Below are 56,746 nucleotides of genomic sequence, written 5' to 3'. Positions count from 1 at the left end.
CAGGCCAACGCCAAGACCATCGAAACTGAAAGCGCGATTACCCAAACGATCATTAATCTTCGGTAATTGTTATCTGGCACTGCGCGGGGTGGCGGGAAACTGCCGCTTCGTTTTCAAAAGGTCCTTCGGGGCCTTTTTTTTGTGGAAAATCTTATTGTATTTCATAGGCTTAAGTAGCTCTTATTTGTTTGGCACAACCATTGCTAGCCAAGTGATGTGAATTCAGTCAGCGTCAATTAGCGTGGGGAGGTTCGATGGACAAGATGCTCTATGTAGCCATGACCGGGGCGAGCCAGAACGCTCGTGCTCAGCAGGCACATGCCAACAACTTGGCGAACATCTCGACTACCGGCTTCCGGCGTGATTTCGAACAGGCGCGCTCGATGCAAGTGTTCGGAGATAGCTTTCCGGCACGGGTTTACGCGATGACCGAACGGCCCGGCACTGACTTCAGTTCTGGCACCTTGCAGGAAACTGGTCGGGATCTGGACGTGGCAGTCGAGGGTGATGGCTGGATTGCCGTGCAGGCGCCCGATGGCGGCGAAGCCTATGCCCGAACGGGCAGCCTGAATATCGACACGCTCGGCATGCTTCGGACCGGCGACGGTTTGCCGGTGTTGGGCAATGCCGGGCCGATTGCCGTGCCACCGGAGGAAAAAGTGGAGATTGGTGCTGACGGCTCGATCAGCATTCGCGCGCTCGGAGAGGATCCGAACGTCGTGGTGACAGTGGACCGCCTCAAACTGGTCAACCCTGATCCCAAGCAGTTGGAGAAGGGCACTGATGGCCTCATCCGCATGAAGGATGGCCAGCCCGTCGAGGCTGACGCCGCGGTTCGCGTGACCTCAGGCTTCCTTGAGGCAAGCAACGTCAATGCCGTCGCCGAGATGACGTCGATGCTCGCACTGTCCCGGCAATTCGAGCTGCACGTGAAGATGATGCGTACTGCTGAAGAAGATGGTGCCGCAGCGGCCCGAGTCTTGCAGATCAGCTAATCAAACTAGTCGGCGCGACCAGATTCCGGCGCCATAGGAGAACGATATGCTTCCAGCATTGTGGGTGAGTAAGACCGGTCTGTCCGCGCAGGACATGAACCTGACCACCATTTCCAACAACTTGGCCAACGTGTCGACCACTGGCTTCAAGAAAGATCGGGCCGAATTCCAGGACCTGCTGTATCAGATCCGCCGTCAGCCAGGTGGCCAGTCTACTCAGGACAGCGAGCTTCCTTCAGGACTGCAGCTGGGTACAGGTGTGCGGATCGTTGGCACCCAAAAACAGTTTACCGCAGGCAGCCTGCAAACTACCGAGCAGCCGCTCGATATGGCTATCAACGGCCGGGGCTTCTTTCAGGTGCTGCTGCCAGACGGCACGGTTTCGTACTCGCGTGATGGCAGCTTCCATCTGAATGCCGAAGGCCAGATCGTGACCTCGAACGGTTACTCGCTGGAGCCGGCCATTGTCGTTCCGCCGGAAACACAGACATTTACCGTGGGCGAGGACGGCACAGTATCGGTCACAACGCTGGGGAACCCGGCTCCGCAGATCATCGGCAACATCCAGACCGCTGACTTCGTCAACCCGGCCGGCCTGCAGGCGATGGGTAGCAACCTGTTCCTGGAAACCGCTGCAAGCGGTGCGCCGCAAGTCAGTACCCCTGGCCTCAATGGCCTGGGCACCGTACTGCAGAACACTCTGGAAAACTCCAACGTCAGCGTGGTTGAGGAGTTGGTGAACATGATCACCACTCAGCGGGCCTATGAGATGAACTCGAAAGTCATCTCCACGGCCGATCAAATGCTGTCCTTTGTCACCCAGCAGCTGTAATAGCTGTCAGCCGCTGGATTGAGGTGAATATGCGCCGCTTGTCGATTGTCCTTCCGCTGATGTCCGCTGTGATTCTGTCCGGCTGCATGGCGCCAGCTCCGAAGCCCAACGATCCGTACTACTCGCCGGTTCTGCCGCGAACACCGCTGCCTGCTGCGCAGAACAACGGTGCGATCTACCAGGCGGGCTTCGAGACCAATCTTTACGACGATCGGAAGGCGTACCGGGTTGGCGACATCATCACCGTTACGCTTAACGAGAAGACCCAAGCCAGCAAAAATTCGAACTCGAAAATCTCCAAGGACAGCAGCGCCAATATCGGCCTCGGATCGCTGTTCGGCGGCGCTGTTTCGATGGCCAATCCATTGACCGGCAACAGCATGAGTTTGGGTGCCGAGTATGAAGCGGCGCGAGATACATCGGGCTCCGGTCAGGCAGGGCAGAGCAATAGCCTTTCCGGCTCGATCACGGTGACCGTGTCGGACGTGCTGCCCAACGGCATTCTGGCGATACGCGGTGAAAAGTGGATGACGCTCAACACAGGCGACGAGCTCGTGCGGATAGCCGGCCTGGTACGTTCGGACGATATCGCGACCGATAACACCGTTCCGTCGACCCGTATTGCCGATGCTCGTATCACGTACTCCGGTACTGGCGCGTTCGCCGATGCCAGCCAGCCAGGTTGGCTGGATCGTTTCTTCATCAGCCCGTTGTGGCCGTTCTAAGCAGGTGCAGGCAATGAAACTGTTCAGCTCATTCATAGTTGCCTTGCTGTGCCTGGCCGCCGTTCCGGTTCATGCCGAGCGCCTCAAGGACATCGCAACCATTCAGGGTGTGCGTAGCAACCAGCTGATCGGCTATGGTTTGGTGGTGGGGCTGAACGGCAGTGGTGACCAGACCACTCAGACGCCATTCACGGTGCAGACCTTCAACAACATGATGGCGCAGTTCGGCATCAAGGTGCCGGCTGGCGGCAACGTGCAGCTGAAGAACGTGGCGGCTGTGTCCATTCATGCCGAGCTCCCCCCGTTCGCCAAACCCGGTCAGACGATCGACATCACCGTATCGTCTATAGGTAACGCCAAAAGCCTGCGCGGCGGGAGTCTGTTAATGGCTCCGCTCAAAGGTATCGACGGCAATGTCTATGCGATCGCTCAGGGCAATCTGGTCGTTGGTGGTTTCGATGCCGGCGGTGCGGATGGCTCGCGCATTACCGTCAACATACCTTCTGCCGGTCGAATCCCTGGCGGCGCTACGGTCGAGCGACCGGTGCCAACTGCATTCAACCAGGGCACGACCTTGACCATGAACCTCAATCGTCCGGACTTCACAACCGCCAAGAACATCGTTGATCACATCAACGAGCTGCTCGGCCCGGGTGTGGCGCAAGCGCTCGATGGTGGCTCGATCAGCATCACCGCGCCTCTGGATCCAAGTCAGCGCGTCGACTACCTGTCGATCCTGGAAAATCTTGAGGTCGACGTCGGCCAGGCCATTGCCAAGGTGATCATCAACTCGCGTACTGGCACCATCGTCATCGGCCAGAACGTGCGCGTCCAACCAGCAGCGGTGACGCACGGCAGCCTGACCGTGACCATTTCCGAAGATCCGCAGGTGAGCCAGCCAAACCCGCTCTCTGATGGGCAGACGGTGGTTGTCCCAAATTCCAAGGTCAAGGCAGAACAGGAAGCCAAGCCCATGTTCAAGTTTGGCCCCGGCACGACGTTGGACGAAATCGTTCGGGCGGTGAACCAGGTAGGCGCGGCGCCGAGCGATCTCATGGCGATCCTCGAAGCGCTCAAACAGGCCGGTGCGCTGCAAGCTGACCTGATCGTCATCTGAGGAACGGGACATGGAAAATCGTCTGGGACTGGGTCGTCGTACTCCTGATAGCGGTAGCTACTCCGACCTGAATCGATTGAATCAGCTCAAGGTGGGCAAAGACCGTGACGGCGCGGAGAACGTGCGCAAGGTCGCTCAGGAGTTCGAGTCCCTGTTCATGAACGAAATGCTCAAGTCGATGCGTTCGGCCACTGAGGTCATGTCCAAAGACAATCCGTTCAACAGCCAGGCCAGCAAGCAGTACCAGGATATGCACGACCAGCAGCTCTCGGTCACGCTGTCCAAGGAAGGTGGCGGAATAGGGCTTGCTGATGTCCTGATTCGCCAGTTGAGCAAAGATCAGAAGCCTGCGGAAAAGCCTAATCCCTTTGCCCAGGTTGCGCAGACCGAAGGCGCGAAGTGGTCGAGCAACCCCAATGCCGCCATTGCCAAGGTAGATCCGACCCGAAACGATGTTCAGCTGCTCAATCAGCGTCGGCTGTCGCTACCCGGCAAGCTGGCCGAGCGCACTCCGGCGGATGTCGCCGCGCTGCCCGCTCAGGCCGAACAAGGCAAGCAGGGCGACGCGGTTCAGCCCCTGGTCGATATGGATTGGAAGCCCGCTACCGCATTCGCTGCACCCCAGGAAGCACGGTTGACGATCAACGGTGTCGAGGCGACAACCCCAAGCGCGCCGAGCAAGACGCGTTTCAGCTCGCCGGCCGAGTTTATCGCCACCATGTTGCCAATGGCTGAGAAGGCAGCGAAGCGCCTAGGCGTCGAGCCGCGTTTCCTTGTCGCACAAGCTGCGCTGGAGACCGGCTGGGGCAAGTCAATGATCAAACAAAAGGATGGCACCAACAGCCACAACCTGTTCGGCATCAAAGCCACGGGTTGGGCGGGCGAGTCGGCCAAGGTCACTACGACCGAGTACGTGAATGGCAAGGCCACCAAAGAGGTCGCCGGGTTTCGGGCGTATGACTCTTTTGAACACAGCTTCAACGACTATGTACGGCTGCTGGAAAACAACGATCGTTACAAGCCAGCCATTCAAGTGGCCAGTGCGTCTGGCAACTCCGAACGTTTCGTTAACGAATTGCAGCGGGCAGGTTACGCAACCGACCCGCAGTACGCGCGCAAGATCAACCAGATCGCTCGCAAAGTGCAGGCTTATCAGACAATCGCCGACGCCAGCGCGTCGCCTGCGGTGCGGACTAGGGGTTAAACATGGCTGACCTACTGAATATTGGCCTATCCGGCCTGAGCGCCAGCAAGAGCCAGCTGTCCATCACCGGCCATAACATCAGCAACGTCAACACACCGGGCTTTAGCCGGCAGGACGCCTCGCAAGCGACTCGCACGCCGCAGTTCAGTGGTGCAGGATATGTGGGCTCGGGCACGACGCTGGTTGAAATACGTCGCAGCTACAGTGAATTCCTGACCAGTCAGCTGCGCAGCAGCACGTCGATCAGTAGCGATGTCAAGGCCTACAAAAGCCAGATCGACCAACTCGACTCGCTGCTTGCCGGCAGCACAACCGGTATTACGCCATCGCTGCAGAAATTCTTTTCTGCCATGCAAACCGCGGCGGAAGATCCGGCCAATATTCCGGCACGCCAGCTGGTGCTGGCTGAAGCAGAAGGCCTGGCGCGCCGCTTCAATACCGTGTCTGACCGCCTTACCGAGCAGAACAATTTCACAAACAAGCAGATGACTGCAGTCACTGATCAGATCAATCGACTCGCAGGCACCATAGGTAGTTTGAACAACTCGATCGCTATCGCATCGGCTAATGGCCAGCAGCCCAACGACCTGCTCGACAAGCGGGACGAGGCGGTACGTCAGCTGTCGACGTACATTGGCGTTACCGTGACCCCGCAGGACGACAATAGCTTCAACATTTCGGTTGGAACGGGGCAGCCGCTGGTAGTGGGTAGCACGGTTAGTCGCCTCGAGATCGTGCCGGGCCGAGGCGATCCCAATCGCCATGAGGTCCAATTTGTCAGCGGTAGCTCGCGGCAGGGTATTACGTCCCAGATCACTGGCGGTGAACTGGGTGGCCTGATCCGTTACCGCAGCGAAGTGCTGGACTCGACAATGAACTCGCTGGGACGACTGGCGTTGGCTGTAAGCGATCAGGTCAACACGCAGTTGGGGCAAGGACTGGACCTGAAGGGTCTAGTTGGTAAGGAACTGTTTGGCGACTATAACGCTTCGAGCTTGGCGCAGCTCCGGGTCACCGCCTTTTCCGGAAACAGCTCCAATGCCCAGCCACTGCTAAACATCACCAATACCAGTGACCTGACCACCAGCGACTATCTCATGGAATATGACGGTGCCGCTTACAAGGTCCGCCGACTGAGCGACAATCAGTTGATGACCGTGTCCGGCGCTCCGAGTGGTCCGCTGTCCTTTACCGATAAGGATGGTCGAGATCAGGGTTTCCAGGTTGCCTTGGGCAGCCCATTGCCAAACGCTGGTGATAAATTCAACCTGCTCCCGACTCGTCGTGGTGCAGCGGACATCAGCGTAACTTTAGACCAGGCCGATCAACTAGCCTTTGCTGCGGTGGCGAGCGGGCAGAGCAACCTGCAGAACTCAGGTACGGGTGCCATCAGCCAGCCGGATATGGTTTCCGCACCGTCCCCAATTGATCTCAACGCCCTCAAAACGGCGTTCGGTGGCGGGCTGAACCTCACTACAACCGCGAACGCCGACGGCACCTACACCTTGACCAATGCTGGCTCTCTGCCCAGCGGTTGGGCTTATGTGGACGCGAACGGCGACCCGTTGGTGGATGGCACCGGCAACTCAGTGGCCCCCACGCTTCAGTCCGGTACGACGAACACTGTTCGTTTGGCCTATACGGCAGCGCCAGGAAGCAGCTATCAGTTCGATTTTAACGTCAGCGGACGACCCCAGACAGGCGATAGCTTCTCGCTGAGTTATAACCAGGGCGGTGTTTCTGATAACCGCAATGCGTTGAAGCTCGTAGACCTCCAGACGAAACAGACCATTGGGGTTGATGCGGGCTCAGCGGGATCCGGCTTCAGTTTCACCGATGGCTATGGAGAACTGGTCGAGCGCGTCGGTACCCTGACGGCGCAGGCTCGTATGGACAGTGATGCGACCGGCGCGATCCTCAAGCAGGCCACGGACAACCGCGATTCACTTTCGGCTGTGAATCTCGATGAGGAAGCCGCGAACCTGATCAAGTTTGAGCAGTACTACAACGCTTCGGCTCAGATCATTCAAGTTGCCCGCACTTTGTTCGATACATTGATCAATACCTTTAGGTAACAGGCCCGCCCATGCGCATTTCAACTTTGCAAGCGTTCAATAATGGCGTGACCGGCATCCAGCGAAACTACTCCAGCGCAGCCCGAACACAGGAGCAGATCAGCACGGGAAATCGAATCCTGACGCCTGCTGACGATCCGGTTGCGTCGGTGCGTTTGCTGCAGCTTGAGCAGCAACAGAATGTGCTCGGCCAGTACAACTCGAATCTGACCGCTGCGAAGAACAGCCTTACGCAAGAAGAGGTCACGCTGAACTCGGTCAATACCGTACTGCAGCGAGTCCGCGAGCTGGCTGTACAGGCAGGTAACGGCGCCCTTGATCCACAGGATCGTAAAGCTATCGCCGCGGAGTTGGGCGAGCGCGAGGATGAGCTGCTGTCGCTGATGAATACCCGCAATGCGCGCGGCGAGTATTTGTTCTCGGGCTTTCAAGGTAAAACCCAACCTTTCGTGCGTGCTGCAGATGGAAGCTATAGCTACGCGGGTGATGAAGGGCAGCGAAAGCTACAGATCGCAAGTTCTTTGGACATTCCGATCAGCGATAACGGCAAGTCGATATTCGAGAACGTAACCAACGCCGGGCGTTTGCAAACCACATTTGACCCCACGCTCACACCAGGCTCGACACTGAGTGTTTCGGCCCCATTGATCCAGGACGAAGTCGCCTTTGCTGGTAACCCGTCCTTTCCAGCAGGGGGGGTTGGCGTTCGATTTACGTCCGATACGGACTATGTCGTCTATGACCTCACTGCTCCGCCGGCGGATCCGTCTGATTTGTCCGATCCCCTGGTGCTGGCGTCAGGCAAGCTGGACGGTGATGCGGGTCGGAGCGATACATTGGTATTTCGTGGGGTCGCCATGAAGTTCGACGGTGCCGCAGTCGGCAACGAGAGTATCGAAGTCACCTTGGCACCCGACTCGAACAAGCAGGGCTTGCTCAACACCATCGCCAGTTTCAGAAAGGCGCTGGAGACACCTGAGACAACCAGCAGTGGCGTGCGGGACGCCGTAGCTGTGGTTTTGACCAACATCGATCACGGTATGGTCAGTGTCGACCAGGCGCGCGGTAATATCGGCGCCCGACTCAACGTAATCGAAACTACGCAAACCGATAACGTTGATGTCGCGCTGGTCAATAAAGGCGTGCAGGCCGAGCTGCGTGAGCTGGACTACGCTGAGGCGTTGTCCAGGTTATCCATGCAGACCGTAGTTCTTGAGGCCGCCCAGAAGAGTTATGTGAAGATTGCTGGGTTGAGTCTGTTCAACGCGATGCGTTGAATCAGGCGAGCGGGGACACCGGTCACAGAAAACCGGTCCGGACTTGACTTGCGGTTGTTGATTCTTAGAGTGTCTTTGCGGCGCATGGAGTACCGCGTCGTTTATCTGACACTCATAGGGATATGACCAATGATCAAATCTTTGCTCAACGCAGCAGCATTCGTCCTGCTCACCAGCGTTTCTGCCAGCAGCTTTGCGGCTACTACCGACACGGTTGAACCGGCAAAGGTTGTAGCAACCCAAGCCGCGACCATCAATCTGAACACTGCTGATGCTGAAACACTGACTCGCGAGCTTACTGGTATCGGTAAGGCCAAGGCTAAGGCCATTGTCGACCATCGCGAAAGTTACGGCCCGTTCAGCTCCGTCGATGACCTACTTGAGGTCAAAGGAATCGGGGCGGCGATTCTTGAGAAAAATCGGGCCAAACTGAGCCTGAACTGACCCGAGAGAATCTCTATAAAAGCCGGTCTTTGGACCGGCTTTTTTGTATGCAATCCGAATGCTGTATCAGGAACGCGAGGGGTCGAGCGCTGTCATTTTAAACGTGGCATTTTTAGTTTATCGGATAACGCGCCGATTTCAGCCCGTAGCACTCCGAGTAGACGTTCTTCGACTGCTTACCCAGAAGGTTTACGGGCGATTCAAGAATTCGATCCGCTCTGCACGTACGGGTTTCTAGCCTGTAAACCAGCTAAATTTGACCCCTAGCATCCTCAGGTCGTGTTCCAGCGCCCCATACCGCAGGTTCGGGAGGCATTAGATGAAAGCACCATGGAGTTTCCTGAAGTACCTTCCGATGGCGCAGCGGGTGCTTGCCCGCGGCCGCTTACCAATCGTTCTCCTTGCGGTTGCCCGTAAACGTTCGGCCAAGGGTGGGCTAATCAAAGGGCTGCGGGAGGATCTTGGGCTATTGCAAGCGATGTGCGTGGCTTGGTGGCGTGGCGAATATCGACAGGTCAGCAGGCCGGCATTGGTCGCAGCGGTGGCCGGTTTGTTGTACTTCCTGTCGCCTTTCGATGCCATCCCGGACTGGATTCCCGGTCTCGGTTTCGTTGACGATCTCGCCGTACTCGGCTGGATCGTTCGCAAGTGGTCTGCTGAACTGCAGGCGTTCCAAGCCTGGAGAGACAGCCAGTCGGCCGAAGTTCGAGCCGACCTTGATCGTCTCCCCACCTCCGAGGAGATGAACGGGGATGTCAGCGGAGCGCGCGCTGCAGGGCGCTAGCGTGCTGCACCTTGTGTATTGTGCCGTTATGAGCCGTAGCATTGCGGACGCGCAGTGTCTGGCCCTGAAAACGTTCCCCCTGGACTGTTAACATCCCGTTTTCATTCTGAGACAGAGGTCGGGGTAGCGAATGAGCGTTCAGGTCATCATGCGGGACGGTATGCCGGAATACGCCGTGCTGCCTTGGGAGGAGTACCAGGCTTTACTGCTGGGGCGTAGCGCTGACGCCAACGCACCGATGGCTGCAAGGGCATCGAAACCGGTGCACGCCTTCGATAGCCTGGCAGAACTAAGGCAGTCCAGGGGGTTGAGCCAGGAGGCACTGGCCCGTTCGGTGGGTATCAGTCCAGCTTATCTAACGCTCATAGAATCGGGCGAACGGAAGCCTGACGACGCAATTCGCCGAGCGCTCGCTCGCGCGCTGGAGATAGAAGGATGGGAGCAGGAGGCGTGACAGCAAAGCCAGCGTCGATTCGTATCAGCCGTCCGCATTGGCAGGCGTTGCTTGAGGAATTGGACGACGCGCGCAGGCAGCGCCATCTAGTAACGTACCGCGCATTGATCGAACGATTACAGCTCCCGGCTCCTGCCATGCAGACGTTGTCGGCTGCGTTAGAGCATCTTGCTGCGATCGATGCGCATGCCGATCGACCGTTACGTAGCGCTTTGGTTATCAGCCAAGGCGCATGCAGGCTGCCCAGAACCGGCTTCTTCGAGTGTGCGATTCGTCTCGGGCGTTTTTTGGGCTCGGCGGATGGGGCTGCTGCGGCTTCCTGGCATGCCGGAGAGGTTGCGAGAGTGTTCGAGTTTGATTACCCGGAGGTTCCGTAATGCTGCGCGAGACTCGAGCCCGCTTCGGTTATCTGTTTGCACGCAGATTGATGAAGGCGCGCTGGGCGGTTCAGCATCCGAAGCTCTGGCGCTGGATGGAAGGCCAATTTGCGCGGATGGCTGCGATTGGCAACCCGAAGGCGCAAAGCTTTTATGGACATATCCTGCTTTTTCGAGGGCAGGGCTATGGTGCGAGGCAGGAAGGCATACGTCTACTGCGCGAGGCGGCTGAAAAAGGCGATGCCAAGGCGGCTTACCAAATGGGTGTCCTAAGTCTTGGTGAGGATGCCACTCACGGCCCCGACGGTGCCCAGGCGGCTTATTGGTGGAAGCGAGCGGTTGAGGCCGGTCACCCCCTCGCTGCGGCCCGATTGGCTCAACTGTATCAGGCTGGCGGGCACGGACTGACCAAGGATGCTCAGCAGGCCGAACATCACAAGGCCACTGCGGCTAGGCTGGGGCTCTGACTGCTTGCATGCCCCGCTTCGCGTTACTGATCCGCAAGGTCGCCGCTTTCGTTATGTTCAGGTTTGCAAAGCTGGCGCTTGAGCGGTAGCGGCTGGGCTCCCCTGTGCTTGACCCGCCGATAAAAAAGCAAGCTGGGGCAGCATGGCGGCTGTCAGACACCTGTAGATCGATTCAGTAAACCAGGCGTTCCAGTATCTGGACTGGGTTGGTAGGGGCTTCGCACCTTCATATCAGTAATCAGCCTGAGCAGATCGATCGTCCGACCTAACCCGCAGTAACAACCGTTTACGGTGATGACGAAGCAATCATCTATGCGTTGTTGGCTGCCGCTGGTCAACTGCCGGCTCGCTTGCTGCAAGGAATGGCTGAACTCGACCGTCGCATAGTCGCTGCACATGAATCTTTCAATCGGTTTGAGCGCAAGCAGATCGGTTGCAGGTCTGAGCAGCGCTTCGGCTAACGGGGCTCGGTGAACCACGCCGACGGGTATGCCCATTTGGTCAATCACGACAATGGAGCTCAAGCTTGTTTCAGAGTGAAACAGTTCCAGTACGTCGCCGGCAGGGTGCGAGGCGATGACCGCCGGTTGCTTGATTAACAGATCGGCCAGGCTTGGGTGCTCGTCGTTTGCCAGCCCGTCGCGAATTCCGGTTTTCGGTAATAAGGCGAAAGCCTGAATGCTCGGCTTTTCTTCAGGACGACCGAGCAGATAGCCCTGAACCAAGTCGATGCCCATATCCGAAAGTAATTCCAGCTCTTCGCGCAGTTCTATCCCTTCGGCTATGACCTGTGACTGAGAGGCTCTGGCAATCTTCATGATTGACTCAACGAACTTTCGCTTCACTGCGTCCCGGTGAATACCGTCTATGAAATACCGATCAATCTTGACGTAGTCGGGGCGTAGCTCGGACCACATCCGGAGGCTGGAATAGCCAGCACCGAGATCGTCCAGTGCGATGGAAAACCCCATGTCTCGGTAATGACGCAATGCCGCGTCAAGCAGCTCGAAGTCGTCGGTCGGAGTCTGCTCCGTAAGTTCGATAACGACCCTGTCTGCAGGTATTCCGTATTGATGCAGGAATTCCAGCGTTCGGCCCGGCTTGTGCGTTGCGTCCAGCAGCGTCTCAGGCGAGGCGTTGAGGAACAGCTTTCCCTGTAGCGCTTGCTGACGATAGCGGCGGCAGGCGTTTTCGCGACACGTCATCTCCAACTCGTTGAGCCGACCGGCATGTCGAGCAGCCGCAAGCAGGTTGATAGGGGAGTGTAGCGAGGTGTCTGAGGGGCCACGTGTCAGCGCCTCGTAGCCCAGGATGACACGTCCGGAAAGCGAGACGATCGGCTGGAACAGACTGGTAATGTCGCCGTGAGCAAGGATGCTATCCAGCGTGCTCAACTGCTCGGTGACGGTCATGAAGGTCTCGTAGTGGCCCTAGAATGCGAAAGACCGCACATTGGCGGCCTTCCGTATTTCACGACGAAATGATGTCAGTTTGATGACATCTCCATTCAGCGCTCTACAGGCTGGACCTCGGCGGTTGCGTTCTGTAACCCCAGATAATCGAGCAACACTCGACCGCTTTCCGACAAGTAGGCATCCTCTTCCGGTTTGACCTTCTTCGGCTCCACATGAGGCGTGTTTTCGTCCTCGCGTTCGAGTTTCGCCAGTGGCTGTTCGCCTTTGGATTCCCGTAGGGCGTTTTCCAGCGCCAGTTGTCGCTTCTCGATGCGCTCTTGCTGTGCCCGACGCTTCTCCTCGTTGAGGGTGACGGTGGTCTCGTGCATCAGTTCCTGCGCCAACGCCAGGCGCTCTCGCGTAAACACGAAGTCGGGGTTCTCGCCAGTACGTTTGTCATGGCGCGCCTTGAGCTCTGCCAGGAACGGCTTGAATGGATTCATGTCCGGGTTGATTGCAGCTCTTATGCTGTCCCAGGGCATTGCTTCCGGGAGCGCACTTTCACCGATTTCCTTGGTGTCGACCTCTGCTGGATAGGATATGTCCGGAATCACGCCTTGATGCTGAGTACTCTGCCCTGAGACTCGATAGAACTTAGCGAGCGTAAGCTTGAGCTCGCCATGGTTGAGAGGTTGGACAGTCTGCACCGTACCTTTACCGAACGTCTGACCGCCGACGATCAGGGCGCGATGATAGTCTTGCATGGCGCCTGCGAAGATCTCGGATGCCGATGCGGATAGGCGGTTGACCAGAACCGCCAATGGTCCCTTATAGAACACTCCGTTTTGCTCGTCCGATAGCACGTCGACTCGGCCATCGCTGTTGCGCACGAGTACGGTTGGCCCTTGGTCGATAAACAAACCGGTCAGCTCGGTGGCCTCCTGGAGCGAGCCGCCTCCGTTGTTTCGCAGGTCAATGATGACGCCGTCTACGTTTTCCTCCTCAAGCTCAGTGAGCAATTTCTTGACGTCACGAGTGGTACTTTTGTAGTCCTTTTCACCGGCGCGCAGCGCCTTGAAGTCCAGATAGAACGCCGGGATTTCGATTACGCCGAGCTTATAGGCGCGGCCGTCCTGTTCCAGATTGAGGATCGATTTCTTCGCAGCCTGCTCCTCAAGCTTGACCGCTTCACGGGTAATGGACACGACCTTGCTGCTCTGATCGTTAGGCGCGTTGCTTGCAGGAATGACCTCAAGGCGAACGACCGACCCCTTCGGGCCGCGGATAAGCTTCACTACTTCGTCCAGGCGCCAGCCGATCACGTCGACCATATCTTCATCGCTCTGGCCCACACCGATGATCTTATCTGCTGGTGCAATCTGCTTGCTCTTCTCGGCCGGGCCTGCGGGTACCAGCCGTACAACTTTCACGTGCTCGTTGTCGCTCTGCAGAACAGCGCCGATGCCCTCAAGTGACAGGCTCATGTTGATGTCGAAGTTTTCCGCATTGTCTGGCGACAGATACTGCGTGTGCGGATCGTAGGACTGAGCGAATGCGTTGATGTACGTCTGGAACACATCTTCGCCACGGGTCTGCTCCAGGCGAGACAGCTGATTCCTGTAGCGCTTGGTTAGCAGTTCCTCGATTGCCTTGGGTTCTTTACCGGCCAGTTTCAGCCGGAGTACCTCATCTTTTACGCGCTTGCGCCAGAGGTCATCGAGCGCGGCGACATCCTCTGGCCACGCCGCGTTCTTGCGATCGACCAGCAGTTCTTCATCGATGCTGAAATCGAAGCTGTCGACGCCCTTGTCCAGCAAGCTCAGGGCGTATTGTAGGCGGCTCTGTAGACGTTCCAGGTGCACCTTGTAAATGGCAAACCCAGGTTCGAGGTTGCCGTTTTTCAGGAAGTCGTCGAATTGGTTGCGCCAGCCTTCAAACTCCGCCAGATCACCTGCCGTGAAGTAGCTGCGCGACGGGTCGAGCATCTCGATATAGCTGTCGAAGATCTTCGATGAGCGCGCATCGTTGAGAGGAGGCTTGTTGTAATGGTGGCGCTTGAGCAGTTCGACCACGTTCAGGCTGGCGATAACCTGGTCACGGTCGGGTTGTAGATAGTCCCAGGTTTGCCCATCCGCAGGTTTGGCCAGGGTGACATTGGCCTGGAGGCCCAGCAGCAGGGCAATCAACCCTGCAGTCAAAGTTCTTTTCATCTCTATGGAGCGACGCTTGGCTTGGTTAGAACGCATAGTAGGCCATCAAATCAGGCGCCGGCGTCAGGATTCGTCCGGCGGTATAAAACAATAGCCCGATGGTAACTGGCGGCAGACGAACCGTCGCAGCGACTGCACTAGGCTGTGGGCGTGTGCCGCCTGGACCTATCTGCCGGGTGGCATCGATGGCTTCAGAATTGGCTGTTCAGCCTGTAAAAATACCTATCGACCAGGCGCACGGCTACCCATGGATGAATAGCAGGCACAGGCACGAATCACTATGGAGGCAGCGTCAAGGCATTGCAAGGCGTCTGGGGACAGGTGGCGTGGTGGGTTGCGATGTTCTCGTTGTGATGTCGAACAGGTCATGATTCAAGTGCTAAGCCGTTGGGCTGGGTGTCTGACCTTTCGCTGTGCCGGTTCCTATCTCGTTTGACGCCACGCGCACCAAGAGCTCTGGGTCAGTGATGTCCGTCGTGTAAGCGGGTCAGCCCGGATGCTCACGGGGTCTTCTTTCACACCATTTGCGGCCGGATGCCGTCGCAAAAAAGCACAGGCAGCGTTTACCTTTGACGATACGCCGCGGTTGGTGCGAGCGGGGCGCTTTTCAGCGCCCCGAAACGCGCAGGTCAGGGCAGGTCAGCGCTGGAGTAAAAAGCGCCAAGCACCTTGACCAGGTGCGCAAGATCCTTGCTCCCAGCGAGTTCGCGAATCGAGTGCATGCCGAATGTCGGCAGGCCAATGTCAACGGTGCGAACACCGAGCTGACTGGCGGTGATAGGGCCGATTGTCGAGCCGCAACCCATATCGCTGCGGGTAACGAAGCTCTGGACCGATACCTCGTTCTCCAGACAAAGGTGACGGAAGAATCCGGCAGTCTCGCTGCTCGTTGCGTAACGCTGGTTACTGTTCACCTTGATGACGGGCCCAGCGTTGAGTTTCGGGCCATGGTTGCCGTCATGCTTGTCGCTGTAGTTCGGATGCACCGCGTGTGCGTTATCTGCCGAGATAAGCAGTGAACGGTTGATGGTGCGCTGGAAGCCTTCGCCGTCCGGTAGCACGCGACGCAGGACTTGCTCCAGGAAAGGACCGTCTGCACCGCACATGGACGCTGAACCGACCTCTTCGTGGTCAGTACACACCAGCACACAGCTCTCTTCCGAGCCGGCTCGCAACAATGCTTGCAACCCTGCGAAGCAGGACAATAGATTGTCCAGCCGAGCGCCAGCGATGAAATCGCCATTGAGGCCGATCACCGCTGCGCTCTGTGTGTCGTAGAAGCTCAATTCGAAATCCAGCACTACATCAGCGACCAGACCGTGTTCCCGGCTCAGCTGATCGGCGAGCAGAGCGCGGAAATCCGGCCTGTCTTCGCTGGCGATCTGTGCGAGGATTGGCGGCAACTCATTCTGAGGGTTGATCGCCCAGCCTTGATTCGCTTCCCGGTTGAGGTGAATGGCCAAGCTCGGAATGATAGCGATGGGCACCTTGAAGTCGATCAGCTGACTCTCGATTTTGCCGTCGCGGCTGTAGGTGACCCGTCCCGCTAGCGACAGATCGCGATCGAACCACGGCGCCAATAGCGCGCCGCCGTACACTTCCACGCCGAGTTGCCAGAAGCCCTGCCGCTGCAGTTCCGGTTGAGGCTTGACCCGCAGGCAAGGGCTATCGGTGTGGGCACCGACCAAACGTACGCCATGCTCGACGACCGGCTTGGTACCGATCTGAAACGCAATGATCGCTGAGTCGTTTCGCGTCACGTAATAGCGGCCGCCAGGCTCGGTGTGCCAGTTCTCACCTTCATCAAGACGCTTGAAACCGGCAGCCTGAAGACTATGGGCCAGGCTGTGGGTGGCGTGAAAAGGTGTCGGCGAGGCTTTGAGGTAATCGATGAGACCCTGATTGAGTTCTTCGCGCATGACGAGCTCCTGACTGCAAGGTCATGAGTTTACCGTATTGCCGGCCGAGCGCTCGACGACAACTCATCGAAGGAATCTGGCCGTGCAGCGCCAAGCACAATCAAAACGGAGCCGGACAATCGAAGCGCAGGCGCTCGCCTGTCTGTGGATGCGTCAGCGCGAGCATGCTGGCATGGAGGCAAAGCCGTTCGTGTGCTGAAAGGGCCAGATCATGGGCATACAGTCTGTCACCTAATAGCGGGTGGCCAATCGAGAGCATGTGTACACGCAGTTGATGAGAACGGCCTGTGATCGGTGTCAGCTCGACCCGGCTGTATGCACCGCAGCGCTCGAGCACTCGCCAGTACGTCAGCGCGTGCTTGCCCAATTCGTGGTCGACGATGTGGCGTGGTTTGGTCGGCGGGTCGTAGCGCAGCGGTAGCTCGATGCTGCCACTGTCCCGTTCGGGGCTGCCCCAGCATAGAGCGGTGTAGGCTTTTTCTGTCTCTCGGTCGTGGAACTGTCGAGACAGCTCACGATGGCTATCAGCGTCTCGTGCAAGCACGATCAGGCCTGATGTCTCCCAATCCAGCCGGTGGACGATCCGGGCTTCCGGGTAGCCGTTATCCTGCAGTCGGGTCACCAGACAGTCCTTGTTGTCATCGGCCCGGCCGGGCACGGACAGCAGCAGGGTAGGCTTGTTGATCACCAGCAGGGCAGCGTCCTGATGGACGATCTGGATGTTGCTTAGGGGCATCTTAGAATTCCACAAACAACATCGGCGACCGAAGTCGCCGATGAAACTGCCGCTACACAAATGTGCCGACGGCTATCCGGTCGATCAACGATCCGGCAGGGTGATGTTCAGCTCTAGGATCGAGCAGCTGCCCTGGTCTTCCAACGCCACCTGAACCTGATCGCTGTCGATGTTGACGTACTTGCGGATCACCTCGACCAGCTCTTTTTGTAGAGCAGGCAGGTAATCCGGTTGTGTACGCTGCCCGCGCTCGTGGGCAACGATAATCTGTAGGCGTTCCTTGGCGATGTTGGCAGGCGTTTCCTTCTTCTTGCGTTCGCGGAAGAAGTCGAGGAAATTCATTCGCGACCTCCAAACAGGCGTTGCAGGAAGCCCTGCTTCTTCACGTCAAGAAAGCGATGATTGACATCCTTGCCCAGCAGGCGATCCACCGCGTCGCTGTATGCCTGGCCAGCATCGCTCTGGTCATCGAGAATCACCGGCACGCCCTGGTTGGAAGCCTTCAGTACGGCTTGGGATTCGGGGATTACGCCCAATAGACGGATCGAGAGAATCTCTTCGACATCCTCGACACCGAGCATCTCGCCCTTGACTACGCGCTCCGGGTTGTAGCGAGTCAGCAGCAGATGTTCCTTGATTGGCTCTTCGCCGTTCTCGGCACGGCGGGATTTGCTGGCCAACAGGCCGAGCATGCGGTCCGAGTCGCGAACCGAAGAGACTTCCGGGTTGGTCACGACGATGGCTTCGTCGGCGAAGTACATGGCCAGGTGCGCACCCTTTTCGATGCCGGCAGGGGAGTCGCAAATGACGAATTCGAAATTCTGCGCCAACTCATCAATGACCTTGCCAACACCTTCGAGTGTCAAGGCGTCCTTGTCGCGGGTCTGGCTGGCAGCGAGGACGTACAGGTTCTCGAGCCGCTTGTCCTTGATCAGAGCCTGGGTGAGGGTGGCATCGCCTTGAATGACGTTGACGAAGTCGTACACCACTCGACGTTCGCAGCCCATGATCAGGTCCAGGTTACGCAGACCGACGTCGAAGTCGACGATGACGGTCTTGTGGCCGCGCAAGGCGAGGCCGGTACCGATGGCGGCGCTGGAAGTGGTTTTACCGACGCCACCCTTGCCGGAAGTGACTACGAGGATCTTGGCCAAGGTGATTCACCCTAAATATAAAGTCGGGACCGTAGCCGAATGGGCTTACGGTACGTCCGTTTTGGTGCTTGAAAATTCGCGGCAGTATCCGTTAAAGGCGGGTGATGTTCAACACGTCGCCGGATAGCCTCATCTGCACGGCTTCGGTCCACAGAGGGTCGCGTCTGAGGTCTTCGGCGACCTTGTAATGACCGGCAATCGAAACCATTTCAGCAGCGAGCTGCTGGCAGAAAATGCGTGCGTTGGTGTCGCCTTTGATGCCTGCGAGGGCACGTCCGCGCAGCGGACCGTACACATGGATGTTTCCGTCAGCGAGAAGTTCCGCACCGGGGCTGACCGCTGCTAGCACGATCAGATCGCCGCCTTGGGCATAGACCTGCTGTCCGCCGCGGATCGGTGTGGTGACAACGCGAGTGGGGCGGTAGACAGGCTCTGCCGGTTTGGAGGGCTCGGCAGCCGCTTTGCTGGCAATGTCGAGCTTGCGCTCGCGGGCGCCGGACGGCGGTAGCACGGGCAGGTCGAGGCGGCCTGCAGCTTCGACGATCTGCGGGTCGCCCGAGCGAAGAGCCAGGGTGCGCAGGCCGTGCTTGCGGCACAGGGCGATGAGGCCAGGCAGATCGAGCTTGCAATCGGCTGGAAGCTTGTCCAGCGCCAGCACCAGCGGGGTGTTGTTGAAGAAGTCTGGCGCTTGCTCGACCTTTACTGCGAGCTGCTGATCCAGACGCTCCAGGTCGTTTTGTGCCAGTTCCAGTACGGTGATGGCGAGCATGCTTCCCTTGAGCTGGAACACTGGGTTTTGGTCATTGAGATCGGCTTGGCTCATGGTCTGCCTGCTGGGGTAAATGGCGAGGACTTATAGCGGGGTGGGCCGCAGCCTGCAAGTCTCGCAGCCGCTCCCGACAGCATGCCATGCATCGCGAAGCTGCCGCATCGGTGAACAAAATATCGCTAGAATGCGCGCTTTTATGGGTTCGAGCTTGCCAATGGATCGCTCTCGTTTTCGCGCCTCGTTTCTTCATCCACGTTTCTGGTTGCTTTGGCTTGGCCTCGGTTTGCTGTGGCTGGTGGTGCAATTGCCTTATCGGGTCCTGCTGGTGCTGGGTCGGGGACTCGGCGCGTTGATGTACCGAGTCGCCCGCTCACGGCGACACATTGCCCGGCGCAACCTGCAGTTGTGCTTTCCAGAGCTGAGCGATCAGAAGCGTGAGCAGCTGTTGCGAGCGAATTTCGCCTCGACCGGCATTGCTTTTTTCGAAATGGCGATGAGTTGGTGGTGGCCCAAGGCGCGATTGCAGAGGCTCGCTCGGATCGAAGGGCTAGAACACCTGCAGCAGGCGCAGGCTGAAGGTCAGGGCGTGATCTTGATGGCGCTGCATTTCACTACACTGGAAATAGGCGCGGCCTTGCTGAGCCAGCGCCATACCATCGATGGCATGTACCGCGAGCACAAGAATCCGGTGTTTGATTTTGTCCAGAGACGGGGGCGTGAGCGGCACAACCTCGACGCCAGTGCGATTGAGCGCGAGGACGTCAGAGCGATGCTCAAGGTGCTGCGAGCCGGAAGGGCAATCTGGTACGCACCCGACCAGGATTATGGTCGCAAGCAGAGTCTGTTCGTGCCCTGGTTTGGCATTGACGCGGCCACAGTCACAGCAACCACCAAGTTCGCGCGCCTGGGCAGAGCGCGCGTTGTCCCTTATACCCAGCAGCGTCTGGATGATGGCTCTGGTTACCGTCTGGTGATCCATCCGCCGCTCGCAAACTTTCCAGGGGAGAGTGAAGAAGCGGACTGCCGGCGCGTCAATGAGTGGGTAGAGGATGCAGTTCGGCAGCATCCGGAGCAGTACCTATGGGCCCATCGTCGTTTCAAGACCCGCCCTGCCGGTGAACCGAGCCTGTACCGCAAGCTTCCGAAGAAACCCGTCAGTCTGTAAACACGCCGTCGCGGAAGTCACGGAGCGCCTGCTCAATCTCTTCTCGGCTGTTCATCACAAAAGGGCCGTATTGCACGATCGGCTCGCCGAGGGGGCGGCCGGCCAGGAGTAGAACGCGTGCACCATTGCTGGATGAAAGGTTAAGTTCGCCCAGTTCGGAAAGCCTCGCTAACTGGTTCTTGGTTATCACGCGTCCATTGGCGGACAGCTCCCCGTCGAACACGTAGAGCATTACCCGTAGCCCGTCGGCGAGCCGAGGACTGAGTTGGGTGCCAGCGGGGAGGTAGAGATCGAACAGATGCGGATCGGTATCTGGTCGTTGTACCGCGCCTGCTTGTTCAACGCTCTCGGTATTGAGTTGCCCGGCGATTACCACTGCTTTTATACCGGAAGGCAAGGTGACTCGAGGCACTTCGGTGGGTGCAAAGTCCCGATAGCTCGGGTCGGTCAGCTTGTTTTTCCCTGGTAGGTTGAGCCACAGCTGGAAACCGCGCATCACTCCGTGTTCCTGCTGAGGCATTTCGCTGTGGATCACACCGCGTGCGGCCGTCATCCACTGCACACCGCCGCTCTCCAGTAAACCCACATTGCCGAGGTGATCCTCGTGGCGCATGCGACCTTCAAGCATGTAGGTGATCGTCTCGAAACCACGGTGCGGGTGTGCTGGAAAACCGGCAATGTATTCGTCCGGGTTATCCGAGCCGAACTCATCGAGCATCAGGAACGGATCGAACCGCTCTGGCGCGGCGCCGCCGAACAGCCGAGTCAGACGGACCCCTGCGCCGTCGGACGTGGCGTGGCCGGTGCTGATTGAAAGGATTTGGCGCATGGTCATGGCGTCGCTCTCAGGAAAGGTGGGGCTAAGCCTACGACGACAGACTCGATGCGTTGATGCGAAATTCGGGCCTCATCTATCTACCTGATCGATCACTCTTCTATCTGCAACTCCCGCGCACGGGTATAGACGTATCGGACTTTTTCATATTCGAAGGGCGAATTGAGCTGGCCGTAACGCAGGGGCGTGGTGTGACGAATATCGATCAATCGCAGCGCGGTAAGACCGAGCTCACCGCCGCTGGCTCCGGCATAGTTGAAGTAGTCGACTTGCCGTTCCACGCCGAAGTCAACGAGCTGGCCGGTCGCGTCCCGCAGGTTCGATGGACCGAGTGCAGGCAGAATCAGGTAAGGGCCATGAGGCACGCCGTAAAAGCCTAGCGTCTGTCCGAAGTCCTCGTTGTAACGAGGCAGGCCCATACGGGTTGCTGGATCCCAGATTCCCCCGATCCCGAAAATCGTGTTGAACAAAAGGCGCGCGGTGGTCGTCATTGCGCGTTCGCCCTTCAGCTGGGCAACGCTGTTGAACAGGGTTGGTATTTCCCCGAGATTATCAAAGAAATTACTGACGCCAGTCCGCACGATCTTTGGCGTTACGTAACGGTAACCGCGCACGGCGGGCAGCATCACAAACTGATCCAGTCTGTAATTGAAGTAGTACATTCGCCGGTTCAACGATTCCCAGGGGTCATAGATGTCCAGCGCGTTGAAGGTGGCGCGCTCGAACTCGCGCTGGTCGAGGCCGGGGTTGAACTCGAGGTCACTCAGCGGATGGGTGAAGCCATCCTCATCGCCTGTCTTCGTCTGGGCATGGGCCATGCTGCTGATCAGCAGTATGGCAGCAAGCATCGAGCATCTAACCACGGAAAAACTCCAACATATCCTGGGCGTTGACTCGGTAGGTAAGGTTGCCGCAATGACCGCCGCGAGGGTAAAGCTTCATTCGGTCACCAAAGGTGCGGCGAAGAAAGCCCAGATCGCCTGCGCCGAGAATGATGTCGTCGGCGTTATGCATGACGCCGATTTTGGAACTGCTGCGCATGTAGTCTTCGAGCGCATAGAGACTGACCTGCTGTACCAGCTGCGCCATGCTGCCGCCGTCCTGTTGTGCCCGCCACATGGGGATCAGTTGCTCTGTGATATAGCAATCGAAATCGCATAGCAGGGCGCGGCGGAAGAAGGGCTCGAGGCTGGTGCCTTCGTCGATCGGGTACTTGGGCGGCACGATCAGGCCGCGGCGGTTGATCAGGTCGGAAGTGAAGGCGATATCTGCCGCCGAGAAGCGGAACACCGATCCGATCAGCATGGCCATTTGCTCGTCGGTAAGTCGAAGAGCCGATTGCTGGAAATCGAAGAGCATGGCCTCGTCCAGATTGATCGTGCCTTGCTGGTGGTAGTAGCGGGTGAGTTTTTCCAGGATGACTTCGTAGAAGGTCGTGGTGCTGTCGATGGCGGCGACCTGGGTCTGGACCAACTTGTCGAGATTGCTGATCGAGGTGTAGAGGTTGACCGGCGGGTTGATCATGAGCACGCGCCTGAAGTTGAAACTCTGGCGCGTCTCGTCGAGCTTGCTGACGAATGCTGCATTGAGCGCGCCGAGGCTGTAGCCCACTAGGTTGAAATCGGTGATAGGCAATTCATGGTGTTGGGCGCGAATGGCCTGCATCACCCGGTAGAGGTCCTGAGCGTCGCCTGGGCTATAACCTGGCGTGGCATAACGTGACGCGGCGGCGATAAAGTCGAAGCTGGTCGGCGACGAGAGCTGTACTACGTGGTAGCCAGCCCCATAGAACAGTCGCTTGAGCGACTCGGTCTTGCCCGCCGAGTAGCTTCCACCGGTGCCGGAAATGACGAACATCATCGGAGCGGGCCCGGGTTGCTTTGCCAGCCGGTAGGTCAGTTTTTTAACCGCCCAGAAGTTCTCCGGCAGAATGAATTCCCGCTCGGGGCGAAGCCGGAGGCTGTAATCCGCCTGGTCTATATCGTCATCGCTTGGCAGTTCGGCTCGAAAGGCCGCCGGTGTTGTGGCGATCGTCGCCTCGAATGGGTTACTCAAGGGGTAGCCGTACTGCTCGACGCTGATGTCAGCCGCGTGGGTGGGCATAACGACCAACGCGAGCAGCGCGCTCAGGCACAGCAGCAATCGCATGTGAGGTGATCTCCGGTGACTACGTGGATTCGGCTGGATGTGCAATGCGCAGCAATGACAGCGATGATGGGGCGTTAGTGCTTCGTGTGTGCTCGTGCCACGCTTCCTGTCGCTCTGGTATCGCGACGCCGGCTTAGTTCGCAGCGAAGGCTGATGTCACTGCAACAAATACGCGAAATCTAGCATGACACGTCGCTTCGCTAAGCATTGACCATCATTAAGCCGGCTGGTTGCGTCGCGTTTTGCGGTTGATAGCAAAAAGCCCTAACGGCACGCGCATGGTCTAGAACGCGGCTGTTCAGCTGGCGGGTCAGCGCCGTACCGCGTATCAGGCGCGGTTGGTCGGGCTTACGCCTGGTGATGCAGCCAGGCGTGGGCAGGTACCTTTTCCCGGTGCGCTTGGCCTTTGTCGAAGCGCTGCCAGATTTTTTCGTGGAAATAGAAGCCGACCGAGTTGCACAAAGGCTCGATTGCCGCCACCAAACCACCTGCCGCGACGCTCCCGGTCAGGGCGTAGGTCACCGTAAAGGCGATGCAGAAGTGCATCAGGGTAAAGGTTATGGTCTTGATCATGACGGCGCACTCCGAAGGGTTTCGAGAATTGTTCTCGGATGCGAAGCATTCTGGTCCTACTTCAGGCGAGTCGGAAATCGTCGCGCTCGATGACTGACATAGCTCCTCTCTATCCGATCCAAGCCGCCCACTAGAACTGTCATGGATGCGTCTGGCCCGGGCGTTTCGCGAAATAAAAACAAGACCATGGTCGAGTGGTTTTCAATCGGGCCGGCCCTAAAGTAGCCGCCTGCCTTCATGTGTGGGCAGAGGACCGTGTGGAGACCCCAATGAACAACGAGACCGTACTTCAGCAGATCAATGCTGACCCACGATTCCAGGACCTGGTTACCAAACGTGGTCGTTTCGCCTGGATGCTGGCGACCATCATGCTTACCGCTTATTTCGCTTTCATCCTCGTCATCGCGTTTGACCCGACGGTGTTGGGAACACCCTTGAGCAACGGCTCCGTCACGACCTGGGGTATCCCGGCGGGTCTGGGCCTGATCTTCCTGTCATTTCTGCTGACAGGAATCTACGTGAAACGCGCCAACGGCGAGTTCGATCGCATCACCCAAGACATCCTCAACGAGGCCCAGAAATAATGTTTGCTCGCTTGCTGACCGCAGCTGCTCTGATGGCGGCTGCACCGGCACTGTTTGCTGACGCCCTGACCGGGGATGTGCAGAAACAGGCCACTAACTGGACCGCCATTTCGATGTTCCTCATATTCATCGTGTTCACGATGGGCATCACTAAATGGGCGGCTAAACGCAACACCTCCACCTCCGATTACTACACCGCCGGAGGTAGCATTACCGGCTTCCAGAACGGGCTGGCGATCGCTGGCGACTTCATGTCTGCGGCATCGTTTCTTGGCATTTCAGCGCTGGTCTTCACCAGCGGCTACGACGGCCTGATTTATTCGATCGGCTTTCTGGTGGGTTGGCCGATCATTCTCTTTCTGATGGCCGAGCGTCTGCGCAATCTGGGCAAGTTCACCTTCTCGGACGTAGCCTCCTACCGCCTGGGCCAGACTCAGATCCGCGTCCTTTCTGCATGCGGTTCGCTGATCGTGGTGGCCTTCTATCTGATTGCGCAGATGGTTGGCGCCGGTAAGCTGATCCAGCTGCTCTTTGGCCTGGACTATCTGGTGGCCGTTGTGCTCGTCGGCGTACTGATGGTTATGTACGTGATGTTCGGCGGCATGCTGGCCACCACTTGGGTGCAGATCATCAAGGCCGTCCTGCTGCTGTCCGGCGCAACCTTCATGGCCGTCATGGTGATGTACAACGTAGGCTTCGACTTCAGCCGTCTGTTCGCCGACGCAGTAGCGCTACACCCAAACCATCAGGCAATCATGAGCCCTGGCGGTCTGGTTTCGGATCCGATCTCGGCCATTTCGTTGGGTCTGGCGCTGATGTTCGGCACCGCTGGACTGCCGCATATCCTGATGAGGTTCTTCACCGTTGCCGACGCCAAGGAAGCGCGTAAAAGCGTGTTCTACGCAACTGGCTTTATCGGTTACTTCTATATCCTAACGTTCATCATCGGTTTCGGCGCAATCCTGCTGGTCAGCACGAACCCGGGCTTCAAAGACGCAACGGGCGCCATTATCGGGGGGACCAACATGGTCGCCATCCACCTGGCTTCAGCTGTTGGTGGCAACCTGTTCCTCGGCTTCATCTCCGCAGTGGCGTTCGCTACGATCCTGGCTGTCGTCTCAGGTCTGGCACTGGCTGGTGCCTCGGCTGTCGCGCACGACCTCTATGCCTGCGTAATCAAGAAGGGCAAGGCCAAGGAAGAAGACGAGCTGAAAGTGACCAAGCGCACTACGCTGGCCCTGGGTGTGCTGGCCATTCTGCTAGGTGTCGCCTTCGAGAACCAGAACATAGCCTTCATGGTAGGGCTGGCGTTCTCGGTGGCCGCGAGCTGCAATTTCCCGATCCTGTTCCTTTCGATGTACTGGAAGAACCTGACCACCCGCGGTGCGCTGATCGGTGGTGCGATGGGCTTGGGCACGGCATTGCTGCTGACCATCCTCAGCCCGACGGTATGGGTCGATGTGCTGCACTTCGAGACAGCTATCTTCCCCTACAAGTACCCGGCACTGTTCGCGATGATCGCCGCCTTCGCTGGCCTGTGGTTCTTCTCGGTTACCGACAAGTCCAAGGCCGCAGCTGAAGAGCGTGCACGGTTCTTCCCGCAGTTCATCCGGTCGCAGACTGGACTGGGCTCGAGTGGTGCGGTGGCACACTAAGCCTCTGCGTTGTGAGCGAAAGGCAGCCTTCGGGCTGCCTTTTTTTATTCTTCACACATGCGCCGCAGCGGTGCCAATCCGATGTGAAGCATGCCAGGCATTCAGCATTTCAATAGAGGGCGGAGGCCGCTGCGGCTTTAGCTAGACTCGTCTCAACCCAACGAACAAAAGGTTACAAACGATGCAAAATCGCATGATGGTCACTGGCGCCGGTTCCGGTCTGGGTCGTGAGATCGCGTTGCGCTGGGCGCGTGAGGGCTGGCAGCTGGCCCTTTCGGATGTGAATGAAGCCGGGCTGGCTGAGACCTTAAAGATGGTTCGCGAAGCGGGAGGTGATGGTTTCACGCAGCGCTGCGATGTACGTGATTACAGCCAACTGACGGCGCTGGCCCAGGCCTGTGAGACCAAGCTTGGCGGTATCGATGTGATCGTCAACAATGCCGGTGTTGCCTCGGGTGGCTTTTTCGACGAGCTATCGCTGGAGGACTGGGACTGGCAGATAGCGATCAACCTGATGGGCGTGGTCAAGGGCTGCAAAGCGTTCTTGCCGCTGGTACAGCAGAGCAAAGGCAAAATCATCAACATCGCCTCCATGGCCGCCCTGATGCAGGCGCCGGGAATGAGCAACTACAACGTGGCCAAAGCCGGTGTCGTGGCATTGTCCGAAAGCCTGCTGGTGGAGTTGAAGCAGCAGGAGGTCGGGGTTCACGTGGTCTGCCCATCGTTCTTCCAGACCAACCTGATGGATTCCTATCGCGGGCCGACGCCTAACATGAAAGCGCAGATAAGCAAGCTGCTCGAAGCGTCGCCAATCACTGCCGCTGATATCGCCGACTATACCTACCGTCAGGTAGCCGAAGGCGTGTTCATGATCCTGCCCCACGATGAAGGACGCGTGGCATGGAAGATCAAACAGCAGAATCCGCAGGCGATCTACGACGAAATGGTGGTGTTGGCTGAGAAAAAGCGTAACAAGAGCAAAACCTGACCAAGCAGTCCGTTTTGCTTGCCCTGAGCCAGGGGCGGGAGTAGGGTTGCCGGTCCTACCCGGTCTGCCTCTGGATCCACTGTGAAAAACCCGTCTCGCTGGCTTCTCATGCTGGCTCTCGTTCTTGCCGCGATCAACCTTCGGCCTGGCATTACGTCGTTCGCACCTCTGATCGAACGCATCGCCGAAGAGCTGGACCTCAGCCGCAGCATTATCAGCCTCACCACTGCTTTACCGGTCCTGTTGATGGGCCTGCTCGCACCGTTGGCGCCGCGACTGGCAATACGCTTCGGCCTGGAGCGGACCATCAGCCTATGCCTTGGCTTGATCGGTCTGGCATTGATGCTCCGTTTGTTAGGCGACAGTGCGCCGGTGCTGATTGTCACCGCGGCTCTGGTCGGAGCGGGAATCGCAGTTGCCGGGCCGCTCCTGTCGGGTTTCATCAAGCGTTATTTCCTCGACCGGATCGGCAAGACGGCGGCGTTCTATTCATTGAGCATGGCGGTTGGCGGCACCGTTGGCGTGGTGCTGACCGCGCCGGCTACCGAACTGCTGGCTCAGCGCTGGACCATGGGGCTGGCGCTGTGGTCGATCCCGGCCGTCGTGGCGCTGCTGTTCTGGTTGCGATTGCCGAACCAGCCAGAGCCACGCACTGAAGGTCGTGCCGGTCTGCCATGGCGTGAGCCGCGTGCCTGGTTGGTGAGCATCTATTTCGCACTGCAGGCCGGCCTGTTCTATGCGCTGGCGACCTGGCTCGTTGCGCGGTATCACGAGGTCGGTTTCAGTCTGTTGCAGAGCAATGCGTTTTTCAGCGGGTTCATGCTTATCGGCTTGCCCAGCTCGTTCATCATGCCCTGGCTGGCACAACGCTTTGGTAGGCGGCACCTACTCATGTCTGGTTGCGGCGTGCTGGCAACAACCTGCCTGTTGATCATCGCGATGCTCCCTCAGGTCACCCCGTTGCTGGTGTGCATGCTGCTCGGCGTGGCTTTGAACGGGACGTTTTCGATGTCACTGGTATTGCCGATGTACGAGGCGACAACACCGTTAGCGGTGAGTCGTCTGACTGCAATGATGCTCTGCACCGGCTACAGTCTGGCGTGCTTGACGCCTGTGCTGACAGGGCTCGGTCGCGATCTGGCTGGCGACTATCGTTGGCCATTCCTTGTGCTGGCGGGTATCTCGGCGCTGATGTCTATTTTGGCGTTGCGACTGGCCCCCCGCCGTGATCATGAGGCTGCGACTACAACCTGAGCGTTTCGTCATCCACACGCTGTGGTCTGGTTCACCGCTGGGCCAACAAGCTGATATAGAGCGGCTTCGGCTCTGGAAGGCTGCTTCGAATTGGTTGAACATGTCGGACATTTCACCAGGAGTTACATCGTGGAGCCCGAATCCATCGTCTACGGCAGCATCCGCGACTGGCCTTCGGGCGACGCCGAGCAGTGCCGACAGCGCCGTCTGGTCAACCGCCACGCACTTGATCGTCTGCCGCTTGGGGAGGGCTGGCCTTTCATCGGTCGTGAGATGTTTTCGTGCTGTACGGACGACGGGGTTTATCAGACGCAGGTTATCCATTTCGGCGCCAGCTACCGTGCGGTCGAATACGAATGGGCGCTGTGGGTGCGTAATTTCGAGGCGCTTCTGAACGAACTCTACTGGACCAGCGCAGTGGTTCACCTGGAAACCGAACTCAACGGCACGCATACCTTTCGCTGGGAAACGGAGAGCGGGTCCCACAGCCCTCATCAGCGCGACCTGCGCATGCGCTGCGCCTGGGAGCGAGATGGCGGCGTGCTAGGCTGACGTACAGACTCAACCTTCCAGCCATTCCCTCGGTATGTCGCGCTTGAGAGCCAGTTGACATTGCTGATGATCGACATCGAAAACGATCACGGCGGTGCCTTTGTTGAGCGCGTGGCGTACCCGTTCTACGCGAGTCGCAAGCGGTGTGTCGTCGCCATTGTCAGTGCCGTCGCGGGTCACGAAATCTTCAATGAGGCGGGTCAGGGTGTCAGGTTCGAGCTGGTCGTGAGGTATAAGCATCGGCGTCGGATCAGGTGAGGTGGCCCAGGTCGGGTTCATTGATCGGCGCTTTCAGAAACCGGTCCAGGCAAGCATACAGCTGCTCGCTGTCTAACGGCTTACCGATGAAATCATTCATGCCAGCATCGATCCCCTGGCGTCGATGCTCGTCGAGTACGTGTGCGGTGAGGGCGACGATGGGCACCTGCGGTAATCCAAGCTCCGCCTCGTATCTGCGGATCTGCCGGCTCGCTTCGAAACCGTCCATTTCGGGCATCTCGCAGTCCATCAGAATCAGATGAACCTCAGCGGGGGCGTCCCGGTATGCAGTCACCGCTTTACGACCGTTATCCGCAACCATGACCTCATAGCCCCGCTTGCGAAGCAAACTGGTCACCACCATCTGGCTCACGGGGTTGTCTTCGACCGTGAGGATGCGGGGCTTGGCAACCGGCACTGCATCTGCCACAGCAGTATCATCTTCCTGCGATGGGGCCGGTTGGTAGAGGCGATGCAGCGCTTCGCGCAATGCGCCTGTCAGTAGAGGCAAGGGGACGCTGGCCAGCCGCAGTGATGAAGCGCTTGCTGGCGTCTCGCTGTGTGGGGGCTGAAGCAGCATCACCCGCTGGTTCGGCTCAAGTTGGTCGGCCACAGCGGTGAGCCATGTCTGCGGTTTTCCAGGCCACGGCGCCATGACAACCAGTAGCGGTGCCGAAGCCTGATCGTCAAGGTAGCGGGGTAGCCGTCGTGGTTCCTCGCAGCGCACCACCTGCATTCCCCAGCGGTTCAACAGGTTGCTCATCGCGTCGAGCGCGCAGGCGTCCTGGGACGCGATCACGGCCGTATGGAACTTGAGCAGCGAATGAAGTGGGTCGGGCTGGTCGTCCGCTTTGCGCAACGGGATGTCGAAGCTGAATCGACTGCCCTGACCGGGCGTGCTCTGCACGTCGATCTGCCCCCCCATCATTTCAACCAGCTCTTTGCTGATGACCAGGCCAAGGCCGCTGCCGCCGTAACGTCGGGTTGTGCTGGAGTCGCCTTGAGCGAAGGAGACGAACAGCTTGGCTAGCACTTCCGCACGCATGCCTATGCCGCTGTCAGTAACGGAGAAGATCAAACTGCGGGCGTCGGCTGGACCCTGGCGAACGATCTCCAGCATTACGCAGCCCCGTTCGGTGAACTTCAGCGAATTGCTGAGCAGATTCATCAGCACCTGCTTGAGTCGGGTCGGGTCGCCACGTAAGCGGCGAGGGACGCCTGGCCCTAGACTTAAATGCAGGCTCAGCTGTTTCTCCAGCGCCTGGGCTGTGAACAGGCTGATCGTTTCGGAGACCAGTGCTTCCAGGTCGTACTCGATATCCTCGAGGACCAGCTTGCCGGCACCGATCCTGGCGTAGTCGAGGATGTCATTGATGACCGTCATCAATGAGTTACTGGAGCTGGCGATGGTATCCAGGTAGAAGCGCTGGTTGCGGTCCAGTTTGGTTTCCCGCAGCAGTTGCAGCATGCCCAGCACGCCGTTGAGCGGCGTTCGGATTTCGTGACTCATCTTTGCCAGGAAGCGGCTCTTCGCCTGGTTTTCGCTCTCAGCACGCTCGGCCGCCTGGCGCGAGCGGAAGCCTTCTTCCTTGAGCAGGTTGATGCGATCAGCAAGTCCGATCGATAGCGTGATCAGCTCGAAGGCAATGCCGATCTTCACGACCGGCGCGCCGTACAGCCCGAACAGGTTGAAGCCCAGGGAGCCGGCGGTGACGATGACGAACGTTATCAATAGAACGCCCCACGCCAGCGTGTAGTACAGGCCGTAACGTACCCCACGGCTCCAGACGAAAGCGCCAGTCAGCAGCAACCCGATGGATACGGCGATCACCATCACGCTGGCGAGTAGGCTCCAGGTCTGTACGTTCAGTACGAACCCGGACAGCAGCGCGGCCACCGATAAGAGCAAAGCCACACGCAGGGTGAAATCCAGGCGAGGAAAATATTCACGGGTGTGGAGGAAGTGTCGGCTGAATTGCACGGCGATCAGGCAGTGGCTGAGCATCAGTGCGTAGATGCCCAGTGCAAGCATGCCGCCTGCATCATTCAGCCATTTGACCAACATGCCATCGAAGCTGAGCGCGAACAGCCCGACGTTGAGGTTGTAGATGAGGTACCAGAAGTAAGCAGGCTCACGCAGCGAGAGGAACAGAAAGAAGTTGTAGCAGAACATCGCGAACAGTACGCCGTAAAAGGCACCAGCGAAGGCTGTCGAATCCTCGGTCGCTTCGGCGTTCGCCGCGTAAGTACTGAAATATAGCGGGACATAAAGCGTGCTTGTGCTCTCCACGCGTAGCAGCAGCGATGAAGTGCCCGGTTCCAGGGTCAGCGGAAACCAGAAATTGCTGACCTTCACGGACCTTTCGCTGAACGGGTGACTATCGCCGGTCACCTGCCGGCTGGTCCGGCCGTCCGGGTGGCGAAGGTAGAGCTGGATGTCGTCAAGCAGCGGGTAGTTGATCTCGATGAAGCCGCCCACGGCGTCATTCAGTTGGTTGTTCAGCTCAACACGAAACCACCAGACCGATTTGTTCTTGCCCTTGTTGGCGTGCATGCCCTCCACCGGCTCGAAGGTCTTTTCAGGGAGCTCAAACACCTCTGATACACCCAGCACGGTAGCAGGATCTCTCAGAAAATAGGTCCAGCTGCCGAGCGCCTGACGAAACTGCTTGGAATCGATCGGCACGGGCTCGAATGCCCAGACCTGAGCGGACAGGCAGAACAGCAGGAAAGCCAGACAAAGACGCGGCAGCATGTTATTGACCCGAGGGCGTGCAAAGTCGCGATACGCGGTTTCAGTTACGCCAATGGCAAACCTGGTTCGCCTCATTCCTGACTGAACAGGCAACCATACATTTCAGAGGGTTGCGACTTTGCCCGGATCGACGCCGCCTCGCAATCGGCAATTGCCTCAAGTTGGCGGCGCATCATGAAACGTAGCGATCAACCGGACGAATCGTCTGTGACTTTGTCGAAGATCGAATCGACTGCGGGAACGCGCGTGTCGTTCTCCATCTGAGTGACATGTTCGAGCTGGTGGCTGAAGTTTTCCAGTGAATCTTTTCCGGCGTGGGCGTCACTCGCGAACACCGGCGGGCTTAACAAGTACGCACAGACCAGGCGGCTCATAGCCGCCAGGCTGTCGATATGGGTGCGCTCGTAGCCATGGGTGGCATCACAGCCGAATGCAAGCAGGGCAGTGCGGATGTCGTGACCTGCTGCAATCGCCGACTGTGCATCACTGTGGTAGTAGCGAAACAGATCACGGCGCACCGGTACCTCGTTCGCTTCTGCCAGCTTCAACAGATGGCGCGACAGGTGAAAGTCGTACGGCCCGCCCGAATCCTGCATGGCGACCGTCACCGCATGCTCGCTGGATTCCTGCCCTTTCGCCGTTGGCGCGATATCGATTCCGACAAATTCGCTGACATCCCAGGGCAGGGCGCCTGCTGCGCCTGAGCCAGTTTCTTCGGTGATGGTGAAAAGTGGATGGCAATCGATCGGTGGTTCCCGGCCGCTTTCAACCACGGCCTTGAGCGCCGCCAGCAGAGCAGCGACTCCGGCCTTGTCGTCCAGATGGCGCGAGCTGATATAGCCACTGTCGGTGAATTCAGGCATTGGATCGAAGGCGACGAAATCGCCTACGTTGATACCGAGCGCGAGGGTGTCGGCGCGGCTCTTGGTGTAGCCATCCAGTCGCAACTCTACGTGATCCCAGCTGATTGGCATCTCGTCGACCGCGGTGTTGAAAGCATGCCCGGATGCCAACAGCGGTAGCACGCTGCCGCGTACCACGCCGGCGTCGGTAAACACGCTGACCCGGCTACCCTCGGCGAAGCGACTCGACCAGCAGCCAACCGGCGATAGCCCAAGTCGGCCTGTCTCGTGGATTTCTCTAACGCTGGCACCGATCGTGTCCAGGTGTGCTGCGATGGCTCGGTCAGGGCTGTATCGACGACCTTTTAGCGTGGCGCGGATGGTCCCGCGACGGGTCAGCTCGAATGGAATACCCAATTCTTTGAGCCGCTCGGCCACGTAGCGAACAATGGTGTCGGTGAAACCGGTGGGGCTGGGGATGGCCAGCATCTCCAGCAACACACGCTGCAGGTAATTGAGGTCTGGTTCTGGGAGCTTTGCAGTCATGATCAGTCCTTAGCGGCAGTAGCTCGGGGCCGCTATGTATGTGAGTGAAGTTGAGCTGCGGTGAAGCCGCAAGCGAGGCGGCGCTGTTCCGGCAGTTGTAGCTGCCGGAACCGGGTGAACGACGTGTGCCGGTTAGTGCGTGCCGTAGCTCAAAGGGAACAGCAGGTCGACGAAGCGTTCTGCGGTGGGCTGCGGATGGTGATTGGCGAGGCCGACGCGCTCGTTCGCTTCTATGAATACATACTCCGGCTGGTCGGCTGCAGGTACCAACAGATCGAGACCCACCACTGGAATATCCAGAGCGCGGGCGGCACGAACTGCCGCATTGATCAGGTCCGGATGCAGCTGATCGGTCACGTCATCGAGCGTGCCACCGGTGTGCAGGTTGGCGGTGCGTCGAACCGTCAGGTGTTGGCCGCGTGGCAGTACGCTGTCGTAATCGAAGCCGGCTTCGCTCAGGCAGCGCTGTGTCTCCTCATCCATCGGGATCTTGCTTTCGCCACCGGTCGCGGCCTGGCGACGGCGGCTTTGGGTTTCGATCAACGCGCCAATGGTGTGGCTTCCATCACCGACCACTTCCGCCGGACGCCGAATGGCCGCAGCGACGACTTCATAGCCGATCACTACGATGCGTAGATCGAGGCCTGGGTGATAGCTTTCCAGCAGGACGCGCTGATCAAACTGGCGCGCGCGGGCAATGGCGTCTTCGACGTCCTCAGGGCTGCGCAGATCGACTGACACGCCATGGCCCTGTTCGCCATCGAGCGGCTTGACCACGATACTGCCGTGCGTTTCCAGAAACGCCGCGTTGTCCTCGGGCGATCCTGCGCGCTGCTGAGCGGGCAGTTTGAGCCCGGCGCGTGCGAGGGTGCGGTGTGTCAAGCTCTTGTCCTGACAGAGCGTCATGCTAACCGCCGACGTCAGGTCTGATAGCGATTCACGACAGCGTACCTTGCGGCCACCCTGGGTCAGGGTGAACAAGCCGGCCTCGGCATCGTCGATGACGATTTCAATGCCGCGTCGCCGGGCCTCATCAACGATTATCCTGGCGTAGGGGTTCAACTCGGCTTCCGGGCCTGGGCCAAGAAACAATGGCTGGTTGAAGGTGTTCTTGCGTTTGACCGTGAAGGTCTGCAGGTCGCGGAAACCCAGCTTTGCGTACAGCGCCTTGGCCTGTTTGTTGTCGTGCAGCACTGACAGGTCCAGATAGGCGAGACCACGCCCCATATAGTGCTCGATCAGATGACGCACCAGCGCTTCGCCAACGCCCGGTCGCGTGCAGCTTGGGGCGACCGCCAGGCACCAGAGGCTGGAGCCGTTTTCCGGGTCGTTGAACGCCTTGTGATGATTGATGCCCATGACGCTCCCGATGATCTGTCCGGAGTCGTCGTCTTCGGCGAGCCAGTAATCAGGGCCACCTTGTTCTCTAGGTGTGCACAGCTCGGGGTTGACCGGCAACATGTGGCGGGACTGATACAGGCAATTGATCGCCTTCCAGTCCGAGTCACTCTGTGCGCGGCGAATGCCGAAGCCTCGGAAGCTGCGCCGCGCCGGTCGGTAGTCGGTAAACCAGATGCGCGATGTGTCCGACGGGTCGAGAAACAGCTGCTGCGGCGCATGGGCCAGCACCTGATGCGGCGCGGCAACGTATAGGGCAATGTCTCGCTCCCCGGCCTGTTCATGGAGCAAATCTGCCGCAAGCTTTTCAGGGTCGGAGTAGGTGTGGCCAATCAGGATGCGGCCCCAGCCACAGTGCAGCGTAACAGGTGCCTGGGGTTCTTCCTGGCCATCCTCCGCGAGCCTCTGTTGCAAGCGCTCGTAGGTCGGCGTCTGGCCGCGCAACAGTCGCTGTCCGTAGGCTTGAGACTTCTGCATGGTGCATTCCTTGGAGCTTGTCATGACTTCGCGGTGACAGCGCCTCGGCGCTCGATCACCGTGTCGTCATGATCGGGTTCTTAAAGGCCTTGTTCGCTCAACCATAGGTTGAGGGCTGCCAATTGCCACAATTTCGAGCCGCGAAGGGGTGTCAGCTGGCCTTCAGGGTCGTTGAACAGCTTGTCCAGCATCGCCGGGTTATAAAGCCCCCGGTCCTGGCTCGGATCGGTCAGCAATTCCCGCACCCAGTTCAGCGTGTCGCCCTCGAGATGCTTGAGCCCCGGCACTGGGAAATAGCCCTTGGGACGGTCGATAACCGCGGCTGGAATGACTTTACGGGCGGCTTCCTTGAGCACGTACTTGCCACCGTCGGGCAGCTTGTACTTGGCCGGGATTCGAGCGGACAGCTCCGCCACGTTGTGATCGAGAAACGGCACCCTCGCCTCGAGGCCCCAGGCCATGGTCATGTTGTCGACGCGTTTGACCGGGTCGTCTACCAGCATCACTGTGCTGTCGATTCGCAGGGCTTTGTCGACAGCCGCATCGGCACCGGGCTGAGCGAAATGCTGACGCACGAAGTCGCCGGAGAAGTCGCCCTTGACCCACTGCTGCTGCACCGTGTCGGCGTACTCCTCAAAGCTGCGATCGCGGAAGGATTGGAGATAAGCCTCGACCGGGTTGTCAGCACCGTCCACCTTCGGATACCAGTGGTAGCCGGCAAACAGCTCGTCAGCGCCCTGGCCGCTCTGGACCACCTTGCAGTGTTTGGACACTTCCCGCGAGAGCAGGTAGAACGCGATGCAGTCGTGGCTGACCATCGGTTCACTCATGGCACGGAAGGCGGCGGGTAGCTGTTCGAGAATTTCCTTTTCCTGAATGCGTAGCTGGTGATGGCGCGTCCCGTAATGCTCCGCAATCAGGTCTGAATACTTGAACTCGTCACCGCGCTCTCCGCCCGCATCCTGAAAGCCGATGGAGAAGGTCTGCAGATTATCGGCAGCACCAGCCTCGCGAAGCAGGCCGACCAGCAAGCTGGAATCGACACCGCCGGACAGCAGAACACCAACGTCGACCGCTGCGCGATGACGCAGGGCGACGGACGCGCGCAAAGTCGTCAGGGTGCGCTCTTGCCAGTCTTCGAAGCTGTAACGTTGTTCTTCTTCCGATGCGCCGAATGGCAGCGTCCACCAGCGGTGCTGGCTGGTTTTGCCGCTTGCATCGACCCGCATGAACGTTCCAGGCGGCACTTTCTCAATGCCGGCGATGAGCGTATCAGGCGCCGGCACGACAGCATGGAAGCTCATGTAGTGATTTAGTGCCACGGGGTTCAGCACGCCGGCAATGTCGCCGCCCTTTAGCAGCGCTGGCAGCGTGGAAGCAAAGCGCAGACGCTCGCCGTTACGCGACAGGTACAGAGGCTTGATGCCGAGGCGATCACGCGCTATGAACAGCTCCTGCACGTCGCGCTGCCAGATGGCGAAGGCGAACATGCCGTTCAGACGGGGCAACAGCGCTTCGCCCCACGCGTGGAAGCCTTTGAGCAACACTTCCGTGTCGCCGCCGGAGAAGAAGCTGTAGCCCAACGCTTCAAGCTCGGCGCGCAGTTCGGGATAGTTGTAGATAGCGCCGTTGAAGACCATGGAAAGGCCGAGCGCCGAATCGATCATCGGCTGGCCCGAGGCCTCGCACAGATCCATGATTTTAAGGCGTCGATGACCCAGTGCGAGGGGGCCGTGACTATTGAAACCGCAGGCGTCCGGACCGCGGGACGTCAGGGATTGGGTGATGCGTTCAACCGCTGCCAGATCGGCTGGTTGTTTATCGAAGCGAAGTTCGCCAGCTATGCCACACATAGGATCCTTACCGGTATTGCCGTTGGGGAGTGTGACCGGCTCGCGGATCGCGAAGTTCAGGTTTTCAGACGGGCGTGCACCGCTCTGGGGCGTTGTTTGCTCGGGTCGATCGGGCCTGCTGGTGCTGTCTGAAGTTCACGTTTGGAGCCAGTCGAGTCCAAAGCAAAACAAATCGACCCTATCAGGTCAAACCCTGCGGCCAGCGCATCGCCGTAAGCCGGCAAGGTGTTTGGCAGCTATCACAGTCGAAAGCCTTCTACGATGTGCTCAGCCAGGGTTTCACTGACCTGCGATTGGTTTCGCTCGCTGCGGAGCAGGACGATACTGCTCATTGGCAGCTCTGGCATGCCCTCGGCCTCTCCCAGTATTCGCAGGTCCGCAGTAATCAAGCTCTGCAGTTGCGCAGTGACGGCCAGACCGGCGTTGACCACGGCCATTAGCGCCGACAGGCTCGGGCTGGTGTAGGCGACTCTATAGGGCATATCCAGACTGTCCAGCGCGTTGCATGCCCAGGCACGGCAAAAGCAGTCGGTATTGAACATCGCCAGCGGCATCGGGCGCTGCTCGTGCGTATTGAAGCCCGGCGCTTCGGCCCAGACGAAGCGCTCACGGCGCAGCAATTGACCAATCTCCGTGCCGGGCTCGCGGGTGACGATGGTCAGGTCCAGGTCACGCCGCTGGAGTAGCTGGTAGGACGGCTCGCAATGCACCTCCACCTGCACGAGTGGATACGCCTGAGCGAACCGCGACAGGATGCCCGGCAAAAAGCGCATGACGTAATCATCGGGGGTTCCGATGCGCACCGAACCGACCATGTGCGGCTCTCGCAGTGTGGTCAGTACCTCTCCGTGCAGCTTCAGGATCCGTCGTGCGTAACCCAGCAGGATCTGACCTTCTGCCGTGAGCCTGACCTGCCGACCATCACGCTCGAATACGGAACGCTGCAGGACGTCCTCTTCGAGCCGTTTCATTTGCATGCTGATTGCCGACTGTGTGCGATTGACCGCTTCAGCGGCTCGGGTGAAGCCGCCGTGATCGGCAATCGCTACAAAGCTACGGAGCAGTTCCGCATCGATACTTGGGTAGTTGGCCATTCATCAATCTCCGAGATGGCAAGTATCATAAACATTCGTTGGATTGATCGTAATCCCAGCGGGAAACTGGCGCCATCCACAAGGGAGGTGCACCAGATGAAAAGCCATGTCGAACATGCTCAAGCCCATGCGTTGAGCGCTACTACTTATCGAACCGTTGGACGGTCACTGCGCGTTGTCTTGCAGCGGTTACGCCGCTGGCATGCGTTGTACCGTGAGCGCCAACGGCTCGGGTCGTTGAGCGATGAGATGCTCAAAGACATTGGGCTGAGCCGTGCAGATGTCGAGACGGAAGTAAATCGACCGTTCTGGGATGAACCCTTTCGTCGCGGATGAGCATTCATGGGCGTACAGACTCTGACCCTGTGCTCATGTACGGCGAATCAGTTTGCGGAGCAGGAAGCGGTTGGGATGACAGGCTTCGGCAATTGCACGGGGCAACGGCAGGGGCTCGTCATCGAGCCAGGCGGCCAGGAGTTCGCCAGATAGCGGCGTGGTGATCAGCCCGCGCGAGCCGTGCCCCGTGTTGACGTACAGGCCGTCTAGCCAGGGGCAGGGCGTGTTTGGCGTTTGGCGGGCATCCTTGGACAGCACGGCATACGCTTCGGCGAACGGCTTGGCATCCGCGATCGGGCCGATAATCGGCAGGTAGTCGGGGCTGGTGCAGCGAAAGGCCACGCGCCCATGCAGTTCATCGACGGATTTTTGGTGGGCATGCAGGCGCAGATACAGGTCAGCTGAGATCTCTTCCAGCATCTCCAGATTCGAGCGGTGCTCGGCTTCGCTCGGCGTGGGTGAGCGCTCGGCAAAATTGAAGCTGGCACCGAGCGTGTGCCATCCCTCTCGCGGCGGTGCAACGTATCCCTTCGCACAAAGCACGGTCTTCAACGCGAGGCTCTCGTCCGTTGCCTGCAGCTCGGTTATCTGACCGCGGATCCGCTTGAGCGGCAACCAGGCGCTTTGGCTGAAGCGCGCGGCCTCGGCTGCGCCGGCCAGGACAACTATGGGGGCTTTAGCGAGGATCTGGTCCTCGTTCATCGCTTGCCACATCTCCCCGGTACGGCGCAGCTCGATGGGGTGCTGGTGGCGGATCAGCTCGATGTTCGGGTGCTCGATCATCCAGCGGCACAGCGCAGGCGGATGCGCCCAGCCGGCGTCCGGGTAGAATAGCCCACCGTTAGCCAGTCTGACACCCGACAGCTGTTCGGCCCGGTCGCGATCCACTGAATGCAGTAGCTCGACCGGAAAGGCTCCGAGTAACTCGGCGTGCCGTGCAGCCTCCTTGTCATCGAACGCGATCTGCAGCACCCCACAGGCATCCCAGTCCCGGCCATGCTGGAGGTTGCCGAGCAGGCGTCGGGTATAGCCGAAGCCGCTTACCACCAGCTGCGACAGCGCGGTGCCGTGCGCGGAGAGTTTCAGGTACAGCACCCCTTGCGGGTTGCCGGAGCCTTCCTGGGCGATGTCAGCATGACGCTCGAGCAGCGTGACCTGCCAGCCACGCGCGGCCAGGCTGCTGGCACTGGCGCAACCGGCCAGACCCGCACCGATTATCAGAGCCTTGCGTTCGGCGGGTTTGAAAGCCGGGCGAGCAAACCAGGGCTTGCTCGATTGCAACGACGCGCCAACGAACTGGCCGCACAAGCATTCCCACTTTTGACCAAAGCCGGGGATGCGCTTCACCTCGAAGCCTGCTGCTTTCAATGCGCGGCGTACGTCACCGGCACTGGTGAAGGTGGCCACGGTCGCGCCCGGTCCAGACAGGCGCGCCAGTTGATCGAACAACGCCGGTTGCCACATCTCAGGGTTTTTCGCCGGGGCGAAGCCGTCCAGAAACCAGGCATCAATACGGGCGTCGAGCGTCTTCAGGCACTCCAACGCATCGCCGATCAAGAGGGTCAGCACCACCGAGCCGAAGCGGAACTGCTGAAAACCGGGGTTCACCGCCACGTACTGTTCCAGCAGCCGCTGCGCCTGTGTTTGCAGGTCCGGCCACAGAGCCAAGGCGCGCTGAAGGTCTGCACGCGAAAGGGGATGTTTTTCCACGCTGACGAAGTGCAGCCCTGCGCCGGAGGGCGCGCTGCGCTCGAACAACGCCCAGGCGCAGAGGAAGTTGAGCCCGGTACCGAATCCCGTCTCGCCGATCACCAGCCGTTCATTGGTCTTCAGCGCAGCGAACCGCTCCGCCAGCGCGCTCGGCTGCAGGAAGACGTGATCGGTTTCTGCCATGCCCGAGGTGCGAGAAAAGTACACGTCTTCGTATTGGCGCGACTGTGGCTGGCCGTTGGCGTCCCAGTCGAGCTCTGCTGGCTGAAAATCGGTTGAAGAGTGGATGGACATGACGGGCATCCTGGCGTGAAAGGCGGCGATTCTATCAGCCGCGGGAAACCCGCCGCGGGCGCGCTTTGTCGCATGAACACAAACCGGCAGAACCTGCTGCTCACGGCTGAGGGGGAGAGCCTGCTAGGGTTATGCGAAGCCATCGTCTGGAGCACCCAATGTTCGAGTCTGCGGAAATCGGCCACACCATCGACAAGGACACCTACAACAAAGAAGTGCCTGTTCTGCGCGAGGCGCTGTTGCAGGCGCAGTACCGCCTCAGGGAGCAGGCGCGGTTTCCGGTACTGATTCTGATCAACGGCATCGAGGGCGCCGGGAAAGGCGAGACGATCAAGCTGCTCAATGAGTGGATGGACCCACGGTTGATCCGTGTAGACAGCTTCGATGTACCAACGGACGAAGAGCTATCGCATCCACCCGCATGGCGCTACTGGAGACGGCTCCCGCCCAAGGGGCAGACCGGGATCTTTTTCGGTAACTGGTACAGCAAGATGCTTGAGGACCGAGTTCATGGCCGGCTGAAAAAAGTTGATCTCGAACTGGCCATCGATCGCGCTCAACGCTTCGAGCGGATGCTCTGTGCCGAGGGCATGCTGATCTTCAAGTTTTGGTTCCATCTATCCAAGGATCGCATGCTTCAGCGCCTCGAATCGCTCAAGGATGACCCGCTGCACAGCTGGCGCATCAGCCCACTGGATTGGCAGCAGTCCAAGACCTATGACAAGTTCGTGCGCCAAGGCGAGCTGATCCTGCGCCGGAGCAGCCGAGACTTCGCGCCCTGGTACGTGATCGAGGGCTACGACGAGCGTTATCGAAGCCTCACCGCCGGGCGGTTACTGCTCGAAGGACTGAATGCTGCGCTCGATGCGGTCGATGACCAGCCCTCACAGCCGCACACCGCGCCGGTCGAGCTGAACGTTGATCGGCTGAGCCTGCTTGGTAGCCTTGACCTCGAGCAGAAACTCAGCAAGGACGATTACAAGGAGCAACTGAGCCAGGAGCAGGCACGCCTGTCCCAGCTGCTGCGCGACCCGCGTTTGCGCAAGCGTGGTGTGCTGGCGGTGTTCGAAGGGCATGACGCAGCGGGTAAGGGCAGTGCCATCCGGCGCGTCACCGATGCACTCGACCCTCGTTTGTATCGCATCGTGCAGATCGCTGCGCCCAGCGAAGACGAACTGGCGCAGCCGTGGCTCTGGCGGTTCTGGCGCAACGTTCCGGCGCGGGGGCAGTTCACCATCTTCGATAGGTCCTGGTACGGCCGGGTGCTGGTCGAACGGGTCGAGGGGTTCTGCTCGCCGGATGAATGGCTGCGTGCTTATACCGAAATCAACGAGTTTGAGGAGCAGCTGGTCGATGCCGGCGTGGTCGTGGCCAAGTTCTGGCTATCGATCGACAAGGACACCCAGATGGAGCGTTTCCAGGAGCGCGAGAACACGCCGCATAAGCGATTCAAGATCACCGAGGAGGACTGGCGCAACCGCGAAAAGTGGGACGCCTATGGTCATGCCGTGGCGGACATGGTCGACCGCACCAGCACCGAGATCGCACCTTGGACGCTTGTCGAAGCCAACGACAAGCGTTTTGCAAGGGTCAAGGTGTTACGTACGCTCAACGACAGGCTGGAAGCCGCCATCGAGACCAAGTAAAGGCTGAATGCGCTAAGCAAAGCTGCGGCGAGCCGGGCGATGGTCGACCATATCCCCGCTGAATGGTCGTCGCCTTGGGCGAAGGGCTGGAACTATGCTCCGGTCATCGTCCAACAGGCAGACCGCGGCGCAGCCGTGCAGCGCGGCATGGCGTCTGCCCAACCATTCGAGGTATGCCATGCGTGAAGTAGTGATCGTCGACAGCGTCCGGACAGGCCTGGCCAAGTCCTTCCGCGGCAAGTTCAATATGACCCGTCCCGATGACATGGCGGCCCATTGCGTCAATGCGCTGCTGGCGCGCAACGATCTGGACCCCAAGCTGGTGGAAGACTGCATCGTCGGTGCAGGTTCCAACGAAGGTGCTCAGGGCTACAATATCGGCCGCAACGTAGCGGTGCTGTCGAATCTGGGCATTCAGTGCGCAGGCATGACCCTCAATCGCTTTTGCTCCTCCGGCCTGCAATCTATCGCCATCGCGGCCAACCAGATCGCCTCGGGCTGCAGCGACATCATCGTTGCGGGCGGCGTCGAATCCATCACCATGACGGCCAAGAGCCGAAACAGTGAGAACCTGTTCAACCCGATTCTGCAGGAGCGCGTCCCGGGGCTTTATCACAGCATGGGCCAAACTGCCGAGATGGTGGCGCGCCGCTACAACGTGACACGCGAACAGCAGGATCAGTACTCGTTACAGAGTCAGCAGCGCACCGCACGCGCTCAGGCCGAAGGGCTGTTCCAGGACGAAATCGTGCCGATGAACGTCCGCTATTTCACCGAAGACAAGGCCACCGGCGAACGCACGGAGCATGAAGGTGTGGTCGACCGCGACGACTGCAACCGTCCCGATACAACGCTGGAGAACCTGTCGGCGCTCAAGCCGGTATTCGCAGATGATGGCTCCGTTACGGCGGGCAACGCTTCGCAATTGTCGGATGGCGCGTCGATGACCCTGGTGATGAGCCTGGACAAAGCCCTGGAGCTGGGCCTCAAGCCGCGTGCCTATTTCCGTGGCTTTACGGTCGCGGGCTGCGAGCCAGACGAGATGGGCATCGGCCCGGTGTTCTCGGTGCCGCGCCTGCTTCAGGCTCGTGGCCTGCAGGTCAGTGACATCGATCTCTGGGAGCTCAACGAAGCCTTCGCTTCCCAGTGCCTTTATTGCCGAGACACGCTCGGCATCGACAACGAGAAGTTCAACGTGAACGGCGGTTCGATCTCCATCGGTCACCCCTTTGGCATGACCGGTTCACGCACTACCGGCCACCTCATCCGTGAATTGCAACGCCGCAACAAGCGTTTCGGTGTGGTGACCATGTGTGTCGGAGGCGGTATGGGCGCATCGGGGCTGTTCGAAGCCGTGCGCTAACCATCGGGCCGCAAAAAAACCCGCGCCAGGCGCGGGTTTTTTGTTGCCGACCCAGCTCAGCTGCGGCTGGACTCCAGCATGGTTTCCGGACGCACCCACTGATCGAACTCCTGATCCGTCAGATGCCCTAGATCGAGCGCCGCTTCGCGCAGGGTTGTGCCTTCTCCATAGGCCTTTTTGGCGATTTCGGCTGCCTTGTCGTAGCCGATGTGCGGATTGAGTGCCGTGACCAGCATCAGCCCCCGTTCCAGATGTTCGGCCATACGCCCGGCGTCCGGTTCCAGGCCGACGATGCAGTGGGTATTGAAGTTTCGGCAGCCATCGGCCAGCAGTCGGATCGATTCGAGCATGTTGTGCACGATCACCGGCTTGAACACGTTGAGCTGCAGGTGCCCCTGGCTCGCGGCAAAGCCAACCGTGACGTCGTTACCCATCACCTGGCAGGCCAGCATGGACAGCGCCTCGCACTGAGTCGGATTGACCTTGCCCGGCATAATGGAGCTGCCCGGCTCATTGGCAGGCAGACGTACCTCGGCGAAACCACCACGCGGTCCCGAGCCCAGCAGGCGCAAGTCGTTGGCGATCTTCATCAAGGCTGTAGCCAGGGTTTTCAACGCGCCGGAAAGCGCTACCAGCGGTTCGTGGCCGGACAGGGCGGCGAACTTGTTCGGCGCCGATACGAACGGCAGGCCGGACAGCGCGGCCAACTCCGCTGCAATCGCTTCGGCGAAACCGTGCGGTGCGTTGAGGCCGGTGCCGACAGCGGTGCCACCCTGGGCCAGTTCGTAGACGGCGGGCTGGGCGTGGCGAATCGCCTGTTCGGCGATATCCAGCTGAGCGACGAAGGCCGACAGCTCCTGGCCAAAGGTCACCGGGGTTGCATCCATCATGTGGGTGCGTCCGGTCTTGACTAGTGAGCCATGTCGCGCGGCCTGCTCGGCGATACCACCAGACAGCTCGGCGATGGCGGGCAACAGATCATCATGAATCGCCCGGGCGATGGCGATGTGCATGGCGGTCGGGAAGCAGTCGTTGGAGCTCTGCGCGCGATTCACATGATCGTTGGGGTGCACCGGGCTCTTGCCACCACGTGTGCCGCCAGCCAGCTCATTGGCACGCCCGGCGATCACCTCGTTGACGTTCATGTTGCTCTGGGTGCCGCTGCCGGTTTGCCAGACAACCAGCGGAAACTGGTCATCGTGTTGGCCTGACAGTATCTCGTCAGCAGCCTGTTCGATCAGGCGGGCAACGTCCGGGGGCAGGTCGCCGATGCGGTCGTTGACACGTGCTGCGGCTTTCTTGATCAGCGCCAGGGCATGGCAGACAGCAAGCGGCATGCGCTGCTCACCGATAGCGAAGTTGATCAGCGAGCGCTGTGTCTGCGCGCCCCAGTAGGCCTGTTCCGGGACTTCCACTGGGCCCAGACTGTCGGTTTCGGTGCGTGTCATGCCGTAACTCCATCGGGTGAGATATTGCAGTTAGGTCGCCGGTCGCCGGTACAGGTTCAATCCGGCCTGCAGCTGTTCCTTGAGCGACGGGAACTCCGCGCGCAGAATAGGTCCACTGAGGTTCACCTAACGACCACCAAGGATCATCTCATGCACATGCTTCGTACATTCGGCCTTTGTAGCGTTCTGTCGATAACGCTGCTCAGTGGTCAGGCCAGCGCGGACAACGCCAACCACGCAACCCAGGCCGAGCGTTTCCTGGAACTGGTCAACGCTGATCGGCTCGCGGTGCCGGTGTATGCCCAGGTGCAGCAGATGTTCGCTCAACGCTTCGAGCAGACCCAGGCACCAGAGAGCAAGCGCGCACTGCTCGAGCAATATCAGTCCAAGGCCGATGCAGCCCTGGACAAGGCGATCGGCTGGGAACAGATCAAGCCGGACCTGATCAAGCTCTACGCTGACAACTTCACCGAGCAGGAGCTTACCCAGCTGAATGAGTTCTACGAGTCGAATCTGGGCAAAAAGATGCTCAGCACGCTACCGGAGTTGAACGCGCGCTCCGCGCAGGTCACACAGGCCAAGCTGGAAAGCGCCGTGCCCCAGGTGAACAAACTGCTGGCAGAGATGACTGCCGAACTCGATACCCAGAAAAAGCCCTGACGGAGCCCGCCTGGCATGTCAAAGATCGACCTTATCCAAAGCGCGCTGCAAAGCGCACTGCAACCTCAGCATTTGCAAGTGCTGGATGAAAGCCATATGCACAGTCGCGGCCAGGAAACCCATTACAAGGCGGTGATCGTCAGTGAGCAGTTCACCGGCCTGAATGCTGTCAAGCGCCACCAGCGTGCCTACGCCGCGATGGGCGATTTGATGCAACAGATTCACGCCCTCGCGCTGCACACCTATACCCCGGACGAGTGGGTCGAGCAGGGTGTCGCGCCCGCGTCCCCGGTCTGCGCCGGGGGGCATAAGTAGTCAGCTGCCGGGCGGCTTGAAGCTTGTCTGGAATTTGTTGCTAGAATGCGCGCCGCGCCGGCTCACGCCGGCGTCGTCGTTTCCGCATTCCCGGTCCGCCCTTTGCGTGGGTGACCACTGGAGGAAGTACCCGCATGACTCACAAGATCGTCGTAGCGGCGCTGTACAAGTTCGTCTCCCTGCCGGACTACGTCGCGTTGCGTGAACCCCTGCTCGACACCCTCAATGCCCATGGCATCAAGGGTACGCTGCTGTTGGCTGAAGAAGGTATCAACGGCACCGTCTCCGGCAGCCGCGAAGGGATCGATGCCTTGCTCGCCTGGTTTGCTACCGATACGCGCCTGGCTGACATCGATCACAAGGAATCCTACTGCGACGAGCAGCCCTTCTACCGCACCAAGGTCAAGCTGAAGAAGGAAATCGTGACCCTTGGTGTGCCGGGCGTCGATCCCAACCAGCGCGTCGGTACCTATGTCGACCCGAAGGATTGGAACGCACTGATCGAAGATCCGGAAGTGCTGCTGATTGATACCCGCAACGATTATGAAGTGGCCATCGGAACGTTCGAAGGCGCAATCGACCCGAAGACGAAATCCTTCCGAGAGTTTCCCGAGTACATCAAGGCGCATTACGACCCGGCCAAGCACAAGAAGGTCGCAATGTTCTGCACCGGCGGTATCCGCTGCGAAAAGGCGTCCAGCTACATGCTCGGCGAAGGCTTCGAGGAGGTTTATCACCTCAAGGGCGGTATCCTCAAATACCTCGAAGAGGTGCCGCAGGAAGAAACGCGCTGGCGCGGCGACTGCTTCGTGTTCGACAACCGCGTGACTGTCCGCCATGACCTCAGCGAAGGCGACTTCGACCAGTGCCATGCCTGCCGCACCCCGATTTCGCTGGAGGACCGCCAATCCGAACACTACGCTCCAGGCATCAGCTGTCCACACTGCTGGGATAACCTCAGCGAAAAGACGCGGCACAGTGCGCGCGAGCGGCAGAAGCAAATTGAACTCGCGCTCAAGCGCAACCAGCCACACCCCATCGGCTACAACTATCGCAAGGCGGGTGTGTAACCGAGTACAGCCATGAGGCGCGCAAATCGCGCTTCATTTCAATCGAACCGGAGCGCCGATGAGCAGCCGACTGATCTATGTGATGGACCCAATGTGCTCATGGTGCTGGGGCTTCGCACCGGTCGTGCAGGCATTGATCGGGCAGGCGCAGGCACGAGGCGTGGGCAGCGATCTGGTTGTCGGTGGTTTGCGCCAGGAGCGAACGCCGATGGACCAGGCCGCTCGCGACCGCACAGGGTCCTACTGGCATGCGGTGCACGAGACGACCGGCCAACCGTTCAACTTCGAGGCGGGCTTGCCGGACGGGTTGGTCTACGACACCGAGCCGGCATGCCGCGCGCTGGTCGCCGTGCGCGGTATCGATGGTCAAGCCGCGTGGCGACTCGCCGGGCTGATTCAGCAGGCGTTCTACGTTGAAGGGCGCAACGTCACGTTGCCACCGGAGCTTGTCGACCTGGCTGAAAAGGCCGGCATTCCCCGCATCGAGTTCGCTGATCGCTTCGATTCCCAGGCTGCGCGTGATGAGACCGTGGCGGATTTCGAGTGGTCCCGTAATCTCGGGATCGCCGGTTTCCCCACCGTGCTGGCTGAACACGATGGTCAGTTTGCATTAGTGACCAACGGATACCAGCCGATCGAGGCGCTATCGCCGCTGCTGGCGCGCTGGCTGGACCATAACATTGATAGCTGATCAGCTCAGTTGGGCCGAAATCCGCCGTCTTGCGCTGCACCACCATAAAGCCCTGGTGTTAGCAAACCTTGTCGCCGTGCTGGCGACGCTGTGTAGCGTACCAATTCCCTTGCTGTTGCCTTTGCTGGTCGACGAGGTACTGCTCAAGCAGGGCGACGCAGCGCTGGAAGTCATGAACAATTTCCTTCCGGCTGGGTGGCAGACCGCGGTCGGCTATATCGGCCTGATGCTTTGCGTAACCCTGTTGCTACGCGCTTCAGCGCTGGTCTTCAACGTTCTGCAGGCCCGGCTGTTCGCTCGCCTGTCAAAGGATCTGGTGTACCGCATCCGTGTTCGGTTGATCGAGCGGCTCAAGCGGATCGCGTTGAGCGAATACGAAAGTCTGGGTGGCGGAACCGTTGCGGCCCATCTGGTTACCGATCTGGAGACCATCGACAAATTCATCGGCGAAACGCTCAGCCGTTTGTTGGTGGCTGTGCTTTCCATTGCCGGTACCGCGGCGATCCTGCTCTGGATGCATTGGCAGCTGGCGCTGTTGATCCTTCTGTTCAATCCTCTGGTGATCTACGCAACGGTGCAGCTGGGCAAGCGCGTCAAGCATCTGAAGAAACTGGAGAACGACAGCACCTCGCTGTTCACCCAGGCGCTCACTGAAACCCTGGATGCCATTCAAGAAGTCCGGGCGGGCAACCGGCAGGGATTCTTCCTGGGACGCCTCGGTTTGCGGGCTCGCGAGGTGCGTGACCATGCTGTCGCCTCTCAGTGGAAGACGGACGCCTCGAACCGCGCCAGTGGTCTGCTGTTCCAGTTCGGTATCGACATCTTCCGCGCCGCTGCCATGCTCACGGTGCTGTTCTCGGACCTGTCCATCGGGCAGATGCTCGCCGTGTTCAGCTATCTCTGGTTCATGATCGGCCCGGTGGAGCAGTTGCTCAATCTGCAGTACGCCTTCTATGCCGCAGGCGGTGCTCTCGGTCGTATCAATCAGCTGTTGGCGCGCACCGATGAGCCTCAGTATCCGGGTGGTCAGGATCCGTTCGCTGGGCGCGACACGGTCGAGATCGAAGTTCAGGGGCTGCGTTTCAGCTATCAGGATGAGCCAATCCTGGAAGGGCTCGATCTGTCCATCTCCGCCGGTGAAAAGGTCGCCATCGTCGGGGCCAGCGGCGGCGGGAAAAGCACCTTGGTTCAGTTGCTGCTGGGTCTGTATCAGCCGCAGGCCGGGCATATCCGGTTCGCCGGGGTTGAGGTGCAGGACATAGGTCTGGCGACAATCCGCGACAACGTGGCAGTGGTGCTCCAGCACCCGGCCCTGTTCAACGACACCGTGCGAGCAAACCTCTTGATGGGCCGTGAGCGGGACGACCCGGCATGCTGGCGGGCGCTGGAAATTGCCCAGCTGGCCGATACGATTCGGCAATTACCGGCCGGGCTGGACAGCATTGTCGGTCGCTCCGGCGTTCGTCTATCCGGTGGGCAGCGGCAACGATTGGCTGTGGCGCGCATGGTGCTGGCCGAGCCCAAGGTGGTCATTCTCGACGAGGCTACCTCAGCGCTCGATGCAGCCACTGAGTACGCCCTGCATCAGGGGCTCAATCGTTTTCTGCAGGGACGCACCACCACGCTGATCATCGCTCACCGTTTGTCGGCGGTGAAGCAGGCCGACCGGGTACTGGTTTTCGACGGCGGGCGTATTGCGGAGCAGGGCGATCACCAACAGCTGATCGCGGACGGAGGGCTCTACGCCAAGCTTTACGGGCATCTTCAGCAGCATTGAGCGAGCATTTGGCGCAACCCTGTGCGCTCAGTTCCAGACTGATCAGTGCGTGGTGGCAAATTGACGTCAATTCCTGATTAAATTGCCGCGCTTTCGCACTCAATTTTAGTCGCGACCTGCCGACTCCATGAGCACGCTTACTTTTTAGGGATCCTTTGATGCAGTCCGTCGATATATTCGCCAACCTGTCCGTAGGGAAGAAGTTGCTGCTTGGCTTTGCTATGGTCCTGCTGCTGACTATGGGTGTCGCAGGAACCGGCTTCTACGCCGTGGACTCGATCCTTAACCGTGCGTATCAGATGACTCAGCTCCTACGCATTAACGCCGCGCTGCTCGAGGCACGCGGCTTGGAGCGTGATTTTGCACTGACTCGCAGTGACGAATCTGCTGCGGCCTTGCGCAGCACCTTGGCCGAACTCAATCAGGAGCTTGATGAGCTTGCTAAAAGCTCGTCGAAAGAAGAGCAAACGACGCTCGAGCAGATCCGCCGTGACGCAGCCGTCTACTCAGATGAGTTCACCCAGTACGGTCAGTTGATCAGTAACGGCGTCGCGCTTCGAGAGAGCATGAGCGATGCCGCACAGAAGAGCCGAGAGGAATTCGAATACATCGAACTGGACATGTACGACGCGGTGCGTGTGTTGCGTCTTGAAGGTGACCACCTGAAAGGTAGCGACCCGCTGACCATTGCCGAAGCGGCGTCCGGCCTGACCAAGCGCATCCTCGATCTGCGTACCTTCGAAAGCATGTTTCTGGGCAATAGCGCTCAAGCTGCGGTGGACAGCTGGAACGAGTCCTATCAGGACGTCACCACTATCGGAAACAGTCTGAAAACCTGGCTCAACGACGAACAGAAAGCGACGATGGACGGCGCTCTCACGGCGCTTGCGTCCTACCAGCAAGCGTTTGGTGAATTCCGTAACAACCGTGCTAAGCGCGTCGCGCTGGAGCAGGAAATGGTGGCCCAGGCTCAGCGAATCCTGGACGCAGCCGAGCAGGCGCTGGCCGGTGCTACCGAGGCGATGCAGGAACAGCGCCGCAACGCCTATCTGCTGCTCGGGGTCATCAGCGTTCTGGCTGTCGTCATAGGCCTGGTGGCCGCGACTGTGATCTCCCGCATGATCGTCGTACCGCTGCGCTATACCGTTCAGCTCGCTCAACGGGTCGCCGAAGGTGACCTGACACAGTCGACAAAAGTCACCCGTCGCGACGAGCTCGGCCAGTTGCAGAAGGCAATGTCCGAGATGACGGAAAGCCTGCGCACTCTGATCGGCCGCATTGGCGGTGGCGTTGGCCAGATTGCCACTGCTGCCGAACAGCTGTCGGCGGTGACCGCCCAGACCAGTGCTGGCGTACAGAAACAGCGGGTCGAGACCGAGCAGGTCGCTACTGCCATGCACGAAATGGCAGCCACCGTTCAGGAAGTCGCGCAAAACGCTGAGCAGGCGTCTCACGCTGCCCGCCAGGCTGACCAACAGGCGCGCCAGGGCGATGTGGTAGTCAAGGACGCCATTGGCCAGATCGGCAGTCTGTCCGGCGAGGTCGAGCATTCCGCTCATGCCATCGAAGAACTCAATACCGAAAGCGGCCGTATCGGCACCGTGCTGGAAGTGATTCGCGCGGTGGCCGAACAGACCAACCTGCTCGCACTCAACGCGGCGATCGAAGCCGCCCGTGCCGGAGAGCAGGGGCGTGGTTTCGCTGTGGTGGCTGACGAAGTACGCGCCTTGGCGCGCCGTACCCACGACTCCACCGAGGAAATCGAAGGCCTGATCGCTAATCTGCAACGCGTGGCGCAAAAGGCCGTGGAGCAAATGCAGACGAGTCGTAACCTGACCCAGCGAACCGTTGAGTTAGCGAACGAAGCGGGCAGCGCGCTGGGCCGCATCACCGAATCAGTCTCGACTATCGAGCAGATGAACCAGCAGATCGCGGCCGCCGCTGAGGAGCAGAGCGCTGTGGCGGAGAACATCTCCGAGAGCGTGACCCGTGTTCGCGACATTGGCGAGCAAAGCGCCAGCGGTAGCGAGCAGACCGCCGCGGCCAGTGCTGAGCTGGCGCGACTGGGCATCGAACTTCAAGGGCTGGTGGCGCGTTTCCGCACCTGAGTGTCATGTTGCAGCACCGAAGCCCCGGCTCTTGCCGGGGCTTTGTCGTTTATGGCGCTGAACTCCGGCGAGACTCCACCTATCTAGAAAGGTGAGGCGGCTGCGGCCGCACGCTCTGGAGAAGAACCTTGAAACCCGTTCTGTTCGCTATTTGCTGCCTCGAACGCGGAGTAGCCCATCGATGAAAACCAACGCATTCGCTGCGGGCGAGTCCCGGCTGAAACAAGCGATTACGGGGCCGGCACTGTTTCTGTTCATTCTCGGTGACGTACTGGGTGCCGGCGTGTATGCGCTGGTGGGCAAGATAGCCGGCGAGGCGGGCGGGGCTGTCTGGGTGCCGTTGCTGGTGGCATTGGGTTTCGCAATGCTCACGGCGGCTTCCTACGCGGAGTTGGTCACCAAGTATCCAAAGGCTGGTGGCGCGGCGGTGTTTGCCGAGCGGGCTTTTGGCAAGCCGTTGCTGTCCTTTCTGGTCGGGTTTTGCATGCTGGCTGCTGGAGTGACCAGCGCGGCTGGATTGTCGCTGGCGTTTGCCGGCGATTACCTCGGTGCTTTTCTCGACACCCCGGCGGTGCCCACAGCATCGGTGTTCCTTGCCATCGTCGCATTGCTGAATGCACGTGGCATCAAGGAATCGCTCGGTGCCAACGCGGTCATGACGGTGATCGAAGTGTCCGGCCTGTTGTTCGTGGTCGTGCTGGCCGCGCGCTTTCTCATGAGCGGGCAGGGTGAGCCGTCGAGGGTGTTGGAGTTCACACCCGGTGTATCGCCAGCGCTTGCCGTACTGGGCGCGGCGTTGATCGCCTTCTATTCGTTCGTTGGCTTCGAGGTGTCAGCCAACGTCGCCGAAGAGGTGAAGGATGTGCGCCGCAACTATCCCCGCGCGCTGTTCGGTGCGTTGCTCATGGCTGGATTGGTCTATGTGGGTGTTGGTATCGCCGCGACGGCGATACTCCCTCCTGCAACTTTAGCGGATTCGTCTGCACCCTTGCTCGATGTGGTTCGCGCCACCGGCTATGCAGTACCGGATTGGCTGTTCGCAGCGGTGGCGCTGGTAGCGGTCGCCAATGGCGCGCTGCTTACGATGATCATGTCCAGCCGGTTGGCCTATGGGATGGCGGACGAGGGGCTGCTGCCCGTCGTGCTGACCCGTGTGCTGCCGGAACGGCGTACCCCTTGGCTGGCGATCGTGCTGACCACCTTGCTGGCGATGATTCTAACCGTGACGGGCACATTGACCGCGCTGGCAGAGACGGTGGTGCTGTTGCTGCTGTTCGTCTTCATGAGCACCAACGTGGCGGTGCTGGTGTTGCGCAAGGACAAGATCGACGCGCCGCATTTCCGCACGCCGACCCTTTTGCCGATCCTGGCGATCATCTCCTGTCTGGTACTGCTGTCCCAGCAAGGCGCCGGCACCTGGTTGCGAGCCGGGTTGTTGATGGCGCTGGGTGCCTTGCTCTATGGGATTGGGCGTTGGCGCAACGGACGACGTAGCTGATCAGCCTCGATTCAATTCTGCGGCCCATTCGGCCAAGGGCAAGCTTGGCTGTTGATGCCAGATGCGCTGCCAGATCAGCTTGAGCCGGCTCATATCACCGCGCTCGGCCGGGCGTCGCTCGACGAAAGGGATCAGCTTCCAGCCGGCACCGTTGCGCTCGGCCAGTGCGAAACGGAAGGGGTGGAAGCCGGTCATGCCGAGCCGCAAATCGGTCACCAACAGCTGATTTCCTACCTCGTCGTAGCGCAGCACGCCGCCGCTGAACCACTGCAAGCGCGCATGCTGCGGCGAGTCGCTCAGTGCCGCGGCGAGCCCGTCACCGCGAGGAATGCTCACCAGCTCGGGTGGTTGGTCATCGAACCAGCTCACCAGCGCTTCGTAGTAGTGCTCGTCGTCGATCACGATAACGCGCCACAGCAGGCTGTTGAATGGTGTCGGTGTGCTGAACAGCTGGGTCGCCTGGATACCTTGCTCGGCCATCACCGCTTCCACGCGCTGTTCGGCCATCTGCTTGCCTACGAGCGTGAAGCCCAGATAGACCGTAGACAGCCCTAACGTGATGTTCGTCCACCGCGGGCTGCGGCCTTTCAAACCACCAATTGCACTGGCCAGCACCGCCAGCAATAGCGGGACGCTGTACAGTGGGTCGATGATGAACACGCTGGACCAGGATACAGGCGGTGTGGAAAGGGGCCAGAAGAGCTGGGTGCCGTAACTGGTGAACGCATCAAGTAGCACGTGGGTCGCCAGTACCAGCCAGATCGTCAGGAACAGGCGTGTGCTGCTGTATTCTGGGTCGGGCCGTACCCGCCTCGCCAGCCAGGTTAGCGCGACGGCCAAGAGACTCAGAACGAAAAGCGAATGACTGAAGCCGCGGTGATAGGTCATGTCCGCGACGGCGTCACCGTAGTCGATGATCACGTCAAGGTCGGGCAGAGTGCCGAGTACCGCGCCGTAGACCAGCGCCTTGCGACCTTGCCAGCGACCGAGCAGTGATGCGTGAACCGTGGCGCCGAGTAGAGCCTGTGTGATCGAATCCATGCAGGAGTCCATTTATAGCGAGCGGGCTACAGTAGCCGAACCGACTCGTCCGTAGCGGCTCGAAATCTTATAAAAACGTGTCGATGTCAGCTGGCTTGTAGACAATGCCCGTTCATCTCATATCAAGAAGGGCCGATGCTCGAAATCTCCAACACCGTTCAACTCCCCGACAGTGAGATCGAACTCACCGCGATTCGTGCCCAGGGAGCCGGCGGGCAGAACGTCAACAAGGTGTCCAGCGCGTTGCATCTGCGCTTCGATATCAACGGCTCCTCACTACCACCGTTCTACAAGGAACGGCTGTTGGCGCTGCGTGATAGCCGCATCACGGGCGATGGTGTGATCGTTATCAAGGCCCAGCAATACCGAACCCAGGAGCAGAACCGCGCGGATGCACTGGATCGTCTGGCCGAGCTGATTCGCAGCGTGGCCAAGGTGGAAAAAGCGCGCCGGCCTACTCGCCCTACGTTGGGCTCGAAAAAGCGGCGTCTGGAGGGTAAAAGCAAACGCGGCGCGATCAAGGCTGGCCGCGGCAAAGTAGATTTCTGACGCACGCCGGTGGCGTTACCCCCTGCGTCCTCAATCGGCCGTGTGCTGCTGGGGCTATGAGTGGGTCCCTGTACGCGGTTCGACGACATCTTCCTCGAGCGGATGCGCTTCTTCGTCGAGGATATCCGTCTCGGCAACTTCGTGTTCCGGCGTATCGGGCATCAGCTCGAGCACGGTATGGCTCGTGCGCAGCATCGGCGTGAAGTGGCCGTGTGGTTCGGTGACCAGATCAAACACGCGGCGTGAGCGGAAGTACGAGTAGAGGGCCAGAATCGCTAGGGTGACAGCAAAGAACACTGGGAGCGCCTTGGGGCCGAAAAAGCTCATCAGGCCACCCGCGACCACCGGGCCAAACGCGGCGCCGAACCCGTTGGCCAGCAACAGCCCGCTGGAGCCGGACAGAATCTCGTCCGGGTGCAGTTGGTCGACCATTTGCGCGACGGCAATCGAGTAGATGGAAAACGCCAGCCCGCCCCACAGGAACATCATGCCCAACAGCAGTGGTCCGGAGCTAAGTGGCGTGATAAGGCCACCCAGAACTGCGGCAATGGTAACCACCCAAAGCAGCACAAGTCGTCGGTCGTGAGTATCCGAGAACAGCCCGATGGGCCATTGTAGAACCGCGCCGCCAAGAATGGTGATGCTCATCAGCAGACCCACGCCAGCTGCATCGAAACCGGTTTGCGAAGCGTAGACCGGTGCCAGGCCCCAGAACCCTCCCAACGTCAGGCCAGAGATGCCGGCCGCCATCAGGGGGAGCGGGGCGATGCGCGCCAGTTGCAACAGGTCGGTGGCTGGCATGTCTGGCTGCGCGGGTTGTGCCTGGCGAGTCAGCGTAATCGGCATCAGCGCCGCAGCGATGAGGATTGCCGCCAGGGCGAAAAGCGTGAAATTCATCGGGCTGTCGAGACTCAGCAGCTGCTGAGCCGCCGCCAGCGACCCGAGGTTGACCGCCATGTAAAGCGCAAACACCTGGCCGCGCTTTTCTCCACTGACCTGCGCGTTAAGCCAACTCTCAATGACCATATATAGCGTGACCAGCGCAACCCCGTACATCACACGCAGCACCAGCCACACCCAGGGATTGACGATCAGCACGTGAAGGAGCACAGCAACCGATGCCAGTGCTGCATAGAATGCAAACGTGCGGATGTGACCGATGCGGCGAATAAGCGACGGCGCGAGCCAAGTGCCGACGAGGAACCCTGCGAAGTAGCCGGACATCAGCAGGCCGATCAACCCGGTGGAGTAGCCTTCTTCAATGCCGCGTAGCGTCAGCAGCGTGTTCAGCAGTCCGTGGCCAAGCAGGAGGAATGCAACTCCACCCAGCAGCGAGCCGATGGGGGCTAATAACGACGTCATAACAAAACAACCCTGAGCAAAATTTAGTCCGTAAAGGCGTGCCGCCATGCAGCAACGCGGCGTACCGTTTTATCCATAAGTGACGGAATCACTTCTATGTCCGATCGTCGATGCGTTGGCGCATGCAGCTTGGGCAGCATCTTTGTCCGAGGATTCAAAACGAAGCGGAATTTCTAGCAGAGCGCCTCCTCTGATCGGTGGTCGATTCGGACCCGAGCGCAGCGCCCAACGCATCCAGGCTACAAGCTTGGCCCAACTTTCCAGCTTTGTCCCGGCGCCAATGTCGCGATCAGTGCGCGGACACTGCCGGGCAGGGCGTCGAGCTCACGAACCAGAATGCTGCGTTCCCGGACAGCCCAGGGCTCGTCGAGGTCAATCAATGCCAATCTCATGGTTCGGCTGTGTCGGCGTGCCGCGGATTCCGGAATGATGCCGATGCCAACCCCGGCCTCGATCATCCGGCATACAGCTTCGAAACTCGATAGCTGAATGCGCAGCGACAGCTGACCGCCGGCCGTCTCTACCTGGTCGCGCAAGAATGACAACAAGGTACTCCCCTCATGCAAACCGATGTGTTGGAAGCTCAACGTCTGGCGGAGGGTCACCTGTGGCTCATTGGCTAGTGGATGACCGATCGGCACGGCAAGTAGCAGCCGGTCCGTACTGAAGTGCAGCACCTGTAGTCCTTCGGCACTCACCGGTCCTGCGATGATACCCATGTCCGTGCTGCCATCGAGCACACCGCGGACGATGTCGCGGCTCAACCGTTCCTGAAGGTCGACCGTTACGCCTGGGCGCTGAACGAGAAAGCCGGCCAGCACCTCCGGCAAAAACTCCGTCACCGCGGTGGTGTTGGCAAAGATGCGGATATGCCCAGCAGCATCGGCGCCATAGTCGGTGAACTCGCTTTTCAGGTAATCGACCTGCCGCATGATCAAGCGCGCATGTTGCAACAGCGTTGATCCGGC

At 59.5% G+C, this 56,746-nt stretch carries 51 protein-coding genes and 1 pseudogene (2 of these 52 running past the window's edge); 30 read left to right on the top strand and 22 right to left on the bottom strand.

All coding sequences use genetic code 11. From position 1 onward, the window contains the following. The 13 genes from flgE to JQR87_RS12405 all read left to right on the top strand — a co-directional run. Positions 1-66, top strand: partial view of a flagellar hook protein FlgE gene (flgE, locus tag JQR87_RS12465; protein ID WP_407296707.1) — the 3' portion only. Its footprint begins 1,257 nt before the window's first position; the window shows 66 of its 1,323 coding nt (coding positions 1,258-1,323); its start codon lies beyond the left edge, outside the window; it ends in the stop codon at positions 64-66. A 188-nt stretch (positions 67-254) separates the two neighbouring features. Continuing rightward, positions 255-995, top strand: a complete 741-nt coding sequence (flgF, locus tag JQR87_RS12460; protein ID WP_407296709.1) for a flagellar basal-body rod protein FlgF — start codon at positions 255-257, stop codon at positions 993-995. 46 nt (positions 996-1,041) lie between these two features. Continuing rightward, positions 1,042-1,827 carry a flagellar basal-body rod protein FlgG gene (gene flgG, locus JQR87_RS12455; RefSeq protein WP_407296712.1) on the top strand — a complete coding sequence of 262 codons (786 nt, stop codon included), beginning with the start codon at positions 1,042-1,044 and terminating at the stop codon, positions 1,825-1,827. Between the two features lie 29 nt (positions 1,828-1,856). Beyond that, a complete protein-coding gene (gene flgH / locus JQR87_RS12450) occupies positions 1,857-2,552 on the top strand; it encodes a flagellar basal body L-ring protein FlgH (protein WP_019342804.1) in 696 nt (231 codons plus the stop codon). 13 nt (positions 2,553-2,565) lie between these two features. Beyond that, positions 2,566-3,669: a flagellar basal body P-ring protein FlgI gene (locus JQR87_RS12445; protein WP_407296716.1), complete on the top strand. Its 1,104-nt coding sequence runs from the start codon at positions 2,566-2,568 to the stop codon at positions 3,667-3,669. A 10-nt stretch (positions 3,670-3,679) separates the two neighbouring features. Next, a complete protein-coding gene (gene flgJ / locus JQR87_RS12440; RefSeq protein WP_407296719.1) occupies positions 3,680-4,873 on the top strand; it encodes a flagellar assembly peptidoglycan hydrolase FlgJ in 1,194 nt (397 codons plus the stop codon). Between the two features lie 2 nt (positions 4,874-4,875). Continuing rightward, positions 4,876-6,948: a flagellar hook-associated protein FlgK gene (gene flgK, locus JQR87_RS12435; RefSeq protein ID WP_407296722.1), complete on the top strand. Its 2,073-nt coding sequence runs from the start codon at positions 4,876-4,878 to the stop codon at positions 6,946-6,948. Positions 6,949-6,959: 11 nt separating this feature from the next. After that, positions 6,960-8,225, top strand: coding sequence for a flagellar hook-associated protein FlgL (gene flgL / locus JQR87_RS12430; RefSeq protein WP_407296724.1), 1,266 nt, complete (start codon positions 6,960-6,962; stop codon positions 8,223-8,225). Between the two features lie 129 nt (positions 8,226-8,354). Next, on the top strand, positions 8,355-8,669 hold the full coding sequence (locus JQR87_RS12425) for a ComEA family DNA-binding protein (RefSeq protein ID WP_407296726.1): 315 nt from the start codon (positions 8,355-8,357) through the stop codon (positions 8,667-8,669). Positions 8,670-8,988: 319 nt separating this feature from the next. Further along, complete coding sequence (locus JQR87_RS12420; protein ID WP_407296728.1) at positions 8,989-9,453, top strand: YkvA family protein; 465 nt, start codon at positions 8,989-8,991, stop codon at positions 9,451-9,453. 130 nt (positions 9,454-9,583) lie between these two features. After that, complete coding sequence (locus JQR87_RS12415; protein ID WP_407296730.1) at positions 9,584-9,907, top strand: helix-turn-helix domain-containing protein; 324 nt, start codon at positions 9,584-9,586, stop codon at positions 9,905-9,907. Continuing rightward, positions 9,889-10,284, top strand: a complete 396-nt coding sequence (locus tag JQR87_RS12410) for a hypothetical protein (protein WP_407296732.1) — start codon at positions 9,889-9,891, stop codon at positions 10,282-10,284. The genes JQR87_RS12415 and JQR87_RS12410 overlap by 19 nt, the downstream gene beginning before the upstream one ends. Next, entirely contained in the window at positions 10,284-10,751 is a 468-nt protein-coding gene (locus JQR87_RS12405) for a sel1 repeat family protein (protein ID WP_407296734.1), read from the top strand. The genes JQR87_RS12410 and JQR87_RS12405 overlap by 1 nt, the downstream gene beginning before the upstream one ends. A 179-nt stretch (positions 10,752-10,930) precedes the next feature. On the opposite strand, the pseudogene JQR87_RS12400 reads toward JQR87_RS12405, so the two are convergent. The 7 genes and pseudogenes from JQR87_RS12400 to minC all read right to left on the bottom strand — a co-directional run. After that, positions 10,931-12,163, bottom strand: a pseudogene (locus tag JQR87_RS12400) (EAL domain-containing protein); the annotation flags it as partial. A 95-nt stretch (positions 12,164-12,258) separates the two neighbouring features. Next, entirely contained in the window at positions 12,259-14,355 is a 2,097-nt protein-coding gene (locus tag JQR87_RS12395) for a carboxy terminal-processing peptidase (protein WP_407297720.1), read from the bottom strand. 629 nt (positions 14,356-14,984) lie between these two features. Further along, a complete protein-coding gene (locus tag JQR87_RS12390; protein ID WP_407296736.1) occupies positions 14,985-16,274 on the bottom strand; it encodes a M18 family aminopeptidase in 1,290 nt (429 codons plus the stop codon). 100 nt (positions 16,275-16,374) lie between these two features. After that, positions 16,375-17,010, bottom strand: a complete 636-nt coding sequence (locus JQR87_RS12385; RefSeq protein ID WP_407296737.1) for an RluA family pseudouridine synthase — start codon at positions 17,008-17,010, stop codon at positions 16,375-16,377. Between the two features lie 84 nt (positions 17,011-17,094). Next, the gene (gene minE, locus JQR87_RS12380; protein WP_407296739.1) at positions 17,095-17,352 is read right to left on the bottom strand and encodes a cell division topological specificity factor MinE; all 258 of its coding nucleotides are present in this window, start codon (positions 17,350-17,352) and stop codon (positions 17,095-17,097) included. Continuing rightward, the gene (gene minD / locus JQR87_RS12375; protein ID WP_407296741.1) at positions 17,349-18,164 is read right to left on the bottom strand and encodes a septum site-determining protein MinD; all 816 of its coding nucleotides are present in this window, start codon (positions 18,162-18,164) and stop codon (positions 17,349-17,351) included. The genes minE and minD overlap by 4 nt, the downstream gene beginning before the upstream one ends. Before the next feature lie 91 nt (positions 18,165-18,255). After that, complete coding sequence (minC, locus tag JQR87_RS12370) at positions 18,256-18,987, bottom strand: septum site-determining protein MinC (protein ID WP_407296742.1); 732 nt, start codon at positions 18,985-18,987, stop codon at positions 18,256-18,258. A 160-nt stretch (positions 18,988-19,147) separates the two neighbouring features. Between minC and JQR87_RS12365 the strand changes: the two genes are divergently transcribed. Next, complete coding sequence (locus JQR87_RS12365; protein ID WP_407296743.1) at positions 19,148-20,098, top strand: lipid A biosynthesis lauroyl acyltransferase; 951 nt, start codon at positions 19,148-19,150, stop codon at positions 20,096-20,098. Here JQR87_RS12365 and JQR87_RS12360 read toward each other — a convergent pair. The 4 genes from JQR87_RS12360 to JQR87_RS12345 form a co-directional block, all read right to left on the bottom strand. Next, the gene (locus JQR87_RS12360) at positions 20,088-20,933 is read right to left on the bottom strand and encodes a pirin family protein (RefSeq protein WP_407296746.1); all 846 of its coding nucleotides are present in this window, start codon (positions 20,931-20,933) and stop codon (positions 20,088-20,090) included. The two genes, JQR87_RS12365 and JQR87_RS12360, sit on opposite strands and share 11 nt — an antisense overlap. A 92-nt stretch (positions 20,934-21,025) precedes the next feature. Continuing rightward, entirely contained in the window at positions 21,026-21,781 is a 756-nt protein-coding gene (locus tag JQR87_RS12355) for an MlaA family lipoprotein (protein WP_407296749.1), read from the bottom strand. Positions 21,782-21,788: 7 nt separating this feature from the next. Further along, entirely contained in the window at positions 21,789-23,081 is a 1,293-nt protein-coding gene (locus JQR87_RS12350; protein WP_407296752.1) for a serine/threonine protein kinase, read from the bottom strand. A gap of 348 nt (positions 23,082-23,429) precedes the next feature. Further along, the gene (locus tag JQR87_RS12345) at positions 23,430-23,654 is read right to left on the bottom strand and encodes a DUF2061 domain-containing protein (RefSeq protein WP_407296754.1); all 225 of its coding nucleotides are present in this window, start codon (positions 23,652-23,654) and stop codon (positions 23,430-23,432) included. A gap of 269 nt (positions 23,655-23,923) precedes the next feature. Here JQR87_RS12345 and JQR87_RS12340 point away from each other — a divergent pair, with 269 nt between their 5' ends. The 5 genes from JQR87_RS12340 (at position 23,924) to JQR87_RS12320 (ending at position 28,687) form a co-directional block, all read left to right on the top strand. Then, on the top strand, positions 23,924-24,238 hold the full coding sequence (locus JQR87_RS12340; protein WP_407296756.1) for a DUF485 domain-containing protein: 315 nt from the start codon (positions 23,924-23,926) through the stop codon (positions 24,236-24,238). Further along, positions 24,238-25,893 (top strand): cation acetate symporter, encoded by a 1,656-nt coding sequence (locus JQR87_RS12335; protein ID WP_407296759.1) that lies wholly within the window; start codon positions 24,238-24,240, stop codon positions 25,891-25,893. The genes JQR87_RS12340 and JQR87_RS12335 overlap by 1 nt, the downstream gene beginning before the upstream one ends. Before the next feature lie 181 nt (positions 25,894-26,074). After that, the gene (locus JQR87_RS12330; protein WP_407296762.1) at positions 26,075-26,881 is read left to right on the top strand and encodes an SDR family oxidoreductase; all 807 of its coding nucleotides are present in this window, start codon (positions 26,075-26,077) and stop codon (positions 26,879-26,881) included. A gap of 108 nt (positions 26,882-26,989) precedes the next feature. Continuing rightward, positions 26,990-28,135: an MFS transporter gene (locus tag JQR87_RS12325; protein WP_407296764.1), complete on the top strand. Its 1,146-nt coding sequence runs from the start codon at positions 26,990-26,992 to the stop codon at positions 28,133-28,135. A 129-nt stretch (positions 28,136-28,264) separates the two neighbouring features. Beyond that, positions 28,265-28,687 carry a hypothetical protein gene (locus JQR87_RS12320; protein WP_407296766.1) on the top strand — a complete coding sequence of 141 codons (423 nt, stop codon included), beginning with the start codon at positions 28,265-28,267 and terminating at the stop codon, positions 28,685-28,687. Positions 28,688-28,696: 9 nt separating this feature from the next. On the opposite strand, the gene JQR87_RS12315 is transcribed toward JQR87_RS12320, so the two are convergent. The 6 genes from JQR87_RS12315 to JQR87_RS12290 all read right to left on the bottom strand — a co-directional run bounded on the left by JQR87_RS12315 (position 28,697) and on the right by JQR87_RS12290 (position 37,910). After that, on the bottom strand, positions 28,697-28,927 hold the full coding sequence (locus tag JQR87_RS12315) for a YheU family protein (RefSeq protein WP_407297722.1): 231 nt from the start codon (positions 28,925-28,927) through the stop codon (positions 28,697-28,699). 10 nt (positions 28,928-28,937) lie between these two features. Beyond that, positions 28,938-31,700, bottom strand: coding sequence for a 7TM-DISM domain-containing protein (locus JQR87_RS12310; RefSeq protein WP_407296768.1), 2,763 nt, complete (start codon positions 31,698-31,700; stop codon positions 28,938-28,940). A 188-nt stretch (positions 31,701-31,888) separates the two neighbouring features. Next, entirely contained in the window at positions 31,889-33,088 is a 1,200-nt protein-coding gene (locus JQR87_RS12305) for an osmoprotectant NAGGN system M42 family peptidase (RefSeq protein ID WP_407296772.1), read from the bottom strand. A 132-nt stretch (positions 33,089-33,220) separates the two neighbouring features. Next, positions 33,221-34,963, bottom strand: coding sequence for an N-acetylglutaminylglutamine synthetase (gene ngg / locus JQR87_RS12300; RefSeq protein ID WP_407296774.1), 1,743 nt, complete (start codon positions 34,961-34,963; stop codon positions 33,221-33,223). Positions 34,964-35,043: 80 nt separating this feature from the next. After that, on the bottom strand, positions 35,044-36,816 hold the full coding sequence (locus JQR87_RS12295) for an N-acetylglutaminylglutamine amidotransferase (RefSeq protein WP_407296776.1): 1,773 nt from the start codon (positions 36,814-36,816) through the stop codon (positions 35,044-35,046). A gap of 239 nt (positions 36,817-37,055) precedes the next feature. Next, the gene (locus tag JQR87_RS12290) at positions 37,056-37,910 is read right to left on the bottom strand and encodes a LysR substrate-binding domain-containing protein (RefSeq protein WP_407296778.1); all 855 of its coding nucleotides are present in this window, start codon (positions 37,908-37,910) and stop codon (positions 37,056-37,058) included. Between the two features lie 96 nt (positions 37,911-38,006). Here JQR87_RS12290 and JQR87_RS12285 point away from each other — a divergent pair, with 96 nt between their 5' ends. Beyond that, complete coding sequence (locus JQR87_RS12285) at positions 38,007-38,246, top strand: DUF1127 domain-containing protein (RefSeq protein WP_407296780.1); 240 nt, start codon at positions 38,007-38,009, stop codon at positions 38,244-38,246. A 33-nt stretch (positions 38,247-38,279) separates the two neighbouring features. Here JQR87_RS12285 and mnmC read toward each other — a convergent pair whose 3' ends face one another. Beyond that, positions 38,280-40,250, bottom strand: a complete 1,971-nt coding sequence (gene mnmC / locus JQR87_RS12280) for a bifunctional tRNA (5-methylaminomethyl-2-thiouridine)(34)-methyltransferase MnmD/FAD-dependent 5-carboxymethylaminomethyl-2-thiouridine(34) oxidoreductase MnmC (RefSeq protein ID WP_407296782.1) — start codon at positions 40,248-40,250, stop codon at positions 38,280-38,282. 158 nt (positions 40,251-40,408) lie between these two features. On the opposite strand from mnmC, the gene pap reads away from it, so the two are divergent. Together pap and JQR87_RS12270 are read left to right on the top strand one after the other, a co-directional pair. After that, a complete protein-coding gene (pap, locus tag JQR87_RS12275; RefSeq protein ID WP_407296783.1) occupies positions 40,409-41,896 on the top strand; it encodes a polyphosphate:AMP phosphotransferase in 1,488 nt (495 codons plus the stop codon). Positions 41,897-42,074: 178 nt separating this feature from the next. Next, positions 42,075-43,259 carry a thiolase family protein gene (locus JQR87_RS12270; protein WP_407296784.1) on the top strand — a complete coding sequence of 395 codons (1,185 nt, stop codon included), beginning with the start codon at positions 42,075-42,077 and terminating at the stop codon, positions 43,257-43,259. Positions 43,260-43,315: 56 nt separating this feature from the next. Here JQR87_RS12270 and JQR87_RS12265 read toward each other — a convergent pair whose 3' ends face one another. Next, the gene (locus JQR87_RS12265) at positions 43,316-44,707 is read right to left on the bottom strand and encodes a class II fumarate hydratase (RefSeq protein ID WP_407296786.1); all 1,392 of its coding nucleotides are present in this window, start codon (positions 44,705-44,707) and stop codon (positions 43,316-43,318) included. Positions 44,708-44,857: 150 nt separating this feature from the next. Between JQR87_RS12265 and JQR87_RS12260 the strand changes: the two genes are divergently transcribed. From JQR87_RS12260 to JQR87_RS12230, 7 genes are all read left to right on the top strand, one after another. Then, on the top strand, positions 44,858-45,367 hold the full coding sequence (locus tag JQR87_RS12260) for a DUF2059 domain-containing protein (protein ID WP_407296788.1): 510 nt from the start codon (positions 44,858-44,860) through the stop codon (positions 45,365-45,367). Positions 45,368-45,382: 15 nt separating this feature from the next. Beyond that, positions 45,383-45,682, top strand: coding sequence for a BolA family protein (locus JQR87_RS12255; RefSeq protein WP_407296789.1), 300 nt, complete (start codon positions 45,383-45,385; stop codon positions 45,680-45,682). A gap of 134 nt (positions 45,683-45,816) precedes the next feature. Then, positions 45,817-46,752 carry a rhodanese-related sulfurtransferase gene (locus tag JQR87_RS12250; protein WP_407296791.1) on the top strand — a complete coding sequence of 312 codons (936 nt, stop codon included), beginning with the start codon at positions 45,817-45,819 and terminating at the stop codon, positions 46,750-46,752. A gap of 58 nt (positions 46,753-46,810) precedes the next feature. Next, positions 46,811-47,443, top strand: a complete 633-nt coding sequence (locus JQR87_RS12245; RefSeq protein ID WP_407296794.1) for a DsbA family protein — start codon at positions 46,811-46,813, stop codon at positions 47,441-47,443. After that, the gene (locus JQR87_RS12240) at positions 47,436-49,220 is read left to right on the top strand and encodes an ABC transporter ATP-binding protein (RefSeq protein WP_407297723.1); all 1,785 of its coding nucleotides are present in this window, start codon (positions 47,436-47,438) and stop codon (positions 49,218-49,220) included. The genes JQR87_RS12245 and JQR87_RS12240 overlap by 8 nt, the downstream gene beginning before the upstream one ends. A gap of 158 nt (positions 49,221-49,378) precedes the next feature. Further along, positions 49,379-51,328, top strand: coding sequence for a HAMP domain-containing methyl-accepting chemotaxis protein (locus JQR87_RS12235; protein WP_407296796.1), 1,950 nt, complete (start codon positions 49,379-49,381; stop codon positions 51,326-51,328). A 181-nt stretch (positions 51,329-51,509) separates the two neighbouring features. Then, complete coding sequence (locus tag JQR87_RS12230) at positions 51,510-52,826, top strand: APC family permease (protein WP_407296799.1); 1,317 nt, start codon at positions 51,510-51,512, stop codon at positions 52,824-52,826. On the opposite strand, the gene JQR87_RS12225 is transcribed toward JQR87_RS12230, so the two are convergent. Then, positions 52,827-53,867, bottom strand: coding sequence for a metal-dependent hydrolase (locus JQR87_RS12225; RefSeq protein ID WP_407296801.1), 1,041 nt, complete (start codon positions 53,865-53,867; stop codon positions 52,827-52,829). Between the two features lie 135 nt (positions 53,868-54,002). Between JQR87_RS12225 and arfB the strand changes: the two genes are divergently transcribed. Beyond that, on the top strand, positions 54,003-54,416 hold the full coding sequence (gene arfB, locus JQR87_RS12220; RefSeq protein WP_407296803.1) for an alternative ribosome rescue aminoacyl-tRNA hydrolase ArfB: 414 nt from the start codon (positions 54,003-54,005) through the stop codon (positions 54,414-54,416). A 54-nt stretch (positions 54,417-54,470) separates the two neighbouring features. On the opposite strand, the gene JQR87_RS12215 is transcribed toward arfB, so the two are convergent. Continuing rightward, positions 54,471-55,778, bottom strand: a complete 1,308-nt coding sequence (locus tag JQR87_RS12215) for an MFS transporter (protein WP_407296805.1) — start codon at positions 55,776-55,778, stop codon at positions 54,471-54,473. A gap of 239 nt (positions 55,779-56,017) precedes the next feature. Then, positions 56,018-56,746: the 3' portion of a LysR substrate-binding domain-containing protein gene (locus JQR87_RS12210; protein ID WP_407296807.1), read on the bottom strand. 183 nt of this gene lie beyond the right edge of the window; only the last 729 of its 912 coding nucleotides appear in the window; the start codon falls outside the window, past its right edge; it ends in the stop codon at positions 56,018-56,020.

The sequence above is a fragment of the Stutzerimonas stutzeri genome (assembly GCF_051028275.1).
Taxonomy (GTDB): Bacteria; Pseudomonadota; Gammaproteobacteria; order Pseudomonadales; family Pseudomonadaceae; genus Stutzerimonas; species Stutzerimonas stutzeri_AS.
The sequence above is the reverse complement of the archived record's forward strand: the minus strand, read 5'-3'. Positions and strand labels throughout refer to the sequence as shown.

What these genes read in the sequence shown, in the direction of transcription:
- JQR87_RS12355 (WP_407296749.1), bottom strand. Translation starts at nt 21,781, where the DNA reads ATGCTTGCTGCCATACTGCTGATCAGCAGCATGGCCCATGCCCAGACG.
- mnmC (WP_407296782.1), bottom strand. Translation starts at nt 40,250, where the DNA reads ATGTCCATCCACTCTTCAACCGATTTTCAGCCAGCAGAGCTCGACTGG.
- JQR87_RS12340 (WP_407296756.1), top strand. Translation starts at nt 23,924, where the DNA reads ATGAACAACGAGACCGTACTTCAGCAGATCAATGCTGACCCACGATTC.
- JQR87_RS12245 (WP_407296794.1), top strand. Translation starts at nt 46,811, where the DNA reads ATGAGCAGCCGACTGATCTATGTGATGGACCCAATGTGCTCATGGTGC.
- JQR87_RS12260 (WP_407296788.1), top strand. Translation starts at nt 44,858, where the DNA reads ATGCACATGCTTCGTACATTCGGCCTTTGTAGCGTTCTGTCGATAACG.
- JQR87_RS12315 (WP_407297722.1), bottom strand. Translation starts at nt 28,927, where the DNA reads ATGCTTATACCTCACGACCAGCTCGAACCTGACACCCTGACCCGCCTC.
- JQR87_RS12265 (WP_407296786.1), bottom strand. Translation starts at nt 44,707, where the DNA reads ATGACACGCACCGAAACCGACAGTCTGGGCCCAGTGGAAGTCCCGGAA.
- flgF (WP_407296709.1), top strand. Translation starts at nt 255, where the DNA reads ATGGACAAGATGCTCTATGTAGCCATGACCGGGGCGAGCCAGAACGCT.
- JQR87_RS12310 (WP_407296768.1), bottom strand. Translation starts at nt 31,700, where the DNA reads ATGCTGCCGCGTCTTTGTCTGGCTTTCCTGCTGTTCTGCCTGTCCGCT.
- JQR87_RS12360 (WP_407296746.1), bottom strand. Translation starts at nt 20,933, where the DNA reads ATGACCATGCGCCAAATCCTTTCAATCAGCACCGGCCACGCCACGTCC.
- flgL (WP_407296724.1), top strand. Translation starts at nt 6,960, where the DNA reads ATGCGCATTTCAACTTTGCAAGCGTTCAATAATGGCGTGACCGGCATC.
- JQR87_RS12230 (WP_407296799.1), top strand. Translation starts at nt 51,510, where the DNA reads ATGAAAACCAACGCATTCGCTGCGGGCGAGTCCCGGCTGAAACAAGCG.
- JQR87_RS12395 (WP_407297720.1), bottom strand. Translation starts at nt 14,355, where the DNA reads ATGAAAAGAACTTTGACTGCAGGGTTGATTGCCCTGCTGCTGGGCCTC.
- JQR87_RS12405 (WP_407296734.1), top strand. Translation starts at nt 10,284, where the DNA reads ATGCTGCGCGAGACTCGAGCCCGCTTCGGTTATCTGTTTGCACGCAGA.
- JQR87_RS12410 (WP_407296732.1), top strand. Translation starts at nt 9,889, where the DNA reads ATGGGAGCAGGAGGCGTGACAGCAAAGCCAGCGTCGATTCGTATCAGC.
- flgK (WP_407296722.1), top strand. Translation starts at nt 4,876, where the DNA reads ATGGCTGACCTACTGAATATTGGCCTATCCGGCCTGAGCGCCAGCAAG.
- JQR87_RS12255 (WP_407296789.1), top strand. Translation starts at nt 45,383, where the DNA reads ATGTCAAAGATCGACCTTATCCAAAGCGCGCTGCAAAGCGCACTGCAA.
- flgH (WP_019342804.1), top strand. Translation starts at nt 1,857, where the DNA reads ATGCGCCGCTTGTCGATTGTCCTTCCGCTGATGTCCGCTGTGATTCTG.
- JQR87_RS12250 (WP_407296791.1), top strand. Translation starts at nt 45,817, where the DNA reads ATGACTCACAAGATCGTCGTAGCGGCGCTGTACAAGTTCGTCTCCCTG.
- JQR87_RS12305 (WP_407296772.1), bottom strand. Translation starts at nt 33,088, where the DNA reads ATGACTGCAAAGCTCCCAGAACCAGACCTCAATTACCTGCAGCGTGTG.
- JQR87_RS12290 (WP_407296778.1), bottom strand. Translation starts at nt 37,910, where the DNA reads ATGGCCAACTACCCAAGTATCGATGCGGAACTGCTCCGTAGCTTTGTA.
- ngg (WP_407296774.1), bottom strand. Translation starts at nt 34,963, where the DNA reads ATGCAGAAGTCTCAAGCCTACGGACAGCGACTGTTGCGCGGCCAGACG.
- JQR87_RS12270 (WP_407296784.1), top strand. Translation starts at nt 42,075, where the DNA reads ATGCGTGAAGTAGTGATCGTCGACAGCGTCCGGACAGGCCTGGCCAAG.
- flgG (WP_407296712.1), top strand. Translation starts at nt 1,042, where the DNA reads ATGCTTCCAGCATTGTGGGTGAGTAAGACCGGTCTGTCCGCGCAGGAC.
- JQR87_RS12295 (WP_407296776.1), bottom strand. Translation starts at nt 36,816, where the DNA reads ATGTGTGGCATAGCTGGCGAACTTCGCTTCGATAAACAACCAGCCGAT.
- JQR87_RS12325 (WP_407296764.1), top strand. Translation starts at nt 26,990, where the DNA reads ATGCTGGCTCTCGTTCTTGCCGCGATCAACCTTCGGCCTGGCATTACG.
- flgJ (WP_407296719.1), top strand. Translation starts at nt 3,680, where the DNA reads ATGGAAAATCGTCTGGGACTGGGTCGTCGTACTCCTGATAGCGGTAGC.
- JQR87_RS12335 (WP_407296759.1), top strand. Translation starts at nt 24,238, where the DNA reads ATGTTTGCTCGCTTGCTGACCGCAGCTGCTCTGATGGCGGCTGCACCG.
- JQR87_RS12390 (WP_407296736.1), bottom strand. Translation starts at nt 16,274, where the DNA reads ATGCGCGAAGAACTCAATCAGGGTCTCATCGATTACCTCAAAGCCTCG.
- JQR87_RS12330 (WP_407296762.1), top strand. Translation starts at nt 26,075, where the DNA reads ATGCAAAATCGCATGATGGTCACTGGCGCCGGTTCCGGTCTGGGTCGT.
- JQR87_RS12415 (WP_407296730.1), top strand. Translation starts at nt 9,584, where the DNA reads ATGAGCGTTCAGGTCATCATGCGGGACGGTATGCCGGAATACGCCGTG.
- JQR87_RS12285 (WP_407296780.1), top strand. Translation starts at nt 38,007, where the DNA reads ATGAAAAGCCATGTCGAACATGCTCAAGCCCATGCGTTGAGCGCTACT.
- JQR87_RS12235 (WP_407296796.1), top strand. Translation starts at nt 49,379, where the DNA reads ATGCAGTCCGTCGATATATTCGCCAACCTGTCCGTAGGGAAGAAGTTG.
- JQR87_RS12445 (WP_407296716.1), top strand. Translation starts at nt 2,566, where the DNA reads ATGAAACTGTTCAGCTCATTCATAGTTGCCTTGCTGTGCCTGGCCGCC.
- pap (WP_407296783.1), top strand. Translation starts at nt 40,409, where the DNA reads ATGTTCGAGTCTGCGGAAATCGGCCACACCATCGACAAGGACACCTAC.
- JQR87_RS12225 (WP_407296801.1), bottom strand. Translation starts at nt 53,867, where the DNA reads ATGGATTCGATCACACAGGCTCTACTCGGCGCCACGGTTCACGCATCA.
- JQR87_RS12385 (WP_407296737.1), bottom strand. Translation starts at nt 17,010, where the DNA reads ATGCCCCTAAGCAACATCCAGATCGTCCATCAGGACGCTGCCCTGCTG.
- arfB (WP_407296803.1), top strand. Translation starts at nt 54,003, where the DNA reads ATGCTCGAAATCTCCAACACCGTTCAACTCCCCGACAGTGAGATCGAA.
- JQR87_RS12420 (WP_407296728.1), top strand. Translation starts at nt 8,989, where the DNA reads ATGAAAGCACCATGGAGTTTCCTGAAGTACCTTCCGATGGCGCAGCGG.
- JQR87_RS12345 (WP_407296754.1), bottom strand. Translation starts at nt 23,654, where the DNA reads ATGATCAAGACCATAACCTTTACCCTGATGCACTTCTGCATCGCCTTT.
- JQR87_RS12365 (WP_407296743.1), top strand. Translation starts at nt 19,148, where the DNA reads ATGGATCGCTCTCGTTTTCGCGCCTCGTTTCTTCATCCACGTTTCTGG.
- minE (WP_407296739.1), bottom strand. Translation starts at nt 17,352, where the DNA reads ATGAATTTCCTCGACTTCTTCCGCGAACGCAAGAAGAAGGAAACGCCT.
- JQR87_RS12425 (WP_407296726.1), top strand. Translation starts at nt 8,355, where the DNA reads ATGATCAAATCTTTGCTCAACGCAGCAGCATTCGTCCTGCTCACCAGC.
- JQR87_RS12350 (WP_407296752.1), bottom strand. Translation starts at nt 23,081, where the DNA reads ATGCGATTGCTGCTGTGCCTGAGCGCGCTGCTCGCGTTGGTCGTTATG.
- minC (WP_407296742.1), bottom strand. Translation starts at nt 18,987, where the DNA reads ATGAGCCAAGCCGATCTCAATGACCAAAACCCAGTGTTCCAGCTCAAG.
- JQR87_RS12215 (WP_407296805.1), bottom strand. Translation starts at nt 55,778, where the DNA reads ATGACGTCGTTATTAGCCCCCATCGGCTCGCTGCTGGGTGGAGTTGCA.